This window comes from Burkholderia sp. Bp9012 (genome assembly GCF_003853825.1).
In the GTDB taxonomy this organism is placed as follows: domain Bacteria; phylum Pseudomonadota; class Gammaproteobacteria; order Burkholderiales; family Burkholderiaceae; genus Burkholderia; species Burkholderia diffusa.
On the sequence record NZ_QTQA01000011.1, the window covers coordinates 56,681 to 114,351 of the forward strand.

The following is a 57,671-nucleotide window of genomic DNA, read 5'->3' on the forward strand; positions in this document are numbered from 1 at the left end:
GATGCGCGAGCTGTACGGCGACGCCGGCGTGAATCTGTGCAAGGAACTGTCCACGCGCATGCGCAAGCACGCGCAGTCGAAGGCGGCGGAGGTGCGCAGTGCTGCGGCGCCTGCGTATCGTGCCCCCGGTAGCTATGCACCGGACGCGCTGAAGCATGCAGCGTGATGTCGATCGATTTCATTCACGCTCATATCAAAACAAAATCGGCCTGCGACGTCGTCGTCAGGCCGATTTTTCATTGCGTTGCGCGTATCGATGCGCTTCGCGTTATTGCGCGCGGACCCAGGTCTGCGATCGGCCGAGCAGCGACACGCCGATGTAGCCGCGCACGACGAGCTTCTGGCCGCCGTCTTCCAGCGACATCTTGCACTTGTAGACCTTGCCGTTTTCCGGGTCGAGGATATTGCCGCCGTCCCAGTGGTCGCCGTCCTTCTTCATCGCCTTGATGATCGTCATGCCCTTGATGAGCTGATCCTTGCGCTCGTCCGTGCATGCGGTGCAGCGGCGATCGGGCGTGTCGTTGGCGCCGAGGCCCTTGACGACCTTGCCCGACAGCGAGCCTTCGCCGTCATCGGCGATCTGCACGAGCGCCTTCGGCTGATGCGTGTTGTCGTCGATCGTCTGCCACATGCCGACGGGGTTGTCGGCTTGGGCGAACGCAGGTGCGGCGCAAGCGAGCAGCGCGCTTGCGATTGCCAGAGTGCGCAACGGGCGGGTCAGTTGAATCATCGTCTTCCTCCTTGTGTCATTTCGTATTCGATGCGCCCGCACGACCGTCTGCATGGGGCGGTGGCATGTTGCGAGCTTCGCCAGAATACGTGAAACCGCGCGCTGCGTTTGATAGAGGGGGTTCTAATCCAAACAGCCTGTGAGACGCAGGCTGTTTGGTGACCGATCAGTTGAGCTGATACGAGAACGCGGCATTCACGCGCGGGCTGCGCGACGCGCTTTCAACCGGCGCATCGCCCACCGGCTTAGCGATATTCAGGTCGAGACTGTAGTAACGGCTGTCCGTAAACCGCACGCCGATACCGACCGACGACAGGCGGCTCGGCGACGGCGTGCCGGTATGCAGATACACGCGCGCCATGTCGTACGCGATGTATGGCGTGACGGATTTCATATACGTCCAGCCCGGCGTGAATCCGCGGTTGACCTCCAGCGACATCCCCCAGCCCGAGTCGCCCGACGTTTCGCCGGGCTGGTAGCCCAGCGCATAGCGCGTCGAACCGAACGAGATCTGTTCCGACGTCGGCAGCGAGTCGGGGCTGTACTGGCCGGTCAGCGAGACCGACGTGCCGATCTTGAACGGCCATTCGTTGGTCTGCGTGAAGGTTGCGCCGGTGCGGACGAACGTCAGCGAGATCGGGCTGTCCACCGAAGTCGTGTTCGAGCCGATCGTGATGTCCTGCGATTTCGACGCGCCGAGAATGTTGAAACCCTTCGCGACGTTGACGCTCAGCTTCTGTACCTGCTTGGCCGACACGCTCGTGTAGTCGAGCTGCATTTGCAGCACGCGGACCTGCGAGCGCGTGTCGATGCTGTTGCCGGAAATCTTGTTCTGGTAACGGTCCTCGTTGTGCGACGCATAGCCCGACACGGTGCCGAGCAGGCTGCGCTGGTTGTTCAGCAGCAACGGATAGGATGCCGAAAGACCGAGCTTCTCGTTCTTGACGGTGCGCTCGACGGTCGACGGCAGCCCCGGATTGTCGGTCGGCTTGCCGCGATACGTGCTGGCGTCGAGGCGCGTGACCAGGCCGCTGCTGCCGACCGGCACCGCGCCGCTGAACGCGACGTAGGTTTGCTTGTCGCGTCCGGGCGGCACCAGCGCGGAAATGCTCAATTGCTCGCCAAACGACGTGAGGCCGTTCTCCGTCGCGGTGATGAGGCCCTGCACGCCCGGGTGATTGAAATCGATGCCGGTGCTGATGTTGAATGCCTTGCGGTCGACGGCCAGTTCGAGCGTCGTTGCGCCGTCGGTCGTCTGCGGCGGCGGAACATTGGCCTTCACCGTCACGCCGGGCAGCAGGCCGAACGTGTTCACGTAGCGTTCGAACGTCGCGCGGCGCAGCGGGCGATCGGCCGTGATGTGCGCGGCGATCGCGCGGATCTTCGATTCCATCGCGCCGGGCTTGCCGGTGACCTTGACGTCCGACACATAGCCTTCGACCACCGTAACGCGCACGACACCGTTCTCGAACGTCTGCGCGGGAATGAACGCGAACGACAGCGCATAGCCGCGATCCTGGTACAGCTTGGTCACGCCGTTCGCGGTTTCGATCAGCTCGCCGATCGTGATGTCCTTGCCGACGAGGGGCGTGAAGCGACGCGAGATTTCGTCGAACGGCACCGACTTGACGCCTTCGACCTGGAACGTCGTCGGCGTCAGGTGCCGCGACAGCAGCTCCTGCAGTTGCGGTGCCTGCGGCGCGACCTGCACGGTGACGCTCGGGCCTTTCTGCGGTGCGTTGATCTGGGGGAGCGAATCGAGCGGGTTACCTGCCGCGCGCGTTTGTGCATGTGCCGTGCCTGCTGCCGCGATGGCGAGCAGCATCATCCATCTGTCGAGTCTGGATTTCATTGTTCTTCCTCGTAGGCCTTGCTTTTCGTCTTCTTTCTAATGCAGGCGCGCGACACCAGGGTGTCGCGCGCCGCGTGCCGCATTGCCGGTTGTGTTTGTACGGTCGCGCCTTTTGTTCCGGCTGCAAAGGCGCGAACGTCCTCCTTATTTGCCAACGCTACCCAGCGTGCCCAGCAACCCCGTTACCGGCGCGAGGAGCCCCGTCGAGCTGCCCGACGATGCCGTCCCCGTCACGCCGCCGACGAGCGACGTGACCGGTGCGAGCGGACTCGACGAAGCCCCGGATCCCGCTGCACCGCCGACTGCCCCGGTGACAGTATTCAGCAAACCGGTGACAGGCGCGAGAGGGTTTGCACCGCCTGCGCCACCCGTTGCGCCGCCGAGCGAGCCCGTCACCGTCGACACGAGACCGGTGACCGGAGCGAGCGGGTTGCTGCCCGAGCCACCCGTTGCGCCACCGAGTGCGCCGGTGAGCGAACCGAGCGGCGTCGAACCGAGACCGGACAGCAGGCCGCCGAGCGGGTTCGTCGAGCTGGAGCCCGACGACGAGCCGTTTTGTACGGTAGCCGTCGAGCCGCCGACGAGGCTCGTGATCAGGCCGGGGATCGGCGCCGCGCCGTTCGGCCCGTTCGGATTCACGAGCCCGCCTGCGTTGGTTACGGTGTTGCCGACCGCGGTGACGAGCTGGCCGACGTCGCCGACGAGCGGCTGATTCGACGTGCTGCCGACCTGCTTGCCCGCCGAGCTGATTGCGCCGCCGATCTGGCCCAGCAGGCCCGACACCGGTTGTCCGAGACCCGTGGTCGTGCCGACCTGCTGCGTGACCTGACCTGCGGTGATCACCAGCGGCGTGATTGCCGAACTGAGCGGCTGCGTCACTTGCTGCACGGCGCCCGATGACAGCGTCGAGCCGATCGTCGTGCCCGCAGCCGACAGCCCGTTGGCGACCGTGTCGAGCACGGTGCCGACCGGCGTCGTGACAGGGGCGAGCGGCGCGAGCTGACCCGTGCCGAGTGCCTTGACCGTCGAGCTCAGCCCGGACACGGTGTTGCTCGTCGCACCGACGACGTTCCCGAGGCCGGCGACCGTCGTGCCGACGGGATCCTTGATCGAGCCGGTCTGTCCGAGCCCGTTGCTCAACGCATCGGCAGCCGCGTTGATGATCGTGCCGGTGCTCGAGACGGTGCTGCCGACGCCCTTCGTCACGCCGTCGCCGAGGCCCGGCACGCTGATGTTGCCGATCGTGCTGCCGAGATCGGTTGCGGTCTGGCCGATCGTGCTGACAGCGCCCTTGGTGCCGGTGGACGAGCCACTGGTGCCGCTCGTGCCGCTGGTACCGCTCGTGCCGCTGGAACTGCCGCCGTTGTTGCTGGACGGTGGCGTGCTGACGCTGTTGCCGCCGCAGGCAGCCAGCAGGCACGCTGCAGCGAAGGCGGTGAGGGGCGCGCGCCATTGGCGCAGGACGGCCGTCGTGATGGAACGTTGCTGGGACATGATGGACTCCTCGCTGTCTTGTCGATGAATGGATGTTCGATTACTTGCCGTGCGTGCCGCCGAGCAGGCCGCCGATCAGCGACGTGACAGGCGCGAGCAGATTCGAGCCCGAGCCCGAATTCGTGACGCCGCCCGTGGTGCCGCTCAGTGCCGGTACGCCGACCGTGCTGGTGACGGAGGACACCGCGCCCGTCACGGGGGCGAGCGGGTTGCCGCCGCCTGCGCCGCCCGTTGCGCTGCCGAGCGCGCCGGTGACCGTGGAGACCAGGCCCGTGACCGGGGCGAGCGGACCGCTGCTGCCGCCGGCTACGCCGCCGAGTGCGCCCGTGACCGTGGAGAGAAGGCCGGTGACCGGAGCGAGCGGTCCGCCGCTGGTGCCGCCCGCTGCACCGCCGAGTGCGCCCGTGACCGTGGAGAGAAGGCCGGTGACCGGAGCGAGCGGTCCGCCGCTGGTGCCACCCGTTGCGCCGCCGAGTGCGCCGGTGACGGTCGAGACGAGGCCGGTAACCGGGGCGAGCGGGCCGCCGCTGGTGCCACCCGTCGCGCCGCCGAGTGCGCCGGTGACGGTGGAGACGAGGCCGGTGACCGGGGCGAGCGGTCCGCCGCTGGTGCCGCCCGTTGCGCCGCCGAGCGTACCGGTGACCGTCGTGAGGAGGCCCGTGAGCGGCGCGAGCGGGTTGGTTGCGCCGCCGGTGCCGCCCGTGAGCAGGCCGCCGACGGTCTTCACGGTATTGCCGGCCGACGAGACGGTGTTGCCGAGGCCGGTCGTGACGGGGTTGCCGCCCGTCGATGCGATCAGCGCGCCGCCCTGGTTCAGGCCGTTGCCGATCGTGCCGAGCAGCATGTTGAGCGGGGCGCCGAGGCCGGTGGCCGTCCCGATCGTCTGCGTCGTCTGACCGACCATCGTCGTGATCGGCGTGATCGCCGAGCTGACCGTCTGCGTGACCTGCTGGATCGGACCGGTCGACAACACGTTGGACAGCGTGGTGCCGCCGTTCGATACGGCGTTGCCGACCTGCGTCACGAGGCCGCCGACTGCGCCGGTGACGGGAGCGAGCGGCGACAGCGGGCCGCTGCCGAGGCTCGTGACCAGGTTGCCGGTCTGCGTGACCGCGCCACCGAGCTGGCTCACCACGCCGCCGGTGCTGGCGACCGTGACGCCAACCGGGTCCTTCGTCGCGCCGAGCTGGCCGAGGCCGTTGCCGAGACCATTTCCGAGCGCAGTCACTGCACCGCCGACGTTCTGCACGATGCCGCCTGCGGCCTGCGTCGTGGCCGGGTTGACGCCGGGCAGCGACTGGCTGCCGATCACGGAGCCGAGGCCGGATACGGTGCCGCCGAGATTCGTGACGAGATTGCCGCTGCTTGCGAGGACGGTTCCCACCGCGTTTGACGACACACCGGAGGTGCCGCTCGTGCCGCTGCTTGTTCCACTCGTGGTGCCGCTGGTGCTGCCGCTCGTCGAGCCGCTCGTGCTACCGCTGGTCGAGCCGCTGGTGCTCCCCGACGTGCTGCCGCTCGTTGAACCGGACGTGCCGCCCGAGGTACCGCCGCCCGACGTCGAGATCGAATCGCCACCGCCGGAGCTGGAGCCACCGCTGAGCCCCTTGCTGATGGAACCGGAACCGCCGCACGCGGAGAGGGAAAGCATGGCTGCCACGGTGGCCGCGATCATAGTCGTCCGGAGCGTGCCATGAGGGATAACCTGAATGTCCATTTCGTCCTCGCATTGAAGCTGATGTTGTGTTGAGTGATGCGAGGATTACTCTGCAACTGTCGTGCCATTTCGACGGTCGTCGAGTCGACGATTGGTTTCAAACGAGCCAATTCCTTGTTGGAAAAAGGATTTAGGCAAAATGAAAGATTGTTGAATTTGTTTAAGAACAGTCGAACGGGAACGGTTTCGTCCGTTTCGTAACGTAACGTCACAACATTGGCGTTACGCGTGCGGCGTAACGTGAGGGGCGTGGAGGGCTGGCGGGCGGTCTGATTGTTTTACTGGTGGACTAGGTGTGCACATCTAACCTATCGTAAATCCTATGTGTAAATCGTACCGAAACGCCGTACAAATACGTCGTGCTCCCGGAAAGTTTTTTCGACCCGGTCTTAAAAGAGGTTGGAAGTTAAATAGGAACGGATATAGAATCCGGAGCAGATGTAAGCAAATGTACAGTTCGGTACACGACGTTCGAGGAGGGTCGCTATCGCGAATGTTAACTTGCATCAAATGTTGATACACACCCTTCGGGGTGACATATAAAGAAGGCGCACCCGGTTGTCGTTACACCTGATGTGACGAACGGCGCGGGGCAAGGGCCGGATATGCGGGGATGTAGAACGTATAAAAGGCCAAAAAACGTACATACAGGCACGAGGAATTAAAAAATGAAAGCACTCATCAAGCGCTTCCTGAAGGAAGAAGACGGGGTTACCGCGATCGAGTATGGACTGATCGCGGGGCTGGTCGCCGTCGCCATCATCGCCGGTGTATCGTCGCTCGGCAGCAATCTCAATACAATGTTCTCGACCATCGGAACGTGCGTCAGCACGGTCGGTAGCTCGGGCGCTACCGCGGCGTGCAAATTGGGCTAAGCAGTCCCAATCATTGTCTTTTAGCGTGATATCGGGCGGCTTGCTCCGGCCAGCCGCCCGACTTATATCCGCGACCGGTCTGGCGCGATGGCATATCTATTTTCTATCGGGGCGTTCCTGGCTTGGGCAGTGCTCGTCACGGCCAGTGACATTCGTTCCCGGCGTATTCCGAATTTGCTCGTTGTCGGCGGGTTGGTCGCCGCATTTGCAAGTGCCTTTTGCGGTGCAAATCCGTTCGGCATCGTGCGCGTTCAGGCGCTGCTCGGCACGTTCGTCGGTCTGGTCGGCCTTCTCCCGTTCTTTTTCCTGGGGGTGATGGGCGCGGCCGACGTGAAGGTGTTTGCCGTCCTCGGCGCGTGGTGCGGCGTTCATGGCCTGGTGTGGCTCTGGATCGCCGCGAGCCTTGCGGCGGGTATTCACGCGCTCGCCGTGCTGTTGTTGTCTCGCACGACGCTCGGTACGTTGTGGCGGCGTGGCCCACCGGCGTTGACGATCGGTCGATATCGCGCGACCCCGTATGGCGCGTGCCTTGCCATCCCTGCGGCTGTATGGCTCGTCTGCCTCGTTGCGGGAGGGGGCGTGCGATGAAACGGCAGAGAAAGCGGTGCGAATACGGGCGGCAGCGCGGAGCGACTGCAGTTGAATTCGCAATCATATTTCCGCTTTTCTTCGTGATCTGCTACGGGATCATTTGTTTCGGAATGATTTTCGTGATTCAGCAAAGCTTGACGTTCGCCGCCAGTGAGGGTGCGCGCGCGGGCCTGAATTACGCCCCGGATTTGGCGACTCGAACCGCGAAGGCGCAGGCGACCGCGCAAAACGTCGTCGGTTGGCTAAATATCAGTGCGCCGAACGTCGTCGTGCAGGCACCTGCATGCAAATACGACGGATCGCTGTATTGCCTGTCGGTGACGGTGAGCTATTCACCGCAAGCTTGGGTAAAGACCATGCCCTTTGTGGGCACCATTCTGACCCAGCCGTTGACAAGCACAGCGGTCGTCCAGATTTCGCAGTCGTTGCTTCAATGAGTTGCGCGTCGCGACGAGGCGGTTTTTTGTCGTGCTAATTGTCAGATAAAAAGATTTGAACGGACCTTATCCGGTATCCATACGACAACATGGCCAATAACGTAACGAAGATCATCGCGGGGCTGCTGATTGCGATCGCCGTTCTGCTCGGAATCTATGCATGGATGCTCGGGCGCAGTTCGTCTAGTCCTGTTCCGGCGCAACCGGCAACGGCCGCGAATCCGGTGTCGGTTGTGGTCGCGACGCGCACGCTGTCGGTCGGTCAGCCGATTGCCGCAGACGCATTGAAGATTCAGCCGACCGCACCAGCGCCGGCAGGGGCGTTTTCCGATCCGGCCACACTGGTCGGTCGCGTACCGGCGCGCGACATTCCGGCATCGGCGCCTGTCGTCTCGAGCGCCCTGGTGTCGGGCCTTGCCGAGGACGTCGAGCCGGGCGAACGCGCAATCGCGGTTCGCGTCGACGAGACCAATGCGGTCGGTAACCGGCTGCGGCCCGGTAATTTCGTCGACGTGTTCTTGAACCTGAAGCGGGAAGGGGGCGGCGCGATGTTCGACGGTGAAGTCTCGCAGACGCAGGCACGACTCCTGATGTCGAGGATTCGCGTGCTGTCGTTCGGCGACGCGACGCCGGATCGCGACAGCGGCAACAACACGAACGGCAACAACGGCCAGCCGACCAACACGCGCATCGCGGTACTCGCGGTGCCGACCGCGCAGGTCGATGCGCTGACACTCGGCGAGGCGAGCGGCCGGCTGACGCTCGCGCTGCGCAACCCGCGCGACGACGAGCTTGCGACGCAGACGGTGGCGGTGCGCACCGACAACAAGCTGTCGCCGTCGGCGCTTGCCGCGGCCGGCGTGTCGCTGCAACAGCTGTCCGGCACGTCGAGGGCCGCGGTGGCCAACGTGAACGTGCCGCCGCTGCCGTCGCGCCTGCCACCGGCGACGCGACCAGGCGGCAGCGGAGGCGGGGGCAGCATCGAGGTGATCCGCGGCGGCCGGTCGGAAACGGTCGCGTATTGAACAACATCGATGGCCATCGATATCAGCGACGACAAGTAAAGGCCGTGCGACGGTCCAACAAACAATGAAAAATACACTGACTGCATTCGCGATTGCTCTCTGGACCCTGACATTCGCCTCCATTGCAAGCGCGAGCGGCACGATCGAGCTCGCGGTCGGCGCGCAGCGGCAGATTTCCGCCGGCCACGCGCTGCAGCGGGTCGCCGTCGGCGATCCGGCAATCGCCGACGTGCTGATCATGAAGGGCAGTCGTTCCGGTTCGGTGCTGCTGACCGCGAAAGCGCCGGGTGCGACGAACGTGATGTTGTGGGAGCGTGGTCGCGACGAGCCGACGGTGTGGAGCGTAGAGGTTGTCGACGCGGCGGCGCAAGCGGTACTCGACGGTTCGACGCCGCAGGTGAAGGCGTACGGCGGGACGTCGGTGCTGCGGGGAACGTCGGCGTCGCTCGATGCGCACGAACGGGCCGCGGCGGTCGCCAAAAACATGAGCCCCAAAGGAGCGGTGATCGATCGCTCGACGCTGGCCGGCAAGAACGTCGTGCAGGTCGATGTGCGGGTGGTGGAATTCAGCCGTTCGGTGCTCAAGCAAATCGGCTTCAATTTCTTCAAGCAAAGCAACGGCTTTTCGTTCGGTTCGTTCGCGCCGGGCGGCGTGCAATCGTATAACGGTGCAGCGGGCCCGGGCACGGGCTCATACATTCCGACGCTTGGCGCACCGGTTGCGTCCGCCTTCAATCTGGTCGTGAATGCAGCGGGACGTGGCATCTTCGCCGACCTGTCGCTGCTCGAAGCGAACAACATGGCGCGCGTGCTCGCGGAGCCGACGCTCGTCGCGCTGTCCGGCCAGAGCGCCAGCTTCCTCGCGGGCGGCGAAATCCCGGTGCCGTCCCCACAGGGACTCGGCTCGACCGCGATCCAGTGGAAGCAATACGGCGTCGGGCTGTCGCTGACCCCGACGGTGTTGAGCCCGAGCCGGATCGCGCTGAAGGTCGCTCCGGAATCGAGCCAGCTCGACTTCGTGAACAGCGTGACGATCAGCGGCGTCGCAGTGCCGGGCATCACGACGCGTCGTGCCGATACGACAGTCGAACTCGGTGACGGCGAGAGCTTCGTGATCGGCGGCCTGATCGATCGCCAGACATTGTCGAACGTGAGCAAGGTGCCGCTGCTCGGCGACCTGCCGATCATCGGAACGTTCTTCAAGAACCTGAACTACCAGCAGAACGACAAGGAATTGCTGATCATCGTGACACCGCATCTCGTCGCACCGATTGCGAAGGGGGCGGTACTGCCTGCGACGCCCGGCGAGTTGTCGGAGCAGCGTGACGGGCCGGTGTGGCGATCTTATCTGGGCGGTGCGGCGTCGCCGGATGCAGCACCGGGTTTTTCGAAATGAATCTGAAGCATTGCGCGTCGCGGCACATCGCTACGCCATGCGTAATCGGGGGTGTTCGACATGAATGCACGAACCCAATCATTGTGTGAACCCGCCGTGACCGACTACTTCGTTTGTGCGTCGACAAAGGAAGCGCATGTGCGCTGGTTGGCCGATACGCTGGTTTCGGCCGGCGCGGTCGAGGCCGCGTCGCTGGAACCGGGTGTGCTGGCACAGCGCATCACCGGGCTCAATCCGGCACTGGTATTCATCGACTTCTCCGAGCGCAGCGAAGCGGCGAGCGTAGCCGCGGCCACGGTACGTGCGGCGCATCCGGGGATGCCGATCGTCGCGCTCGGCTCGCTCACCCAGCCGGAGAGCGCGCTCGCCGCACTGCGTGCGGGTGTGCGCGACTTCATCGACGTGTCGGCATCGGCCGAGGACGCGCTGCGAACGACGCGTGGGTTGCTGTCCGACGTCGGCGAGCCGACGAGCCGCCACGGCAAGGTCGTCGCGTTGCTCGGCGCGCGCGCTGGCATGGGCGTCAGCACGCTTGCCGCGAATCTCGCGGTCTGGCTGCAGAAGCGGGCGCTCGGCCCGGGTGCGACGGGGGGGCCGGACGGCGGCGCGCCGGCCGGGCGCCAGACCGCGCTGATCGACCTGGGGCTGCCGGCCGGTGACGGTGCGCTGTTCCTGAACACCCGCTGCGAATTTCACTTCATCGACGCCGTGCAGAATCTGCGCCGCATCGATCGCACGTTCGTGAACACCGCGCTCACGCGACACCAGAGCGGCGTCGCACTGACGACGCTGCCGCCGGACCTCGGCGGGTTGCGCGACGTGTCCTATGCGTCATGCATCGGGCTGCTGAACCGTTTCCGTGCGTTCTTCGACCAGCAGGTCGTCGATCTCGGCGGGTTCTCGAATCGCGAGTTCGTCACGCAGATCGCCGCATCGGCCGACGAGGCGTGGCTTGTCTGCGATCAGGGCGTCGCGTCGATCGTTTCGGCCGCCGACCTGCTCACCGGGCTGCGCGATGCGGGCGTCGATACCGATCGCGTCAAGCTCGTGGTCAACCAGTACGATTCCGCGCTGGACCTGATGTCCGGGCAGATCGCCGAGCGTCTCGGGTTGTCGCTGGTCGGCACCTTGCCCGCACGTCGCGTCGCGATCGGCCATGCGGCGAACCAGGGGCGACTCATTGTCGACGCGGCGGAGCGCGACCCGTATGTGCGCGCACTCGAATCCCTCGCCACGCGGCTGCCGGGTATTTCGGGCATGGCGGGCGCGTCGCGCGCGGCGCCCGGCCTGTCGGCGCTCAAACGTTTCATTCAACCCTCGTCCAAGCGGTCATAACCGATGGCACACGACATTCAATTCGCCGACGGCGCAGCGCCGTTCTCCCAGACGCAGCAATTCCACGACATCAAGAATGCCGCGCATGAACACCTGCTGACGCGGATCGAGGAACTGGGCGCCGAGTTCGGCCGATGGTCGCGCCAGGCGATCAATCAGTTCGTCGATCTCGAGATCGACAGCTTCGTCCGCCTGCGCCGCATTCCGCTCAACGAGAACGAGGTGCGCGCGATCGCCGAGGCGCTGACGAAGGAACTCGCGGGCTTCGGGCCGATCGAGGATCTGCTCGCGGATCCTGCGGTCGAGGACATCCTGATCAACGGCTACAACGACGTGTACGTGTCGCGGCACGGGATACTCGCGAAGCTGCCGGTGCGCTTTACCGACAATGCGCACTTGCTGCGAATCGTGCGCCGGATCCTCGCGCCGATCGGGCGCCGTCTCGACGAATCGAATCCCATGGTCGACGCGCGACTGCCCGATGGCGGCCGCGTGAACGTCGTGATCGAGCCGTTGTCGATCGACGGCCCGATCGTGTCGATCCGGAAATTCCGCAAGGATCCGCTCAAGCCATCGGACCTGCTCGGCAACGGCACGTACAACGAAGAGATCGGCGCGCTGCTCGAGGCGGCGGTCGAGGCGCGCTGCAACGTGCTCGTGTCGGGCGGCACGAGTTCGGGCAAGACGTCGCTGCTCAATGCGCTCGCATTCCACATTCCGGAGGCCGAGCGTGTCGTGACGATCGAGGATACGGCGGAGCTGTCGCTGAATCACCCGCACGTCGTGCGGCTCGAAAGCCGCCCGGGCGGATTCGACGGTAGCGGTGTCGTGACGATTCGCGACCTGTTGCGCAACACGCTGCGGATGCGTCCGGACCGGATCATCGTCGGCGAAGTGCGCGGCGGTGAGGTGCTCGAAATGCTGCAGGCCATGAACACGGGCCATGACGGCTCGATGGGCACCGTGCACGCGAGTTCGCCGCGCGAGTGTCTGTACCGTCTCGAGATGCTCGCCGGCTTCGCGGGCTTCCAGGGGACCGAGTCGAGCCTTCGTCGCCAGATCGCGAACGCGATCGACTTCATCGTGCAGATCGGGCGGCTGTCGAATGGACGCCGCCGAATTCTGTCGATCACCGAGGTGACCGGTCTGTCCGACAACATCATCGCGACGCAGGAACTGTATCGCTACGAAGCGCGCGTGACGCCGGAAGGCGAGGAAATCGATCACTGGGAATCGCTCGGCATCCATCCGCATTCGCCGAAGCTCGCGCGCTTCCGCCAGACGCTGACGAACAGCGCAATGGGCGGGGGCGGTTTCGGTGGCGGCTTTGGTGGCGGCGGTTTCGGCCGCGGCGGGGGCTTCAATGTATAGCGCGATGATCTGGGTACTCGCGGTCGCGATGCTGTGCGTGGCATCGGCACTGATGCTATGGCGACATGCGGAAACCCGGCGCGTGCGCACCGATGCGAAGCGCTTCATCGACAGTCGGCTCGAACCGGGCGTGCGCGTGGCGGCGCCGGCTGCACGATCGGCGGCATCGGCTGCATCACGGGCCGTGTCGTCTTCCGGTGGCGCGCGCAATGCCGCGTCTCGTGCTTTCTGGGCGCACTGGTATGCAGTTGCAACGGAGTATCTGACCAACCTCGTGAACCGTGCGGGGATCGAAGGCGCACGCGGCAAGGCGATCGTCGCGCTGACCGTTCTCGTCGCGGTTGCGGCGATCGCGGGCAGCCGCGGCGGCGCGCTCGCGTGTTTCGCGGCGCTTGCGTGCGGGGGCGCGATTTTCGGCGTCTGGCTCACGTCGCGAATCCAGAAGCGGCGACTGAAAATCGTCCGACAGATCCCCTCGTTTCTCGACGGGATCGTGCGACTGGTGACGCTCGGCAACAGCGTGCCGGCTGCATTCCAGGCTGCGCTGCTGACGACGGAGGAGCCGCTGCGGGGGTGTCTCGATCACGTGTCGCGCATGCTGCGCACGGGTGTCGAGATCGACCGCGCAATGCTTCACATCGCCAAGATCTACCGTACCGAGGAGTTCGAACTGCTCGGCTCGGTACTGCGGTTGTCGGTGAAGTATGGCGGTCGCGCGGACGTCATGCTGGAACGGATGGCCGTATTCATGCGCGACCTCGAGCAAGCGGAGCGCGAGCTGACGGCGATGTCGGCCGAGACGCGGCTGTCGGCATTCGTGCTCGTGATGTTGCCGATCGGGATCGGCGGCTTTGTCGTGATGACCAATCCGAAGTACCTGGAAGGGATGTGGAACGATCCGAGCGGACAAATGCTCCTCCTGTTCGCGTTCCTGGCGCAGGTTGCGGGTAGCGTGTGGCTGTATCGAATGGCTCGACTCAGGTGATGCGATGACAGCAACTCAGATCGGATCGGTCGCACTGGCACTTGGCGCGCTTGGCGTGCTGTTGTTTGGAATGATCGCGTTGTTGCGTGCGAGCGCGGCGTCGCGTGCCGAACGTGCGTTGGCCGATGCGCTCGACCAGCGCATGGCAGCGCTCGAAGCAGCCAAGGCTCGGACCGTTGCGGATGATGTTCCATCCGCGAAACCGGACACGCGCGGGCGCGAGCGCATCGAGCGCATGCTTGCGCGATTCTCGGCAACGGGGATGCGCTGGCTTGATACCGGGTTCGGCAAGCACATCGTCGCAGACGAGGACCGTCGTCTGCTCGAGCAATGTGGTTACGTCGACGCGCGTACGCGCGGGCTGTTCCTGATCACGCGAATTGCATGCGGGATTGCATTGCCGTTGCTGTTCGCGATATTCGCGAGCGGACGAACGACGAGCGGAATGTGGATGATCGGCATGTTCGCCGCATTCGGGTTCGGCTTCATGTTGCCGAAGCTCTACCTGCAGCGTCGTGCCGCCGCACGGCGCCAGAGTGTCATCGACGAACTGCCGTTGCTCGTCGACATGCTGCGCTTGTTGCAGGGTGTCGGATTGTCACTGGATCAAAGCCTGCAGGTCGTGACGAACGATTTCCGCGGGATGATGCCGGTTCTGTCGTCGGAGGTTGGGATCGCGCAGCGTCAATTCGCAGCGGGCCGCACGCGCGAGCAGTCGATGCAGAGGCTATCGAGCGGATTCGACAACGAGGACTTGCGCGCGATTGCGCGGCTGATGGTGCAGGTCGACAAGCACGGCGGCGCGGTACAGGAGCCGCTCAAGCAGTTCGGCGACCGGCTTCGGGAAACGCGCCGCGCGATGCTGCGCGACCGGATCGGTCGGCTGACCGTAAAGATGACCGGTGTGATGGTGGTGACGTTGCTGCCTGCACTGCTGATCGTGACGGCCGGCCCCGGGTTGTTGGCCGTGATGCGTGCGCTGACGGCGCATCATCATTGATGGACGGAAGAAAAGACGATGAAGCGGATCAGCGAAATGGCGGGGCACGCTGGCGTGGTGGCGGTGGTAGCGCTGCTCGGCGCCTGTGCGACCAAGGAGGGCGGGTACGGCGTGAACGCGCAGGCAGAACGCGCGGCGCTGATTCAGGCGGCCGACCAGAAGCAGGCGGTGCCGGATACGCCTGCGATGTATCTCGGTCTGATCCAGCGGATGCAGGCGCAGGGCCTCTATTACGCGTCGCTCGCGCATATCGACGCTTACGACAAGGCCTACGGCGTGTCGCCGGACACGATTCTGCTGCGTGCGGACGCGCTGCGGATGACCGACCAACCGGCTGCCAGCGCGGCAGCGTATACGCAGTTGCTGAAGACGCCGCTCGCCTCGCGTGGTTATCGGGGGCTGGGGTTGATCGCCGGTGCGGCCGGTGATTTCGGCCTGGCTGTACAGGCACTGACGCAGGCGTCGGAGCTTGCGCCGACCGACGCGTCGCTGCTGTCCGATCTCGCCTATGCGAAATTGCGTAACGGCGATGTGGTCGGCGCGCGGGTGCCGTTGATGAAGGCGGCGGAACTGGATCAACGCAATCCGAAGATCGTCAGCAACCTCGCGCTGTATCTGCTCGCTTCCGGGCGCACGCAGGATGCGCAGCGACTGATGAATCAGCAGCATTTGCCGGCGGATATCCGCAAGGACATCATTGGCGATGCCGGGAAAATTGCAGCCGCGGCACGCGCACAGCAGCGTGCGGTCGCGACGCCGCCGGTGGTATCGCGGCACGCCGCGACCGCGCAGATCACGCCGATGGCAAACAATTTCGGCTATGACCAGACCGTGCCGCTGCTGCAACGGTTTGCACAATGAACAGAACAAACAGGCGGGGGAACGACATGAACAACAATGATCGTCGGAACATGCGTGCGGGGCGGATTGCGATGCTGGGGGCAATTGCCTGCGTGGCACTCGGAACCGTCACCGCATACGCGCAGCAACAGGATACGGCACCGGTTGCGTCCGACGTGGGTCGCTCGACCAGGGACTGGCTCACGATGCAGGGCGAAAATCGGGCGGCAGCGCCGACGCAACCGTTGCTGGGCGACGTCGCATCGTTGATCTACCAGCGTTATCTCGATTCGTTCAAGAACAAGATTCCTGAGTCGATGAGCACGCAGCTCGGTTCGTCCGGTGGCATGTCGGGTAACGGATCGGGCGCGCAGTAAGCGACATGGCGATGCGCGCGAATCAGTCACGGGTGGGGCGGCGATACGGCACCGGCGGGCCGGCACGGCAGCGTCAGCACGGCTCCATCGCGATCATGGCGGCGATCTGGCTGTCGGTTGCCGTCATCGTACTCAGCGGGATCGATATCGGCCGCTTTTATTCCGAACGGCGCCATATGCAGGCGGCTGCCGATCTGGCCGCGCTGTCCTCGGTCATGAAAGCCAGCGCGGATACGACCTGCTCGGCGGCGAAGACGGCGGCCCAGCAGGTCGCGAGCCCTACAGCGAATTCTGTACCGGCAAACGCCTCCGTTTCCGTGACATGCGGCGTCTGGACTGCGCCTCAAACCAGCGGCGGTGCGGCGACGTTTACGCCGACCGCTGGCGATCCGATCAACGGTCAATGCGGCGGCTTGTCGGCAGGACCTGCCGGATCAACGACCGGCCAGTCGGCCAACGCCGTGTGCGTGAGCGTTTCCGAACCGGTGACAGGCTTTTTCCGCGGCGTAAAGTCGATCAGTGCGTCGGCCATGGCGAAGAGCACGCCGACCGATACCTTTACGCTGACTACGTCGCTCGCCGCGTTGAATGGCGGGCTGGCCAATCAATTGCTCCAGACGCTGACCGGCTCGCCCAATGCGTTGAGCCTCAACGCTGTCGATTACCAGGGGCTGGCACAAGTCAACCTGAAGCTGGCGGGCATTCTTGCCAATTTGCCGGTCGGCTCGAGCACGGCCGTATTGAATGGCTCCGTGACCCTTGGTCAGTTGGCCAACGCGTTGGTGCAGGCGGCGACCCAACAGAACCTGGTGGGCGCGAACCTGAACGTGCTTAACGCGATCGTCGTTGCACTTTGTTCCGGCAGTGTCTGCGGTGGACCGCAGATCGCGCTTAACCAGCTGGTTTCAGCCGCGGTGGCCAATGGAAGCTCTGCCGTTGACGCCAGCGTCAACGCGCTCGGACTGTTGTCGACCGCGCTTCAGGTCGCGAACGGCACGAATCCTGTTGCCATCCCGAACATCACGGTCCAGACGCCGACCGCGCTCGCGCCGCTGCTGAACGCGACGGTGTCGGGCTCCGTCGTACTCGCCGGAACGCCGCCGGCCACCGCGAGTGGCCCGCCCGGACCGTCGAATTGCGGGACGTCGAATTGCTTGACCAATACGTCGACAGCGCAAGGGAACGTGTTCCTGAATACGTCGATATCGCTGCTGTCGACGTGCTCCAACGGATCCCTGGTCTATCCGGGAGGCACCTGCCCGTCGGGCAAGGCGACGCCGCTGGCCGCCGTGCAACTGCCGATTACCGCGTATGTCGCGCCGGCGAAAGCCGGGCTCGCCTCCGTCACCTGTTCCGCGAACGGCACGAAGAGTGCGACAGTGAACGTGCAGACCGGAGTGGTGGCCGTGTATCTCGGCGGGACGGCCAATACGCCGATCAATCTCAGCGCTCCGAGCGGATATACGCCCAGTGCTGCACCGCCGATCACGCTCGTGTCCGTCAACTTGCAGAGCCTGCTCAATCTGTTGAACCTCGGCGGATTGATTTCCGGGTTGACGACGTTGGTCAAGGTGTTGACCTTCGGCGTCCTCGACCTGACCCAGATCTCGATCAACATCAACCTGACGCCCGGGCAGTTGACGATCCCCGTCGCCAATCAAACGCCGACGCCGTTGACGTTCACCTATCCCGGCAGTCCGGCATCACCGTACATGTTGAGCGTAGGAACGGATCAATTCCTGTCGCCGGTGGTCCAAAGTGCGCTTAACAGTGGCCTGTCGGTGCAGTTGACGGCGGACAGCGGCTTGCTTTCTGCGCTCGGATTGGTCGTCACGCCAGTGTTGAACGTCGTGCTCGGGCCGATTTTGTCCGCGCTGGGAACGACGCTCGTTCCGCTCCTCCTGCAGCCGATCGATTCCCTGCTGACTTCGGTCACCGGCTTGCTCGGCTTGAGTCTGGGGAATGCCTATGTCACAAATACACCGGACTCGATCAAATGCGGCAATCCGATGCTCGTGCAATGAAGACCGCGGCATCCACTTGCGTCGGGAGCGCGGACAGCGCTTCCGCCCATGCCGTGCGCTTGGCCCGCAGTGCCGCATCACTCGTCAATAACCGTAGCCGCACCTGAATCATGAGAACCACTTCCGCAATCGCAGAACTCGACCTGTACGTCTGGGAAGGCAAGGCGGACATCGTCGACCGCGTTGCCCGCTGCATGGCGAGCTTCGACGTCGAAGTGATCCGCGCCGACAATGCGGAAATCTCGCCGGAGCGCGCCGCATTGCGGCCGTCGCTCGCGATCATCAGCGTGACGATGATCGAAACCGGCGCGGCATTCCTGCGCGACTGGCAGGCCAACATCGGCATGCCGGTCGTCTGGGTCGGCGCGGCGCGCGACCACGACGCGTCGCAGTATCCGCCCGACTATTCGCACATCCTGCCGCTCGACTTCACCTGTGCGGAACTGCGCGGGATGATCGGCAAGCTCGTCACGCAGCTGCGCGCGCATGCGGCCGATACGCTGCAACCTTCCGAACTCGTCGCGCACTCGGAGTCGATGCAGGCGCTGCTGCGCGAGGTCGATACGTTCGCCGACTGCGACACCAACGTGCTGCTGCACGGCGAAACCGGCGTCGGTAAGGAACGTATCGCGCAATTGCTTCACGAAAAGCATTCGCGCTACCGGAACGGCGAATTCGTTCCGGTCAACTGCGGCGCGATTCCGGATGGCCTGTTCGAATCGCTGTTCTTCGGGCACGCGAAAGGCTCGTTCACCGGCGCGGTTGTTGCGCATAAAGGCTATTTCGAGCAGGCGGCGGGCGGCACGTTGTTCCTCGACGAAGTCGGCGACCTGCCGTTGTACCAGCAGGTCAAGCTGCTGCGCGTGCTCGAGGACGGCACCGTGCTGCGGGTCGGCGCGACGACGCCGATCAAGGTCGATTTCCGTCTCGTCGCGGCCAGCAACAAGAAGCTGCCGCAACTCGTGAAGGAAGGCATGTTCCGCGCGGATCTCTACTATCGGCTCGCGGTGATCGAGCTGAGCATTCCGTCGCTGGAAGAACGGGGCGCGGTCGACAAGATCGCGCTGTTCAAGTCATTCGTCGCGGAGGTGGTGGGCGACGAGCGGCTCGCGCAATTGTCTGACCTGCCTTACTGGCTCGCGGACGCGGTAGCGGACAGCTATTTCCCCGGCAACGTGCGCGAACTGCGCAACCTTGCGGAGCGGGTCGGGGTGACGGTGCGGCAAACGGGCGGCTGGGATGCCGCTCGACTGCAGCGGCTGATCGCCCATGCGCGCAATTCGGCGCAGCCGGTGCCGGTGGAGAGTGCGGCAGAGGTCTTCGTCGACCGCAGCAAGTGGGACATGAACGAGCGCAGCCGCGTGATCGCTGCCCTCGACGCAAACGGTTGGCGGCGCCAGGATACGGCTCAGCAGCTCGGCATCAGCCGGAAGGTCCTGTGGGAAAAGATGCGCAAATATCAGATATTCGACGAAGAGCCCGAGACCCGCGAAAGCGAGTAATTAATGAGATAAAATCGCGCTGAATTACAACGACACGGGCGGGGAATTGATATTCATGAGCCATATGACGGGGTTGGGGCGGGCGTGTGTGTTGCTCGCCATGATGGGAGGCATGCAGGGCGCGTTCGCGCAGGGGTTGGCCGGCAACGCATCGCCGGCGGTACAGCAGGCGTCGGCACCGGTGGCGGCGATTCCGGTGATCGACCAGCAGGTTCAGACGTCGGTGCAGCCGCAGGCGGGCGAGACGACCGGGCAGAGCACGGTCGACGAACTTCAGCGCCAGATCCAGGCGCATTCGCTGACGGAAATGCGCACCAGCTATAACGGCAGCTACGGCGCGAGCCTGCTGTTCAGCGTGAAGGACGGTTCCTATTTCGTCGCGCTGTTTCAGCAGAAGGCGTTCTGGCGTGTGATCAAGACCTACGACGAGACGCGGGCGGAAACGATCTATCGCGATTTCTCGCGTCAGGCGGAACGGCTGGCCGTCAACGAGCTGCGTGCGGCGAAGCTGGAATCGCAGAAGGCGCAGATGGACCGGCAGATCGAAGTCACGCAGGAGCGGGCGCGGCGTCTGCAGGCGGACATCTCGATCGCACGCGAGCAGCAGGCAACGGTCGCGGATCGCCAGAAGAGCGTCCGCGCCGAAACGGCGGCGTTGCAGGCGCAACAGGCGCAGCTTCAGTCGCAATTGCGCGCATTGCAGCAGCAGGTGCGTTCGCTGCAGCGCGAGGCCGACGCAGGCTTGCCGACGACGGCACACTGAGCGATCACGGCACGGCCGGTGCGGCGACATGCCGCGCCGACCCACCAGAAAAAAGGGCAAGCCATTTGGCTTGCCCTTTCGTTTTACTGGCCGTCCGGCACGATTCGCCGGCGGCGCGTAACGATCACCGGCCCATTGCCGCCGCGTGTGTCGGACGGCGACGTGTTGCCCGATGCGTCGCCGGCGTCGCGCGGTGTGCTGTAGCTTTCGCGCGGGGCGCCATAGCCTTCGCGGGGCTCGCGCGGCGCGCCATAACCGTCGCGCGGTTCGCGCGGGGCGTAGCCTTCGCGCGGTTCACGGGAACCATAACCTTCCCGCGGTTCGCGCGAGCCGTAGCCGCCGCCGTCGCCGCGCGATTCGCGGGCGCCGCCGTGCGAGCCGTACGGGCTGTGGCCGCCGCCTTCGCGGCCGCCCGGCCGACCACCGGTACGCGGGCCGCGGGGGCCGCCGCCGCCCGGGCGCGAGCCGCCGGTGTCGAGCTGGATCGTGGAAATCGCACGCTTGTAGATGCCTTGCAGACCCACGGGGGTGCGCAGCATCACCAGGTACTGGTCGAACGACTCGATACACCCCGTCAGACGAATGCCGTTGACGAGATAGATTTCAACACGCTTACGTTCCTTGCGCGCCGAATTGATGAAGTCGTTTTGCGGATGGGATTCTGCGGGATTGGCCATTGAGGTGCGGCAGGAGCCTGCGTCAGAGAATATGTTGTGCGTGTGTGGCGTGGTCGCCCACCAAGTGTTTGGCGGGATTTTACCCTGTTCGTTCCACCAGTGCGCAGTCGCGATTGTGTCGAACCGTAACCCACTATAGACGTTCCCGTGCATTTGCGCGATTCGGTCGAATGGCTAGTGCCGTTTCGTTACGTCGCGTTACGACTCTCGCAACGGCGTAGCACCTGGCGGTGCGCGGCGCGATTACATTCGACGCGCATGCCGGGCTGGCCGGCGGATCCGGGAAGGGGAACATGAACAAGCAGGGATTGGCGGTGTGGATCGGGAGTGTAGCGTTGCTCGCTTCCGGCAGTGCAATGGCGGGACACGTCGACCTGTCGGTGGGCATCGGCGTGCCGGTCGCGCCGGTCTATGCCGAACCGGCACCGGTCTATGTGGCGCCGCAGCCGGCGGTGGTCGCCTATCCGGGTTACGGATACGGCTACTACGGCGACGAGGACGACGACGGTTATCGGAGATGGCGCAGGCACGATCACAGGCATTGGCACAAGCATCACGACGATGACGACGATTGAGCGCGACCCGCGCGGCGCCGGTGACGATCAGAACGCGTAATCCGGATTCTTCGGGTCGAACGCGGATTCGTCGAGCGTCGCCGGCGCGATCTTCTCGATGATGATCCGTTCGAAGATCTTGCCGTCGTTGTCATAGGATTCGACAGTCCTGAAGTACGGCGCGTGCAGATCGAGCCCGAGCGTTTCCTTCTTCGCATAGAACTGCGGGCGGCCGGTCGGCGTCTCGTAGGTGAGCGCGACGACGCGCACCCCGCCGATCGTCTTCGCTTCCACCTGCGTCGGCCGCTGCACGCCGGCTTCCTGGTATTTCTTCCCTTCGGTCAGGTACAGGTTCGTGATGAACTCGGTGCCGAGATCCTTCACCTGGTGATTCGACTGCGCGCGTGCGAGTGCGCCGTCGAGCGCCGTCCACAGCGGAATCTTGCCGAGCAGGCCGCCGAGATGGCCGTACATCTCGTCCTTGCGCCGGGTCGTGTCGTAGATCGTCTCCTGTCCCGCATGCGCGCCGTCCGGCAGCCATTTCGCATACACCCGCAACGGTTCGCGGGTCGTCTTCACGAGCATGCGGTCGGGCGTGTCCGACCATTTCCCGCTGATGCGCTCCTGGCGCACCATCGTGAACTGGTACGACGGATAGCCGTTGGGACCATTGCGGATATAGAGCGGGACGGTGAGCGGATCGAGTGTCTTGAACAGCGCCGTGAGCGTCGCGTCGTCAAGTTGTGCTAGCGTGCCGCGCCGGGCGGCCGTGCGCAGCCAGCGCGCCTGCTGCGCGACCGGCTCGCGCGTGACCTTCGCCAGGTCCGCCGGCAGTGCGTCCTCCTGTACCGCGCTCGCGGCAGCGGCGGTTTCCTGCGCATGCAGGCCGGCTTGCGCGAGCGACAGCATGCACACAATGGCCGCGGCGGCGTGCCGCGTGCGGCGCTTCGTTCCTTCGTTCATCGACAGCGTCTCCCGGGGCGATGGATCGTTCAGCCTCGCTTCGCGGCGTTGAGCTTGGCGAGTTCCTCGTCGCGCAGCGCGCGGCGCAGGATCTTGCCGACATTCGTCTGCGGCAGCGCGTCGCGGAACTCGACGAACTTCGGCATCTTGTAGCCGGTCAAGTTCTTGCGGCAGTGCGCGAGCACGTCGTCGACCGTCAGCGTCGGGTCGCGGCGCACGACGAAGACCTTGATGCGTTCGCCCTGGACTTCGTCCGGGATGCCGATCGCGGCGGCTTCGCTGATGCCCGGATGCATGACCAGCACTTCCTCGATCTCGTTCGGATACACGTTGAAGCCCGAGACGAGGATCATGTCCTTCTTGCGGTCGATGAGGCGGATGAAGCCGTGTTCGTCCATCACGCCAATGTCGCCGGTGCCGAGCCAGCCGTCGGCGTCGATCACCTTCGCGGTCTCGTCGGGCCGCTGCCAGTAGCCGCGCATCACCTGCGGGCCGTGCACGCACAGCTCGCCGGGCTCGCCGATGCCGGCCCAGGTGCCGTCCTCGCGCCGGAAGCGCACGAGCGTCGACGGCGCGGGCAGGCCGATCGAGCCGCTGAATGCGGCCATGTCGTTCAGGTTCACTGGATTCATCGTGACGATCGGCGAGCATTCGGTGAGCCCGTAGCCTTCGACGACCGGCCGCCCCGTGACCTCGTGAAAGCGCTCCGCGACCGCGCGCTGCATCGCCATGCCGCCCGCCATCGCGAGCTTGAGCTTCGAGAAGTCGCGCTTGCGGAATTCCTCGTTGTCGAGGAACGCGTTGTACAGCGTGTTGATCCCGGTGATTCCGGTGAACGTTTCGTTGCGGATGATCTTCATCACCATCTTCATGTCGCGCGGGTTCGCGATCAGGATGTTGCGACCGCCGAGCCCCATGAAGATGAACGCGTTCACCGTCAGCGAATAGATGTGATAGAGCGGCAGCGGCGTCAGCACGGTCTCGACGTCGCCCGAGACCTGGTCGGCGATCCACGCCTTGGCCTGCAGCAGGTTCGCGATCAGGTTGCCGTGCGTGAGCATCGCGCCTTTCGCGACGCCTGTCGTGCCGCCCGTGTATTGCAGGAACGCGAGATCGTCGCGCGTCGTCTTCACCGGTTGCGGTTTGCCGCGTGCGCCGAGCGCGAGGGCGGCGCGCAGCCGGATCGCCTGCGGCAGGGTGTAGGGCGGCACGAGCTTTTTCACGTGCTTCAGCACGAAATTGATCAGGCGCCCCTTTGCATTGAAGCCGTCTGCGAGCAGGTCGCCGAGCGCGGTGACGACGATGTTCTTCACCTGCGTTTCCGGCAACGCGTCCTGCAGCGTGCGTGCGAAGTTCTCGAACACGACGATCGTCTGCGCGCGGCTGTCCTTCAACTGGTGCGCGAGTTCGCGCGCGGTATAGAGCGGGTTGACGTTGACGACGATCGCGCCGGTTTTCAGCGTCCCGAACAGCGCGACCGGGTACTGGAACGTATTCGGCAGCATGATCGCGACGCGGTCGCCCGGCTTCACGCCGGTGCTTTGCAGATACGACGCGAACGCCTCGACTTTCTGCGCGAGCGTGCGGTAGGTCATCGATGCGCCTGCGCTCACGTAGGCGACCCGCTCGGCGAAGCGTGTCGTGCATTCGTCGAAGAATTGCACGAGCGATGCGTATTGCGTGACGTCGATCTCGTGCGGCACGCCGGGCGGATACGACGCGTACCAGATGCCATCGGTGTTCGGCGGGAGCTGGGCCGCTGCGGTTGCTGCGGATGAGGACATGATGTGTCTCCGGTGTCGGTGAGAGTTGGCGCTTCAGCGCCTACTCTCACCCCATGCTTTGCGGTCGGCGAGAGTTGGCGCTTCAGCGCTTGCTCTCACCCCATGCTTTGCGGTCGGCGAGAGTTGGCGCTTCAGCGCTTGCTCTCACCCCATGCTTTGCGGTCGGCGAGAATCGACGCTTCAGCGCGATGTTCTCGCCATGCCTTCTTGTCGACGAGCGCAAGCCAGCGTTGGCTCCCGCCGCATGACATTCGTTCGGCCCGGGCCAGCGCATCAACGCCGGTCCGGGCCGCCAAAATCGTGAATCGCCGCCTGAGCGGCTCGGCGCGATCAACTCGCCGAATGCACCGTCGCCGGATCGGCAGCCGGCGCGCTCGAGGACAGCCCGAAGGCCTCACTCGCACCCGCATCGTCGAGCACGGCCGCGAAGATCGACAGCTGCGCGCTGTCGGGCATCGGCGCCTTCAGTGCGGCGACGATCAGCGAGGACAGCCGCGCGATCATCTGCACGTCGTTCATCGTGCGGCCTTGCGAGAATTCGTCGATCAGGCTTTCGGTTTCGGCACCGGCCAGCGCGCCGGACAGCGCACCGATCGCGAAGTGCAGCCGCCAGCCGAGCTCCGTGCGCGGCAGATGCGGCAGCGCGCGCTGGAACGCATCGAAGAAGCGGCCGGCGACGCTCGCGTAGTGCGCGGTCAGGAAGTTGCGCACGAACGGCGACGGGTCGGTGTACGCGCGGCCGATCAGCCGCAGGAATGCGGGGCCGCCGCGGTCGGGGTCGCGCGACGCCTTCAGCGCGGGAATGAACATCGCGCCGAGCACGTGTTCGCAGGTGATATGCGCACCGAGCTGCGCATCGAAGCGGTCGAGGATGCCGAGGCGCTCCTGGTTGAGCTGGTCGAGCCGACGCGACAGCATCGCGTGGATCAGCGCTTCCTTGCTGCCGAAGTGGTAGTTGACCGCGGCGAGGTTCACCGCCGCGCGCGACGTGATCTGCCGCATCGACATCGCTTCGAAGCCGTGCTCGATGAACAGGTCCTCGGCCGCATCGAGAATGCGCGCCTTCGTCCCGCCGGTCTGCCGATTGCCGGATGACCGCGTCCCGGACGGCCGTCCCGCCGACGGTCGCCCCTCCTGACTGACTGCCATGTCCCGCCTCCCAATGCCGGTCGCCCGGCCGCGAACAGGTGATTTGATTATCTGATTCAAACAGCCGTTTTTATTAAGATAAAAAAACGCGGGCAGCACGGGCAAGCGAGGAATCTGGACAAATTCCTCTAGTTCGATGTGCAGTTGCGGAAAGTATGCCGCGTGGCCCCGGCGGGACGGGGCACGCGTGATGGTGCGATGCGGCAATATGCAGGCTCACCCGACGGCGGTACGCGTATTGACCGATTGCGTCATGTCGATACCGCGCCGTTCACGGCTGAACAGGATCAGCACGGCGATCACGACGGCCACGATGCCGGCCACGAGCGCCAGGGCGAAACCGTAGTTGTTGCCCTGGGAAACCGCGAGCGACGCCTGCATCGTCGCGTTGCCGGACGCGAGCAGGTTGCCGAGCTGGTAGACGAAACCGGGGAAGGTCGCGCGAATCTCGTCGGGCGAGATCTCGTTCAGGTGAACCGGTATCACGCCCCACGCGCCCTGTACCGAGATCTGCATCAGGAACGCGCCGGCCGCGAGCGCGACCGGGCCGCTCGAGAACGCCCACAGCGGCAGAATCGGCAGCGCGATCAGCGCGGCGATGAAGATCGCGCGACGGCGGCCGATCTTCTCCGAGATCGCGCCGAACGACAGGCCGCCGACGATCGCGCCGACGTTCAGCACGATCGTGATCCACGACACGGTATGCGGATCGAAGTGATGCTGTTCGCGCAGGAAGGTGGGGTAGAGGTCCTGCGTGCCGTGCGAGAAGAAGTTGAACGCGGTCATCAGCAAGATCGCGTAGATCGTGAGTTTCCAGTTCTGCTGGATCGTGGCTGCGAGACTCGGCCGCGCACGTTTTTCCATCTGCTTCCAGGCCGGCGATTCGGGCACGTGCGTGCGCACATACAGCACGAGCAGCGCGGGCAGCACGCCGACCATGAACATGCCGCGCCAGCCGATGTACTGGTAGAAGAGGCCGAACACGACAGACGCGAGCAGGTAGCCGCTCGGATAGCCAGCCTGCAGCAAGCCCGACACGAAGCCGCGCGCGTGGGTCGGCACGGTTTCCATCGTCAGCGCGGAGCCGACGCCCCATTCACCGCCCATCGCGATGCCGAACAGCGCGCGCAGCGCCAGCAGCGCGGCGAGGCTCGGCGCGAAGCCCGACGCGAGTTCGAGCAGCGAATAGCACGCGATGTTGACCATCAGCGTCGGACGGCGGCCGAAGCGGTCGGCGAGCCGGCCGAAGATCAGCGCGCCGATCGGGCGCATCGCGAGCGTGAGCGTCAGCGCAAACGCGACGGCGGGGATCGTCGACGCGAATTCGGTGGCGATGTCCTTCAGCACGAAGACCATCAGGAAAAAATCGAATGCGTCGAGTGTCCAGCCCAGGTAGGCGGCGATCGTGACGTTGCGTTGTTCGCGGGTCCAGCTCATGTCCGAGGTCTCCTCGTTGGCTTGCGCGCTCACGATCCGCAGGCGGATGCCGGCCCGGCTTGCGCGCGGTGCGGGGGCATGGATCGAGTGTAGGCCGCGGCACCGTACGATGTGGGGGGCGATAACCGCGAATCGGGAATAATCCCTATGAAATGGGCTGTTGAGAAAACCGAAATGAACGTGCACGAGACAGGCGACAGGCGCCTGTATCATGCCGGAAGGCTTTTTGTATCACTTATGTAATGTGCGCGATGCGCATCGCCACCGAATCAGGAGTCCCGATGACCCACCCCTCCGTTGCCGCATTGCCCGTCCTGGAGACCGGGCGGCTGTGGCTGCGCCCGCGCGTGCTGGCAGATCTCGACGCGAGCATCGAGATGGATCGCGATCCGGAGGTCACGCGCTACATCTCGGGCCCGTGGCACGACCCGGACGAACATCGCCGCTTCGTCACGCACCGGATCACACGCGCGTATCCGCCCGGCCTCGGCTACTGGTCGATCTTCGAGAAGGCCGCGCCCGACGCGTTCATCGGATGGATCCTGTTGATTCCCGACTATGCGGGCGGCGCGCGCGACGTCGAGATCGGCTGGCGGCTCGTGCGCGCGGCGTGGGGGCGCGGCGTCGCATGCGAGGCCGCCACGGCCGTCGTGCGCCATGCGTTCGACACCGTGCGGCTGCCGCGCGTGATCGCCGATATTGCCGAGGCGAACACGGGTTCGCTGAACGTCGCACGCAAGCTCGGGATGCGGCGCGTGAGCGTCGTTCATGACGGAATTCCCTACGTTCGCCATCGTCTCGAGCGCGACGACCTGCGTGCATAGTGTTGCGTTCCGTTGTCAGAGATGGTCAAGCGCATGCGTATCGAGGCCGCGACGTATTAACGGCTCGCAAGATCCGGAGTATCGTTGCCGGAAATTCGTAACATGGGGTACGACCATGGCACTCGGCAACGACGTTCATCTCATTCCCGTCCGGCTCGACGCACTGCGTCCGACGCAAATGACGGTCGGCTATCGCGAAGTGAAAGCGAAGCGCAAGCACTGGAAGACGCTCGACAAGCGCGCACGCAAGGCCGCGATCGAGTCGCACTGGTTTCCGGCCGTCCTCGGCCCGGACGGGCTGCACTACATCACCGACCATCACCACCTCGGCCTCGCGCTGATCGAGGAAGGGGAGACGCGTGTGAACGCGATGCTGCTGAAGGATCTGTCCTGGCTCGACAACACGATCTTCTGGCGGATGATGGAACACAACCAGTGGGTGCATCCGTTCGGTGCGGATGGTTCGCGTCGCGAATACGCACATCTGCCGAAGGCGCTGACGGGGCTCGAGGACGATCCGTACCGAAGCCTCGCGGGCGAGCTGCGCACGGCCGGCGGCTACGCGAAGGATGCGACGCCGTTCAGCGAATTCCTGTGGGCCGACTACCTGCGCCAGCACGTGACGCTCGACCAGATCCGCAAGAACTTCTCGAAGGCGCTCGACCTCTCGCTGCGCCGTGCGCATGAGCAAGACGCCCGCTATCTGCCCGGCTGGTCGGGTGTCATCGCCGTCAAACCCTGATACGCGCCCGGCGCCTGCCACTTCATGACGACCGTCCCCCCCCATCCGGATGCCGGCCCGCAGCATCCCGGGCATTTCGCTGCACTCGATGCGGCAACGCCGTCGGCCACGCAGCGCATCGGTCTCGATGCGCTGGCCGGCCTGTCGATCGCCGGGCTGCTGATTCCCGAGGCGGTCGCGTACGCGGGTCTCGCCAACCTGCCGCCGCAAGCCGGCCTCATCGCACTGCTGTCGGGTCTCGTCGTCTATGCGCTGACCGGCAGCAGTCGCTTTGCGATCGTGTCGTCGACGTCGTCGTCGGCGGCCGTGCTCGCCGCGACCGTGCTGGCCGAGTCCGGGATGGCGCTTGCCGCGCAGCTCGCGCTGGCGGCCGCGCTCGTCACGATGACGGGCGTGCTGTTCATCCTGGCGGGCGCCGCGCGACTGGGCGGCATGTCGGATTTCGTCGCGCGTCCGGTCCTGCGCGGTTTCACGTTCGGCCTGGCGCTGACGATCGTCATCAAGCAACTGCCGAAGATTCTCGCGATCTCCGTGCAGCACGGTGACGCGCCGCATGCCGCGCTCGAGCTCGTCACCGGCGCATCGCACGCGAACCTCGCGAGCGTCGCGCTCGGCACGACCGCGCTCGCGTTGCTGTTCGTGCTCGGCCGGCGCTCGCGCGTGCCCGCGACACTGGTCGTGATCGTGCTGTCGATCGCGGCCGGGTATATGGTCGACTGGCAGCAATACGGGATCGCGATCGTCGGACACATTGATTTCCGGCACATCGAATTCGGGCTGCCGCATCTCGACCGCAATGCTTGGATGCAGACGGTCGAACTTGCTTTCGCGCTGATGCTGATCCTGTATGCGGAGTCGTACGGATCGATTCGCAACTTCGCGCTGAAGCACGGTGACAGCGTGTCGGCGAACCGCGACCTCGTCGCGCTCGGCTGCGCGAACCTCGTGTCGGGGCTGCTGCACGGGATGCCGGTCGGCGCCGGCTATTCGGCGACGGCCGCGAACGAGGCGGCCGGTGCGCGGTCGCGTTTCGCGGGCTTGTGGGCGGCCGGCGTGGTCGCGCTGATCGTGTGGCTGCTGCTGCCGCAGCTTGCGCGCACGCCGGAGCCCGTGCTCGCGGCAATCGTGATCTTCGCGGTCAGCCACTCGCTGCATCCGTCGGTGTTCCGGCCGTACTGGGTCTGGCATCGCGACCGGCTCGTCGTGATCGCCGCGCTGCTCGCGGTGCTCGTGCTCGGCGTGCTGCACGGACTGCTCGCAGCCATCGGCGTGAACCTGCTGCTGACGCTGCGCAAGTTGTCGGAGCCGAACGTGAGCGTGCTCGGCCGGCTGCGCGACGGGCACGACTTCGTCGACGTCGCGAATCACGCCAATGCGAAGCCGGTACCCGGTGTGCTGATCGTGCGGCCCGAGGCGCAGCTATTCTTCGCGAACGCGGACCGGATGCTCAATCGCGTGCGTGTGCTGATGAAGGCCGCGCCCGATGCGCGTACCGTGCTGCTGAGTCTCGAGGAAACGCCGGACGTGGACGGGACGACGATCGAGTCGTTGCGCACGTTCGCGGCCGAATGCGCGGCCCGCGGGCTGCAGTTCGCGATCGTGCGGCTCAAGGAGCACGCGCTGCATGCGCTGCGCCGTGCGGCCGACGAGACGCTGCGCGACGACGCGATGTCCGAACTGAGTGTCGACGAGAGCCTGCAATTGCTGCAGGCGCGCGGCAATGGCGGCAATGGTGGAAAGGGCGCGCAGGGCGGTGCGTGACGATGCGAGGCGAACGCGCCGTCCAGCGCGTTCCGGTGCTGCCTAGTGCGATAGCGCGGCGTCGGCCGATTCGGCGGTCGCCGGATTCGCGATGACCTCTGCTACCTCGGCAGCCGTGGGCGCGTACGCGCCCGCATGCGCACAGGCGACTGCCGCGCAGGCTGCCGCGTAGCGTAGATGATCGGCGGCCGATGCGCCGGGGTGCACGAGCTGGCTGGCGAGCCAGCCACCGATGCTGGCGTCGCCGCAGCCGACGGTATCGACGATCTCGGTCGCGAACGCCGGCTGGAACAGTGCGGTATCGCGATGCAGAAGCTGCATGCCGGCCGCGCCGCGCGTGACGAGCAGGCTCGCATCGGGCGCCCACGCGCGCAATTGCGCGAGCGCGGCGGCTTCGTCGAGTTCGGGGAACAGGCCGCGCAGATCTTCGTCGGAGACCTTGATCCAGTCGGCGAGACTTGCCAGTCGGCGCAGTGTGTCGCGATACGACGGCGCGGCCATCGGCGCGCGATAGTTCGGATCGAACGAGATTCGCCTGCCGGCGGCGCGTGCAGCCTGCACGACTTCGATCAGGCGCGACGCAAGCGGATCGCGCACGACGCCGAGCGAGCCGACGTGCACGATCTCGGCTGCGTCGAGCGCGCCGTCGGGCAAGTCGGCCGGATCGAACGCGAGATCGGCGCTGTTTTCGCCGATGAAGAAATAGTCGGGCGGCTGTTTCGACACCACCAGGTTGAGGCGAAGGAACGGGCAGGGCCGGGCGCCGCGCACGGCGAGGCGGCCCGGCACCGCCGGGGATCGCGATTGGTGTCGCGCGATCAGCGCGGGCTGCTCCAGCCCTTGTAGCCCTTCACGTTGTCGCGCGTGACGAGCATCGGCTCGATCAGGATCATCGGGTTGGCCGGCTTCTGTCCGTTCATGATCCCGTAGCCGACGTTGACGGCCTGCTGCGCCATCGCCCATGGGTCCTGGCTCGACGACGCCTGCACGAGCGTGTTGGACTTCAGCGCCACCTCGATGTCCGGCGCGCCGTCGACCGACGTAATCACGATGTTCGGGCGATTCAGCTGCTTCGCCGCGAGATCGCTGCCGATCGCCTGCGGGTCGTTGATCGTGAACACGCCGTCGAGCTTCGGAAAGCGCGTCAGGTAGCCCTGCATCGCGTTCATCCCGCCTTCGCGCGAGCCTTTGCCGTCCTGGTCGCTCGACAGCAGCTTGATGCCCGGGTTTTTCGCGAGCACGGCCTTGCAGCCGTTCACGCGATCGATCACGGCCGATACCTGCGGGCCGTTCTCGATGATCACGTTCCCCTTGCCGCCGAGTTTCTTCGCGAGGTAATCGCACGCGAGCTCACCGGCTTTCACGTTGTTGGTCTGCACGGTCGCGTTCGCGCCGGCTGCCGCGACGTCGACCGCGACGACCGTGATGCCGGCCGCCTGCGCCTTCTTCACCGCCGGCTCGATCGCCTTCGGATCAGTCGCGTTGAGCAGGATGATGTCGACGTGCGCGGAGATGAAGTTGTCGATCTGCGTGAATTGCTTGTTCAGGTCGTAGTCGGCAGAAACCGCGGTGACCTTCGCGTTCGGGTTGAGCTGTTTGGCGCGTGCTTCGGCACCCTTCACGATCGTCACGAAATACGGGTTGCCGAGCGACCCGACCGTGACGCCGATCGATTTCAGCGGCTTGTCGGCTGCGTGGGCGGTGGCGGCGCCGAAGGCGAGCGCGCAGGCGACGGCGGTCAGGGCGGCTTTGTGCTTGAACATGTCGTTGTGTCTCCGGAAGGTCCGTTGGCGGACGGGCGCAGGAGGACCTGCCTGCGCCCTGATGGTTGAATGGTGAGAAATGCGCGGTGAGGAATGCGTGTCAGGTGCGGGCCGAATCGCGCTGGCGATAGCGGTCGAGCGCGACGGCGCCGATGATCACGAGCCCCTTGATGATGTATTGCCAGATGTCGGACACGCCGAGCAGCACGAGACCGTTGGTCAGTACCGCGATGATCAGCGCACCGATCAGCGTGCCGACGATCGAGCCGACGCCGCCGACGAAGCTCGTGCCGCCGAGGATCACCGCGGCAATCGCATCGAGTTCGTACGACTGGCCGAGCTGCAGGCCGTTGGCCGCATAAAGCCGCGCGGCCGACATCACCGCGCCGAGGCCCGCGAGCAGACCCGACGCGGCATACACGAACAGCTGGATCGCCCGCACGTTGATGCCCGACAGGCGTGCGGCTTCCGGGTTGCCGCCGACCGAATAGATCCGCATCCCGAGCACCGTGCGGCGCAGGATGAACCAGGACAGCGCGATCACCGCGCACGCGATCACGACGAGCCACGGCACGCCGAGGATCGTGCCGTTGCCGATGAACGCGAACGGCAGTTGCGGGTTGAAGACGGTCGTATCGTTGCCGATCAGGCGGGCGACGCCGCGCACGGCCGTCATCGCGCCGAGCGTGACGATGAACGGCGGCAGACGCAGGAACGAGATCAGGCCGCCGTTTATCGCGCCGAACACGAGGCCGACGGCGAGCGCGATCGGCACGCCGAGCCAGCCCCAGCCGGGAATGGTCGACGCGAGCAGCGCGGCGACGGCCGATGCGGCGAGCACCGAGCCGACCGACAGGTCGATGCCGCCCGTCAGGATCACGAAGGTCATGCCGGCGGCGAGCACGATGTTGATCGAGGCCTGCTGCGTAACGATCGACAGGTTCTGCAGCGTGAAGAAGCCGTCGGTCAGGAATCCGAAGCCGATGCACAGAACCAGCAGCACCGGCAGCATGCCGGCGGTGCGCATCAGCGATTGCATGCGCGCGCGATGATCGGCGCCGCGCATCAGGGGCGTACGGTTGGCCACCGGATGGGCCGTCGCGGAAGCGAGGTTCCGCTGCTTGGTCGGGTTGATCATGTCGGTACCTGGACGTAAGAGGGAGATGAAGGGGCCGTGGTCAGTGCGCGTCGGCGAGTTCGGCCTGCGAGCCGGTGGCGAGCGCGATGATCGCTTCCTGCGTAATGGGTGTGTGCATGTGGCCGCCGAGTTGGCCGGCGATCTCGCCTTCGCGCATCACGAGCACGCGATCGGCGACGCCGATGATTTCCGGCAGCTCGCTCGAGATCACGATCACGCCGACGCCCGCACGGGCCAGTTCGTTGATGATCCGGTAGATCTCGGATTTCGCGCCGATGTCGACGCCGCGTGTCGGTTCGTCGAGAATCAGCACGCGCGGCTTCGTCTCGAGCAGGCGCGACAGCAGCACTTTCTGCTGGTTGCCGCCTGACAGCGCGCCGACGTTTACGTTCGCGTTCGGCACGCGGATCGACAGCGAGGCGATCGCGTCGCGCGCGCGTTGGGCGCCGCGTGCGAGATCGAGCGCACCGAGCCGCGCGTCGCGGTTGCACACGGAAATGTTGATGTTGTCGCGCACGCTCATGTCCAGGAACAGGCCCTGGCGCTTGCGGTCCTCCGTCAGGTAGACGAGGCCCGCGTCGATCGCGTCGCGTGGCGAATGTGCGCCGAACGTACGATCGCCCAGCTTCACGTCGCCGCGCGTGCGGGGTTCCGCGCCGAAGATCAGCCGCGCGAGCTCGGTGCGGCCCGCGCCGACGAGCCCGGCGATGCCGAGCACCTCGCCCGCATGCAGGTCGAGGCTGCAGCCGCGCACGCGGTCGCCGTCGGCAATGTCGCGTACCGACAGCAGCAGATGGCCGGGGTCGTACGGCGCATGTTCCTTCTTGTAGAAGCCGGAGATGTCGCGCCCCACCATCATCGCGACGAGCCGTTCGGCCGACAGCGATTCGCGCTCGAGCGTGCCGACGTACGATCCGTCGCGCAGCACCGACACGCGGTCGGACAGCTCGTAGATCTCGGCCATCCGGTGGCTGATGTAGATGATTGCGAGACCTTCCTCGCGCAGTTGGCGGATCAGGCCGAACAGGTGCTCGGTCTCGCGCGATGACAGCGGTGTCGTTGGTTCGTCCATCACGAGGATGCGGGCGCGGGTGTGCACGGCGCGCGCGATTTCGACGAGTTGCTGCTCGGCGATCGACAGCGTGCCGACGAGCGTGTCGGGCCCGAACGGGGCGCCGAGACGCGTGAGCACGTCCTGGCAGCCGCGCGCCATCGCCGCGCGGTCGATGGTGCCCCAGCGCCGGTTGCCGCGCCGCAGTTCGCGGCCGACGTAGATGTTTTCCGCCACGGTCAGGTTCGGCGCGAGGCACAGCTCCTGGTAGATCACCGCGACGCCCGCATCGCGCGCGGCGAGCGGGCCGTCGACGTCGATGCGCTCGCCGTCGATCAGGATTTCGCCGCCGGCGTCGGCGCGGTACGCACCCGACAGGATCTTCATCAGCGTCGATTTGCCCGCGCCGTTCTCGCCCATCAGAGCGTGGATCTCGCCCGGATAGACGGTCAGGCTGACGTTGTCGAGCGCGCGCACGGCCGGGAACGTCTTGCTGATCCGGCGCATCTCGAGCAGCGGCCGGGGCGACTCAGAATGCGACATGGTTGACCTCCTGCGATTCGGTGCGGGCGCCCTTGAGGATGCCGGCCCGCGGGGAGAAGTTGAAGAACATCGGCAGCGTCGCGGCGCCGATCGCACCGGCGTCGGCGCCGAACGTGCCGCGCACGAGCGTCGGCGTGCCGCGCGCTTCCGGCGCGGTGGCGACGAGCGCCGCGCGCAGGCGGGTCATCAGCGCATCGAGCAGGCCCGCGTCGGTATCGGCATCGAGCACGACCACCGGCGCATCGACGACGCACAGCACCGCGCGCAATGCCGGGGCGAGTGCATCGACGCAGTCGTCGATCCATTCGTCCACCGCCGGCAGGCCGCGCGCGATGCAGGCCTCGAGGTCGGCACGGTTCTCGACCGTCTCGCCGTGATGGCGCAGGTGGCGTACGAGCGCGTGCAGGGATGCGCGGGCGAGGAGGATGTCCCACGGGCCGCGAGGCGGCGGCGCGGAGGCCAGCCGGCTCGGCGGCACAGGAATCACGGCGATGTCGCCGGCATTGCCGGTCACGCCGCGCAGGCAGTCGCCGTCGATCGCGATGCCGCCGCCGATCGCGGGACCGATGAACAGGTACACGAAGTCGTCGCACTGCCGGCCGTACCCGTAGAACAGCTCGGCGATCGCGGCCGCGTTGCCGTCGTTTTCGCCGAACACGGGCAGCGACAGCGTGCGCCCGAGGTCGCTCGCGAAGTCGACGTCTTCCCATGCGCGGAACGTGTCGGGCGCGAGGCCGAGCTCGCGCATCCATGCGCCGAGGTTATACGGCTGCGCGACGCCGACGCCCGTCAGGCGCGCGCGCTCATGCGCGGGAAGCAGGTCCTGCATCGCATCGATGTCGTGCCGTACGATTTCGAGCACGTCGGCCGGCGGGGGGAGCAACGTGTCATGGGAGCGGCGGCCGAGCACGTCGCCCGCGAAATTGACGAGCGCCGTCTCGATGCGCATCCGGTCGAGATGGACGCCGATGCCGAACGCCCCGCGCGGATCGAGGCGGATCAGCGAGGCCGGCTGGCCGCGCTGGCCTTCGGTGCGGCCGGCGAATGCGATCAGCTTTGCATCGGCGAGCGACGCGATGATGCTGCCGACCGCCGTGCCCGTCATGTTCGCGAGACGGGCGAGGTCGGCCTTCGACGCGCTACCCGCACGGCGCAGCGTCTTCAACAGCAGGCGCTCGTTGTAACGGCGCACGTTGGCCGAGTTGCTTCCCTGGCCGATGTGCGGGCTTCTCATGGCGTCTCCTTCCATGGGCGCGTCGGTTGCGACGCATTAAATAAATCACGTTGATTTATTTAACCGCGTGAGCGGCGGCGTGTCAGCCTAGGGAAATCCCGGTTTCGTTCTGGGGCGACGATGGAGGCGGCGGGGAGGAGGCAAGAGCGGAGCGAATCACCGAAGTGAGGCGATCCGCGTGCAGGAGGGCCGGCGTGGAACCCGCCCGGCACTCGGTTCGGATTGGCGGCCTGGTGCGAGTCGGCGCTGCGGCTGCGGTGTATCCGCAAGGGCACCCGCAGTGATTCCGGAGCCGGAAATGAAAAAAGGCCGGCATAAAGCCGACCTTTTCAAAAACAGATGGTGCCCAGGAGAGGACTAAAATTACTGATGTAACTGATTGATATCAAACAATATTTATTTTTGAACTTTAAAAAATGTACCGAAAAATGTACCAGTTTGACGCTGTCTAAAGCGATGGACGCCAATGGATTTTGATGGAACCGCCGACCTGCCGATGACGTGTTGTGAAATTGCAACGCCGCACGTCCAAGGACATATTGGTCTCCCCTAGGGACCACGCAGGGGGAACACCTCATTCTGGCCGGGCGGCGTTTGCGGGAATGCGGCTCAGCCTGCCAATGGGAACTGGATCTGCGAGCATCCGGCAGCGGCACGTCTCGCAACGGTACCACCTTGGATATCCATAGATTCCAGTGAGAATGGTACCCCCAACGCAGGCCGCCCGGGAGCGATGCAAAAAGGAGTGCGTTGTTCAGGGGGGCAGTCTCGCGTCGCAGCTCGCTCGCTGGGGCTATCGCACCTTTGCTGCGAGCAATACGTGATCTATTGGACGCGATGAGAGTAGACCGCCAAACCGCGGTCATAGAGCTGCGTCGTTGTGCTTCACTTGAAGCATTGCCGCACTCTGGGGGATCTCAGCGATAATTCTGCCAAGACGACACAGCAACGAGGTAAAACTCGAATGTATAAACTGCTCAGCAATCGAATCAAGGCCGCGGAACAACTCAAAGACCCCACACACGTGCGTATAGCGGCCCTTGGCATTTTTAGAATTACTATGCAACATGCCTGTGTATCGTTGGGCGAATGGATCGTCCGGGCTCTCCGAGACGATCCTTCGCGGCTTTCCAGCTACACGTCAGTGGACATCACCCTGTTTTCGCAGCCTGCGGATGGCTCCCTCGTCAGCCTCTTATCGCAACTGCTAGTGGCCGCCGAAAACCTCGGCTGGCGTTCGGTCGGACGGCAATATTGGGAACAAGCGGATCTCCCCGCCGAACTACGTCAGTTGACTGGCGCGGCTAGAGCAAACCTGGAAACGATTCTTAGTGCCTTCATTCGCAGCCGGAATGATGGCGCGGAAGGGCATGGGTTACCTGGGGGGTACAGTCCGCAGACTGACGTTGCAGTAGTCCAGGCACTGGTCCGTTGCCTAGCCGGCATTCTCCCAACTTCATCCAAAGATGACGAGAGACTGTATCTCACTGCGCTGGGCAATCGCGCGCCGGAAGAACTAACTACCCTGAAACTGTTTAACGGCAACCCGATCTGCTATCGCAGATTACGACGAACTTCTGCCGGTCGGGTCCAGGTTGACGCACAGATCCAAAAGACGCTTCTGACAAGGGACGAAGTGACATATGAGGTCCCCAATGTCTTGCTTGACCTTCCTAGAGCAGCCACCCCCGAATACGACATTGCTGAGCCGGTGTGGACCGACAGTTGGAAGCCGTTTGTGCATATTCCAGAAAGGTTGGCGTCTTCCGACGTATTCACCGGCCGTGCTAAGGAGATAACCGATCTCGCGGCGTGGGCGGACGATCCCGACTCACGTAAATGCATGGTCTGGGGCGATGGTGGCGTCGGCAAGACCACTCTTGTCGTGGAATTTTTGCATCGGGTTCTCGAAGGGACTATTACAGTTGAATGGCGGCCTGAACTCATTACGTTCTACACCGCGAAAAAGACGAGATGGGGGCTTCAGGGTTTGGAGCAGATATCGGCCCAAGATATCGGGGTTGCAGACGTTGCGCTCGACATTGCCCGCATGCTGACGACGCCAAATCTTGATCGGTCTTGGTTCGAGAAAAGCCCACGTGACGTTATTCAAAAGCTTGGGTCGCTCCTTGCGGAAATGAAAATCTCCAGAGACAGCCATCTAATCGTGCTCGACAACACCGAAACTATGGCTCGAAGCGATGCTGATGTCCAAGCACTGGCCGCTCAGATAAATGAGCTTTCCAGACGTGTCGGGAGAGTCGTTTTGACGTCGCGCCGTCGTGAGCACATTGAGGCGCTGCCTTTGCAAACTGAAAATTGGTCTGAAGAGGAAGGGGCGGAGTTCCTGCGGAAACGAGGCGGCGTCCTCCGTTGCATTTCAATACAGCAAGCGGGAGACGCGACGCTTAAAAGATATTCACGCTTGTTGATCAACAAGCCGATTGCCTTGGAGGTTTTCGTCCAAGCCGCTTCCACTCCCGGTATCAGCCTAGATAGCGCGTTCCAGCGAGTGCAACGCATGCAACGACAGGACTTAGGTCAATTCCTCTATGACGACGCTTGGGCTCGCTTATCACCAGAATTGCGGCGCGTCCTGCTACTGATGAGCCGGCTAGGGGACAGCCACGACCAATACCTTCTGCAGCTCTGCTGTCAACGGGCCGCCGTTACCGTTGCTGCGGCAAGCGAAGCAATTGAAGAGAGTAAAGGTATTGCAAGCATAACCCGCTTTGAAGGAACGTTGCAGATCACGTTCAGCGCAGAGTTCTACAACTATTGTATCGAGAGGTGGGAACAAATTGATGGGAAGCGCACGCCCTCGGTTGAGGATGTAGAGTGGGTTCGCAGGCGATATGCCGAGTTCTTGAATAGTGCGAGCGCTCAAGTGCATGACCGAAATGTCCGAGCATTTCGCGTTCCGGCGGCACGTGCTGCATGGAAGAGCTTCACCGAGGAACGCTTGGATGACGCACTCGGATATTACGAAATCGCTATACTAGAAGACGCTGAAAATGGCTGGTTGTTCGATCGTTATGCTTACACCCTAATGAAAGTGAAGAAGTTTGACTCTGCGCTGGAGCAATCCAAAAGGGCCGTTTTACTATTGCCTGATGACCCGGAGGTTCATTTCACGAAAGGAATGATCGAGGGACGACTTGGAAACGTTTCTAACGCAGTGATGGAGCTCGATAAGGCTGCTTCTTATGGTAAGCCCAAACATCTATGTGAACTTCAAAAGGCCTACGCGCACGTCTACTCATCGCCGACTGATCTAGCTGAGGCGCGTGTCTGCCTAGGCAAGGCGAATCGATCTGCTCCCAAGGATAAGTTTCTCAGTCGCTTCATAGATGAAGCGACTCGTTTCGAGCGGCGGTGGTTGTCGCCGGAAACGATGAATTGAGGATGGACTGAGTTCGCCCTTCAGCGACGGTGGAAATCATGCCCCGGTGCAAAAGTTGCCGTGATCGTCGAATTCGACCCGGAGCGAGACAAAAGAAGGGCATTGTTCACGGGGCGTAGAGTCTCGACGCCGCTGGGCCGTGGCATCGATCTGGCATGCTCGGCCTCGATGGCCTCGTGGGACGGCCGAAGCGATGAGTACGGTCTCCCTATAGGCACCTTCGCGACGGATGCCTGGGTGGTTGAGGGCCATTCACTTACCGCCATGCGGCCGAATAGCCGTCCTGTTCGTTTTCAAGCCGCCGCAGTGAGACCAAGGATGAAACGGGTTGGCGCTCTGCGCATCAAACCTATCCCTGCAGGCGAATGAACCCTTCCTTGGAATGACCATGAGCACATGGAAGCAACAGACCCCGTTCCTCCGGTATGCGCTTTGGGGCCTAAGCCTGTGTCTGTCGGCCGGCGTCTACGCGGCCGGCCCTTCTTTCAACTGTGCAAAGGCCCGATCGGCTGCGGAGAAAGCGATCTGTGCCCATCCGGGCCTGGCGGCGCCGGACATGAAGATCGCCGAGGCGTACCGGGCGTTGCGGACCGAACTCGATGCGGCCTCAGCCGGCGCATTGGCTGATGACCAGCGTTGGTTTGTCGGCACGCGAGACGCGATCGGTGAGGCGCCGAAAAGTATATCACCGCCGGATCTTGGGGCTGTCCTTCAAGAACGTGCGACCTTTCTTCGCGCGATTAACTCCCATCCGCCCGGAGGTTTCGTCGGTAGCTGGCGCAATGTTGCCGGCGGATTCGACATCAAGATCGGGGCCGATGGTGCGCTCATTGTCGAAGGTAATGCGGCTCAGCCGGCCAATGGCAACTGGGTCTGCGAGTATCACGGGAGCGGCAGGGCTGTTGGCAACTTGCTGGAACCCACGACTGAGGAGATGGACGCCACGTCGAAGCTTGCCGAGGCAGACGCCAACGCGAGCCGTTTGCGTCTGAGCCGCGAAGGTGCGTTGCTCAAGGTCAAGATGATCGTTGCCCCCGGCAGTGACAGCAATCCGTTCTGTGGCATGAACGGTTCGTTCGATGGGACGTATTTCGCCGTGCCGCTGGGTTACGACAGTTTCCCGAGTTCGTGACATTGTGAGCCATGAGCGGGCGACAACGGGGTCGAGAAGTCACGATGTCCGTCTGGCATGTCGTCAACGTGGCTGGCTTTCGAGCGACAGGGGCGGCAACAAGTCTAGGCAGTCGCAGAACAACCGGCGAGACTTCCAGTCGTCGTGATCACCGATGACGTACAGTCGGCGCTTTGCGCGCGTGGCGGCGACGTTGAGTAGGTTGGGCTCTGAAACAGCCCATGCCCGTGCTTGGGGGCTGGTCGTGTTGCCGCCGAGCACCAGGATGACCACGGACGACTCTTTGCCCTGCATGGTGTGGATCGTTCCGTAGGTCATGCGGGTGGGCAACATGGCGCTGAGGCGCTCTTTCACATCCTTGAAAGGGGTGACGACCGAGATGTCGGCCAGATCGACGGTATCGCCTCGCAACCGGGCGATCAATTGTCGCAGCACGTCGCCCTCGGCCGGCACCCAGTTGCCGGACGCGGGGCCGCGTACGTGAATCCAGCCCGTCGGCAAGCTTGCCGGCGTTTCCTTCTCGGGTGACGGTGCTCGCGTGCCATAGACCATGACGCCATCGTATGCGATGCGATTGGCGAGCGCGTACATGGGGTGGTCGCAGCGGCGATGTACGACGAGGGGTAGACCCACCCACGTCTTTCCATCAGGTGGCCCCATCATGCGGCCCCATCGCGTAGCCTGATCGGCGAGCGTTTGGGCAGACTGCCGGTTCGGAAGCCAATGCGGAGCGACCCGATAACGTGTGCGCATGTGTTCGAGAACGGCGTCGGACACGGTCACGATGGGTTTGAGCTGAAGCGGGTCGCCTACCAGGACCGCGCGGCGGGCCCGCCAGAGGGCGCCCACGGCCGCCTGGGGCGTTGCCTGACCCGCCTCATCAACCAGCAGCCAGCCGATCTCGCCGGCCTCCAGCGAGCCGAAGGAGCGTGCAAAGGATGCAAAGGTGCTGCTGAGGACCGGCACAACCAGAAACAGCGAGGCCCAGGCGGAGCGTATCGCGTTGCGGGACATCCCGAGGTAGCGGCCGCCGGTCAGCACACTGTTGATGAATTTGAGGTTTGTGCGTAGTCGCTTGGCTTCCAGGGCGAAAAAGGTGCGGTGCAGCTTGAGGGCCTGGACAAAAAGATTGGCCCGCGCCTGTCGCCAACCGTCAATGATCCAGGGCTCGGCGAGCTCGATGGCATCGCCGCGGCCGATGATCCCGGTGCTCAGCCAGCTGACCAGGTGTGCCGCGTTGGCGTCGTGGGCGATGGCGGTGATCTGGCGAGTCAGGTCACGAGCCCGTTCTTCATGACGTTCCAGCAGACGCGTGCCGTCGATGATGGCGCGCCCGAGCTTTTCCCGCTCTGCCTCGTTCTGACGCGCGATGCGATCGGCACGCTGGAATCCGGCGTCGGCGAGAGCGTGGCGACGCCGGAGCGCCTGATGCTGTGTTCGCCAAGCACGACCAGCACGACCCAAGGATCGTATCTGATGCCAGAAGCCGGGCTTGGTGCCCAGGTGATGCTCCAGTTGGTCCAGACTGGTCGTCAACGCCGTATGCGCTGGCTTCCATTCCTCCCGATCAAAGCGAGTGGCGTGCTCGATGGTCTCGGCTTGTTTCACGCGCAACGCATCAAGGTCAACCGCCTGACGGGACGCATCGACGCGCGCTTGCCGCAGTCCGGGGAGGAGCGTGTGAAGCTGCTCGGTTTGGCGCGTTATCCGCTCGACATCGAGGCGTGCCTTCTGGTAGTCGGCGACCGCCTGTTGCCAAAGCTGCAAGCGCTCGTCGCTCGTCCGTTCGCGGTCCGCTTCCGCGTCGAGCCACCCTTCCAATCCCTTCGGTTGATCTGTCGGACCCGCCGTCGTATCGCCGGCGGCCGTGGCAATGGAGTCGACATCATCGTCGATGACGACATCCTCTTCGTCTGCCGGCGTGCCGGCGTCTGAACCCTGCGGGGCAGGCGCCTCGGGAGGGGCTGCGGTGGGCGCCTCACGTGACGGCCGTTCGCCGTAGAAATAGCGATTCACAAAGGCATTGCGGCGCGCTTTACTTCCGAGGGCGCCCGAGATCAGACCCCAGGCCGGCTTGCCGCTCACCAGCTCGCCCAGGTCGCTGAAATACGCCGCGTCGGGCCACCAGCTTTCATCGATCTTGTCGCGCTGGGGTAATTCCAGCGTCACGTTTTCAACCGCGCCGTTGTTGGAGGACGCGATGACGATTTCGAAGCCCAATAATTCCGGCTTGAGCTGATGGCTTAGCTGCATGCGTCCACCGTCGTTCGCGCGTTCGAGGCCGTTCGAGACGAAGGCGTCAGAGGCGCGGCGAAAACCCGCCAGGACATCGGCCCGGCGCGTGACGACGGCCGCAATCAGATCCCGGAGCAGGGTCGTCTTGCCGGTGCCTGGAGGCCCATTGACGCCCAGGAGACCAGCATCGTCCGCGAGGGTGTCGAGAATCGTATTCACGGCCAATTGTTGCGAATGGACCAGGCCGAGGTGTTTTTCCGAGGGCCAGCATGCAGGGCTGTAGTGCTCAGGCAGCAAACGTTCGATTAACGGCTCGGAGGCTTTGTCGCTGTCGAGATGCAGCCGTTGGCGAGCATCGTGGACTTGAAGGTATCGATCCAGCGGGAGGCTTGTGACGCCGTGGCGCACGGCATGAGCCACCATGCTGAGATCGGCCAGCAGGAAGCTGTTGAGAGGATCATCCTCTTGCTGTGGTTTTTCGGGATTGATGGGAGCGGACCGAAAACGCAGTCGGCGCTCGCCTGGGTCACCGAAGAAGGTGTCGACCTCAAGGAACCGTTGCACGCGATGGACGAGCTCGCGCAAGGCATCGCCACTGACCTTGCCGCCCATCAGGGCGACGATGTCCTTGCGGATCTCTGTCTGAGCCTCGTCGAAGCCGTGGGTCCAATCCCGGCCTTTGAGGGCCCGGCCCAGAAACCACGCTTCGCTGGAAATCACCAAGCTGTCCGGCACCATGAAGCCATTGGCCGTGAACTTCACCGCAAAGAGAGCCGACTCGCGTGACTGTGGCTCCCTGTATCCCTCGTCGGCGCCATAGAGCTTCTCAAGCTCTTTTGCGATCACTTGGCTGTCGTAGAGATGCGCGTAGAGCGTATGACTCCACACGCGCTTTTTCGGCAGCGCCTGCTTCGCAACCGGACTATCGGGAGACCAGGCGGGAATGAGCGTATTGACAGTAACGTCGTGGAAAAACGGGAAACTCAGCGAGTCGCGTTTGCGTGGCTTTGGGGCTTTTTGCGGCTGCAGCAACTCTACCGCGTGCCAGTAGCGGATGATGTTTTCCTGACTCATCGTAAGCGGGTCCTGGGACTTCCCATCGTGATTTATATAATGTGCCGGAGAAGAGGGCGGCGCGAATCCCCAGAGAATATACCGATGCTTGACTTCGGTATGTGCGACGCGCGGCGCATGCATTCCTTGCGTGTGTCGCGGATCATCGTCGCAACGATCGACCATGAAGGGTCGATCGTCGAGGGCGGTTGGGGTTGGGGCTCGCGAGCGTACCGACTACGCGCACGAGCACACGGAGGTTACCCCTTACCGCCGGTACTTGATGCGATTTCGTCGCTCATGCTCTCGATAACAGTTCAACGGAGGATAAATGAAGAAAGGAGCCGACTGGGAAGACTACGTGCATTACGTGTACAGCACGCTTCTCAACTTGAAAGGCGAGCGAATTCAGGTATCGAAGCGAACAACCTTCGTTCTTCCGTCGGGGGAAACTTACGAGATTGACGTATATTACGAGTTCTGGAAAGCCGGCGTTCGCCACCGTGTCGCGATCGAATGTAAGGACTGGACGAACCCTGTCAGTCAGGGGCAAATTCTTGAATTCCACCAGAAGATCAAAAACATCGGGAACGATCTCATCGGAGTCGTTGTTTCGCGTAACGGTTATCAGGATGGCGCCGTGAACGTCGCGGAGCGACATGGGATGCTGGCGCTGACCAAAGCCTGCGTATTTCGGCGAACGTGATCACGCATTCCGGCGGATCGTGATCACGGATTCCGAATGATCGTGATCACCTGTTTCGGTTGATCGTGATCGCTCGTCACAGATTTCCGAAACGCGTGATTACGATGCCGGAATGAGCGATCACGGGACCGAAACGGGTGATCACGTAACCGGAACGTAATCCGGGTTTGAGTCTGGCGGTGGCGTTGCGCATGTATTCACCGGCGGCGTTAGCCTGCTCCCTTTTTTGCGGGAGAAGCGCTGATGCCGACACCTCGGATGAGCATGCGCAAATTGAAGGAAGTCCTGCGGCTGAAGTGGGCGTGTGGTCTGACGCATCGGCAGATCAGCCGGGCCATTGGCATCAGCGTCGGAGCCGTGTCGAAGTTCGCTGCCCAGGCCAGTCAGGCGGGACTCGACTGGGCCGCAGCCGAAGCGCTGTCCGACGATGAACTGGAAGCCCGCCTGAAGCCCGCGGCAACCGATGCCACGGCAACCCCATCCCGGCGCATCGAGCCCGACTACGCGGCATTGCATCGCGAACTGCGCCGCAAGGGCGTGACGCTGCAACTGCTATGGGAAGAATACGCTGAGGCGAACCCCGGCCTGCGGACTTACCGCTACACGCAGTTCTGCCAGAAATACAAGGACTGGGCGAAGTCGATCAAGCGCTCGATGCGCCAGCAGCACCGCGCCGGCGAGAAGCTGTTCGCCGACTTCGCGGGCCCCACCGTGCCGATCCTCGCACGCGATGGCGGCGTCGAATTCGAAGCGCACGTGTTCGTTGCCGTGCTCGGCGCATCAAACTACACGTTCGCGTGCGCGACGCGCACCGAGACGATGGCGGACTGGATCGGCAGTCTGTGCGACGCGCTGGAGTTCATCGGCGGCGTGCCCGAACTGCTCGTACCCGACAACCCGAAGGCGCTGATCGCGCGGCCCGACCGTTACGAACCGGGACTCGGCACGACCACGCAGGACTTCGTGAACCACTATGGCACGGCGATGCTGCCAGCGCGTCCGCGCAAACCGCAGGACAAGGCCAAGGTCGAAGTCGGCGTGCAGATCGTCGAGCGCTGGGTGCTGGCCCGGCTGCGCCACTATCGTTTCTACAGTCTGGCCGAGCTCAACAAGGCCATTGCAGGACTGATCGCCGACCTGAACCAGCGCCCGTTCAAGCGGCTCGAAGGCAACCGTCGCGAATGGTTTGAACGGCTGGACCAGCCCGTACTGCGTGCGTTGCCCGTACGGCGCTACGAGATCGCCACCTTCCAGAAGTGTCGTGTGAACATCGATTACCACGTCGATGTCGGCGGCCACTATTACAGCGTCCCGCACAGCCTCGCACGGCAGGAGGTCTGGGCGCGTATCACACGCCACGGCGTCGAGATCCTGCATGGCGGCAGGCGTGTCGCTGCGCACGCACGCTCGCGCCTCAAAGGCAAACACACGACCATCGGCGAACACATGCCGGCCGCGCATCGTGCCCACATGGAGTGGACTCCGGGCCGACTGCTCAACTGGGGCGCATCCGTCGGCCCCGGCGCCGAAGCTGTCGTGCGGCATCTGCTGACCAACAAACCCCACCCCGAGATGGGCTATCGCGCCTGTCTCGGTCTGCTCTCGCTCGCGCGCAAGTACGGCAAATACCGCCTTGAAGCAGCGTGCCAGCGCGCATTAAAGATCGGCTCGCCCACACGCCGCTCCGTGCTGTCGATCCTGGAAGCGGGGCTCGACCTGCAGCCCTCGCTCCCGAACAGCCTCACCGAATGGCGCTCGCCCGAGCACGAGAACGTACGCGGTCCCGACTACTACCACTGACCGAAGGAGGTCACGATGTTGATGCAGCACACCCTTACCCAGCTGAAGGCGCTCAAACTGGACGGCATGGCCCGCGCGTTCGAGGAGCAGTCGACGCTCACGGCCAGCAGCAGCCTGTCATTCGAGGAGCGCGTGGGCATGCTCGTCGATCGCGAGCTGGCCTGGCGCGATACGCGGCGACTCGAACGTTTGCTGCGCGCAGCGAAGCTCAAGAACCCACAGGCCTGCGTCGAGGACATTGAATACCGGCAAAGCCGCGGGTTGGACCAGCGCATCGTCGCTACGCTCGCCGGCTGCGACTGGGTGCGCAATGCGCAGAACCTGATCCTGACCGGCCCCACGGGCGCAGGCAAGACGTGGCTCGCATGCGCGTTCGGCCAGCAGGCGTGCCGTCAGGGCTTCTCGGTGTTCTATGTGCGCGTCGCCCGGCTGTTCGAAGAACTGAAAATCGCGCACGGCGACGGCAGCTTCACACGCCGGCTCGCTCAACTCGCGAAGATCGATGTGCTGATCCTCGACGACTGGGGCTTGCAGGATCTCGACCAGGCCGCGCGCAACGATCTGCTCGAGGTACTTGATGATCGTGTCGGTACGCGCTCGACTGTGATCACTAGCCAGTTGCCGCTCGAACACTGGCATGCGTGGCTGCAGGATCCCACCCTGGCCGATGCGATTCTCGATCGGCTCGTGCATCAGGCCCACAAGCTTCTGGTCAAGGGTGATTCGATGAGAAAGAAAACGAAATCCGAAACCGCTGACGCCTGATCGTGATCACCGTCGCTATAATCCATTGACCGCGCAACACCACCATCCAGACCGATCACGTTCGCCGAAACGACTGATCACCATCACCGAAATCCGCACCAAAGCCACCTTTCCTACCATTCCACAATTACTCGTCCAGCACATCACTACTAGCTTGATCCATGAACCCGATCTCATGGGAGAGCCCTTCTGGTGTATTGCAGAACTTCACCCAGGCCCTGATGGACAGAGCAACGGAACCTATTATGCCTTTCCGTCTGGATTCCCGTTCAATCTCCCGGTCTTTATTTCTAAGAAGCATGCGGAAGCGTTTCGGCGTTCGTTGCGAGATGGAGATAGGTTTGGTGTGTTTGGTTTGCCCCAATATAAGCTTCGCGCGTTAATCGCGTTCGCTTACAAGGCGAAGCTCAAGCTGGCGATCGTCTATGGTGCGCCTCTTGTGCCGGGGAGCGTAAAGGCGCTTCCTTTGATCTTGGATGCAAAGACGCTTAAAGAAGACTTTTTGCTCATGGACTTTCCTGCCGAGCTCGAGAACTGGGGAAGCGAAAATGTGTGAGGCGGTACTTCGAGTTCTTTAATATCTATTGCGATGAAAACAATACGCGGATACCGGCTTTGACGGCCTCGCTGGCTGTCGTTTTGAAGACGTCCTTGCCCAGCGAAGCAAACAGCTCGCCGGCCGACAACGAATTCTTTTTGTCCCGGATGGACTTTGGAACGCTCTGGAGCTTAGCTAGCCCTTTGGACGTCAAGACACAATCGTCGATGACGGTGTGCGTGATTGACCGCGTTCCCCTGATAAAACCTTCATCCAGAAGAAAGAGCGCCGAGTGGAAGTAGGTGACGTATAGCTCATAGCCTTCCTTCACTTTTCGATGCTTCTCTTCCTCTGGATCATCTTCCGCGAAATCCTCGAAGGTGTGAAACGTATTGGCGCTGAGCTGGATTTGTTTCGGGAAGTTTTCGTAAAGCCTTCCCATGATGTTCGCGACACAGTTATTGAAGTCGTCGATATTTTTATGCACTTTACCCTCTCGTCCATGAGACTCTGGTGTCGTCCAACGCCGATGCTCGGCAAGCGGCGGCACCTGTCAAGGCACCAATGTTGCCATGACCACAATGCTCCGCAGACGCCCAAGCCTGGCGCTTATGCGTTGACCTTCCGGGTGAGGCTTGTTGATCTGCTTGGTGACCGCATGTTCTTAGGTAGATCGCAGCGTGTTGCTAGTGTCGTGTGCCATATCTGGCGTCTCTCTACTAAATGGACACCCGCAATCGCCTGGCGCGCTCCTTAAATGCGCGTTCGCCACCTTCGAGGATATCGCAGACATGCTGCCGGATCTGCGGGTTTTCGAGACTGCCGCTCTCGTAGGTAATGACCGGCAACTGACCCGACCTATGTGGTCCGCATTGAGCGATGATCACTTGATCCGCATCGGTATTCACGACCAGATTGGCGTTGTGCGTCACGATAATGATCTGGCGCCGCTTCTTGGCGTCGCGGAATCGATGCACCAGTTCCTGGAAGATGGATTGCGGGTCCAGATTTTCTTCGGGCTGGTCGATGATGAGCGGTCGGTCGTCTTCCGCGTCGATAGCGAGGTACAGCAACAGCAGGACGATGCCTCGGGTTCCGGGCGATAACTGTTCGATATCAACGCCGTCGTATTGCAGACCATAGCCGACCGTAATGTGGTCGGTGCTGTACAGCCAATCCGATATGCTGCGCGCCCATGCGCGGAAGTCTGCGTTCTCGGGCATATGCGTCCTGAGCGCTGATTCCTTGGCCTTGACGAAGTCGAAAAGGGCGGTGGCGGCCTCCGTCGCGTCCCCCGTCTCCCATGCCGCCATCAACCCCGCGCGTGCCGCTCGCAGCAGTTCACCGCGTCCCTTGAAGGGGCCGTTGGTACGCAAGTCCAGCAGGCTCTCGCCTTTGGCCGCCCATTGTTCTAGGTCGACCATTCGACGAACCGAGAACGACAGTTTCGACAACGAACCTTCGGCTTCATCGATACGCGTCTTGATCGGCGCGTACAGATCCGCAAGCTCTTTCTCTTCTTCGACGATGGCCTCAAAAATGGCGGCGTACGCGGTGCGTCGCGCATTGACCAGTGCCCGGATGCGTTCATCCGCTCCCTGAACCCGCTCGATCTGCTGGACCACCTTGGTCAATGCGGCCTCTGCCTTGGTAATCTTGTCCGACAACGTCGTGAAGCGTTTGGCGTTCTGTGCGTCGACGCCGACCAGCTTACGCAGCCGAGCCAATTCCCGCTCAAGCAAGGAGAGCGTCTGATCGGCGAGACTCGCATGTGCGGGAACGAGTTCGATGGACGGGTCAGGATTTTCCTGAACCGCTGGATCGGTTTTTGCGGGCCCTTGTAGCGCAATGATCGACAGGTTCGCCTGTTTGATGCGCTCCGTTAGCAGGGAGTCCACTGGGCCCACGTAGTCGAGTTTGAAGGCCTCCCAGTCGGCGGCGCTGAGACCGGCATGTTCGCGCTCGTCTTTCAGATCGGCCAGTAGGGACGGTGCCTGTCGGAGCCGAAAGTCACTCACGTCATCCTGCAAATGCAGAAGTGTCTGATGCCGGCGCTTGGCGTGGTCCACAAGTTGTCGTTTGGCATCGACGGCCAGCGACACCTGCTCATGGCGTTTCGCGCGTTCCTCATTGCCCTTGGCGACCAGCGACTTGCGATCGGTCTTGTCCTTTTCGATCGCGCGTTTTTTCTCGTCCCTGTCTTTCTCCAGCGCCTTGAGACCGTCCTTCCTGACGCGCTCGTCGGTGAGGTCCGTGGACGCCCTGGTCAGCGCCTCTTGTTGGCGCTCGCGCTTCTGACGTGAGCCTTCCAGACGAATGTCCAGCAGCTCCTTAAAGGAATCGGCCCCCTGTCGATCCGTCATGGGGTGGGCATTGAAGATCACGCGTTCGATCTCCATGACCAGCGCGTCGTTCAGGCCTTCCGCCGAGCAAAGTTGATCCACGAACTGCTGCGACAGGTACTGGACATACGGACTGGCCAGCAGGTCCTCCATGTCGGTTTGAGCGAGTTCGTTGCCGGTCTTTTCGCCCGATGCCCATTGCAGTTCGGCGTAACTGTCACCTAGGTATTGTTTCGCGCGCAGGATGAAGGAGCGTTCGTTCAGATGCGGGGAAAGTGCGAGGCCGCCGGCCGCAATCAGATCGGCCAGCGCGGTTTTACCGGAGCCTCGCGCCCCGATCACGGCCACCAACCCCGCGTTTAAATCAACGGTGCCCCTTGCGATCCAAGGCGCATTGGTCACAGACACGGCGTTGATCGTGTGACTGTCCAGTGCGCCGCGTGGGGGCTCTGCGCCGATGAACACGCGTTCTTCTGGTTCGATGCAGGTCTGGCGCAGCGCGTCGAACGTCAGATCGCCTTTGATCCAGCAGCGGCGCTCGCCATCGGGCTGGCCGGCTTTGGCGAGCGAATGTGCGTCTGACCCGTGCAGACACGGCTTGCATCCGTTGTACTGGCTTTCGAGTTCGTCGACGGTGACGCTTTCCTTGCCGAGCCAGAACCGGATCTGCTTGGGATTAGCACTGAAGATGATATGCGCCAAACCTTCGATATTTTTGCGCTGCGCAGCAAAGGAGCCGGTAGCATCGCGCAATCCCGAGGTTCCATCTTTCTCGCCACCTGCGACAGCAATCAAGGCGTTCTTTTTAACCCACTCACTTTTCGACCACGCTTGTCGAAGCTGATCGAAATTTAGCTTGAACAGGTTCGCGCCCTCGGATCGTGCCGCTTCATCGTTCGTCAGCGCAGGTTTGTGGATACGGCCAAGGCGAATCAGGTCGCTGCGCTGGCAGCGATAGGTTTCGTTCAGGTGGGAGAATTCGAATTCCAGGAGAAAGCGCTTGATGCGTTCGACATGGTCAATATCTTGCGGGGAGAACAGGAGGTGGATATTGACGGCCGAAGCTTTTGTGGTTTCGATACCCAAGCGCAGTTCGACGTTGGGGAAAATCAGACCCACGCCAGGCATGCGGCCACGACGCTTTTCTTCAACGACCTGTTCGTAGCGCTCGATTCCAAAATAGTCAGTGATTCCCAAGGCGCGAATGGGTGGGCTCGACGACTCAATGGCACCGAGGAAGGCCTCCCACGGATCAGCGCCTCCATACTGGTCGTTCAAGGCTGTGCCGGGGGTGTGGATGTGCGGGTCCCATCGATGCCACATCGAACCTCGCTTGCTTTGCACCTCATATCCGTCGGCCATACGATCCCCAAATGGTTTTCTTGTGGCGGCGCCCGCTAGGTCGCACGATGTCAGTGAGAATTCATTGGAACTGAAGCGTTGGAGCCTCACTGCGGATTCCGAGAATATAAGCCATTATGAAGGTGGCCGTCAGGCGAGCGTTCCATTTAATCTCATTGATAGGTTGCTGGCATATGTTCGAAGCGGCGGATGGCAAGGTATTCCCTAGGAAGGGGATGTGAAGAGGGCGTCAGGTCTTCCATTCTGGCGTTCGAGCGACGCTGATCTGAAGTAGAAGTTGCGACGATTTTGTGCCGGAAGCAGAGCTGCCGCCGAGGGCACAGACGAGCATCGCCGCTCCCGCGCGGATGGGAACTCTGATGAGTTTTTAGTGGATACTCCTTGCCTTCTTGCTATTTGTGTTGTGCCCGATCAAATGCCTCGCTGGGCGCATAGCCATACCGAGCCCGGAAGATTCGGCTAAAGTATTTCTCGTCGGCGAAGCCAAAACGTCGTGCGATCGTGCGGATCTTTTCGTAGCGCCCTTGGCCGCTCGAAAGCACCTGATGAGCCAGATGGAGTCGGCGTTGACGGATCTCGCGCATGACGCCTCCGGAAGCGGTGAATAGCTGATAGAGCTTGGCTCGCGATATCCCCGCTTCCAGACAAATGCGATCGGGTGTTAAGTCGGTCTCTAGCAGATGCGTGTCGATGTAGTGACGTACGCGCCGGGCAAGCAGGTCGTCAACGATACGATGGGATTCCGGGAGTCCGTCGGGCGTACTCTGCACGCAGGCCAGAAGCAGTTGTGTCGTTGCATCTGCAATGTAGGGGAGTTCGGTTGCGCTCAGCTCGGGTACGTTCTGGCGAAGCGACAACAGATGGTCCCGCAGCAAGGCAACAGCCCCCTGCGAGAGTGAATGCCCGTGTAGCCGTTCTACCTTCGGAGGCAGCAGTGCGCGCGGCACCGCGAGAGATATCTCGTGACCACTTGTGGTGACGTACTCGAACGGTCGTCCGTAGTCGAGCAGGTATAGATCACCGGTCTGCTTGAGCTGAGATATGGATGGGGTGCTAAGACTAAGCGATCCACCGACTTGCAGGTTGAAGCAGTAGTAGTCGTGATGATCCGCGCGGGCGTGGCGTAGTGTGCGCTCGGCTGCAAAAGTTGCCGCGGTTGGCCCGTCTTTCCAGACGCGATTCTCCAGGACGAACGGTCCAAACGAGACGTGCTGACAATGCATGTCGAAGGAGCGACGTGCATTTTCGCTGGGCGCGAAATCGAAGAATGGCACCTCAACTGCCCACGCTTCAAACTGCTCGTCGTGTGGCGCATCGGACGTAGCAAAACGTTCGATAGGCGGACGCGATGGTTCGCTGGTCATAAGAAGCTAGGATCGTTGGAAAGCAAGCTGATACGCTCGCGCGGCATCGGGCCGCCTTTCAGCTAATTCGCCGTAGTTATAGCGCTGCTGGGACCACGGGTGACGTTCACCCGATCAGATGGCGCAGGGACCTCTCAAGATAACATGCCTAGTGAAAAAGACGGAAAAGTGGTGACGCAGCACGATCAAAGTGCGATTTTATATAGCGTCAGATGCGCCTGCTGCTCTTCGATTGTGCGCATAAGTGCGCTGCATCGACGAAGCACAAACCAGTGGAATCCGAGGCACCCGGTAAGGACGCCGAAGACGCCGGCAAGGATCGTTGTCGCCCCTGCGGGCCACGCTGTCACTTCCCAACATGTGATACAGGCCGCTGCGACCGCTGCGGTCATAGGCCACGCGGCCATGGCCGCGTTAGAGGTCTTCCAGCGTTCCAGTTGGAGTAGGGAGAAAACCTTGTCGCTTAGCGCGTCTCGATGCCAGCGAAGGAATCGCTTCGTGTTCCAAAGATAGGCCGTCGACATGACCGCCAGGTAGAACTCGACAGGGATGGTGAGCAACGATACCCAGGTCGCGACGTGAGTCAGCCACTGGAGCGCCAGTTTGTCGGCGACATACACCGTCAGCGTGAGCGCTGCCGAAAGAATAAATGAGCACGCGGCTGCGTGATCGATTCCCTTGGCATATCGCCGCCAGTTGATTTGTGGAAATGTTGCGTCCATGGGCTTCCTGCTCTGCGATGCAGACTCTTTGGCTTTGGTGCATCTCGGCATGGCCATGACTTGCCGACACCATGAAGTTCGTATCTTTTTGCCGATCCTAGGTAGACGACGATGGCTGGATCGTTACTGCACTTGCTGTGGCAGGCTGCATGTCGAGTAATAGACATGGCACCCGGCATTACCGGCGCCTTGGCACTCGGTCATGCCTTTCTTTGCGGCGTCAGCAGGCGTGGCTCCCAACGTCACGTTGTAGCCTGGATTTCCCGCCACCATGGCCGCACACTGATTTCCGAACGAAATGGCGAGCTTGCAGTCCAGTCCACCTTTGAGCTTACAGTCGCGCAGCGCAGCCTGTTCCGCTTCGTCTACTGTGGTGAGGTGAGTGGACGAACCAAGGATTCCTTTGGGAACATACAGCGCGATTGCTCCCCAGGTGGTGACCCATTTCGGTGATGGTGGAGGTGGCGCTGATGATCGCGTTTCTTGGCCTTCGGCGTCTGGTCGTGGAGCACATCCGCTTGAACCCTGGCTGGGATCACCCAGTGGATAATAACCCGGAGGACAATTTCCTTCGGCATGAACCCATAGACATGCGCTCAGCAGGCTTAGTGCGAGCGTGAAACGAAACCATGTGATACGTCGCATGCCGCTCGCCTCCGTAAAGTTGCTCAGAGTGTACGTGGTTTTTGTCCGGCCTCAGCATGAAAATTCACTTGCGTGACGCGTGGCGATGACGCATACGCATCACCGCATGTTTCACTAGACGCAAAGACACTTATTTAAGACGTTTAAACGTTGAGTCGAATAGATCACGCGCCATCCTGCTTGCCTGCTAATCCGTAGGTGCCGGGTGGTTGTGCAGAGCCGGCCCCACCATTTGCGCCGGCGGCGTACGCGCCCGTCAATCGCGGATCAGATCCCGGGCTGACGCTGCCGTAGGCGCTGCCTCCGCTGTTGCCATGCCGTTCGCTTGTCTGATGGCCGCTTAAGGCGGACGGCAGGGTGGAATTGCTACCACTCGCGTACGTACCGGGTGCCTGCCCTTGCGGGCCAGGATGGTTTTGCTTCGACTGGAACTGGGAGAAGCTGTAGAAGTTACCAACGGCTCCCCCAAAGAAAGCAGCCGCAGCAGGTGGTACGGAGACGATCAGAACGGTCATCAGCAGGCCGATGCCGCCCTGCTGTAAGGCCATGTTGCCGAAGCCTTCGGCCTGATCACCGGTAATGTGATTGATGAACGAGGAGGCCCAGAGAGCGCCGGCGATGTTGAGCGTCAGCTTCAGCACGATACTGGAAATCACATCGAGCATCGCCATCGAAAACATCGTAGCGATGCCGTAGAACAGCCATCGCTGGAAAAAGCTCTTGGTTTGCTCGAACATCAGGCAAAGAATGAACAGCGGCCCAAAGCCGACGAACATGGCCATGACGAACTGATACAGCAACAGCATGGCGCCGGCGGCCATGGGTGGACTTGCCGTGCCGAATGTCGCGAGCATCATGGCACGGCCCTTCTCATTGCTTTCGTCGGTATTTCCGGGGGAGACCTGAACGGTATCGATCGCCGCCATGGTGAGCTGGACTGCGGCCATGTTCTGGTCAATTTGGCTGACCGGCGAATCGTTGCCGGCTACGAGCTGACTGACCTCGGAGGCGAGACCTCCATTGGCGGACAGGTATGATTGAAGGTCCGCATTCATGATCGACATCGTCGTCGCGGCGGTGACGATCAATACGACCCGCGCGGATCTCACTACCAGCTCCATCATGGGCTCGCGCGATTGTCCGGTGACGATACGGTAGCCCTGCAGCATGATCCATATCGTCACGAGCACGAGGGCAAGCCCCGACACCCACTGCATCAAATTACCGAGCACCGTGCTCTGAAACTTTGCAATCTCGTCCTGCAGGTACTGGTAGACGAGGACGTAGTACGCATATGAAGTTAGGTCACCCATCGGATTCATGGCAGCCAACCTCTGAGTCCGTTATTTTCGCTACGCATTCCCTGGCTCTCCTTGTGCGAATCGAGTCACGCTGATCAGCGCGGTGACAGTTACTTGTTGATCTCGAAAGCGCCTTTTAGCGCAGCAGCCTGGACGAGGTTGCCGAGCACTGTGTTGCTTCCACGGAGTGCTTTTTTAGCCAAGGCGTCTTGTATGCTTTGGAGGGCGCCGATCCTGGCGTCGTCGGCCTGCATCTGCGCCTGCCAGTCCGACATCTGTGTGCTCACCGCGTTGTGATAGTCCGCCGCCTGATTGGCCGCGCGGCCGGTATCCGCCATCGTCGTGACGCCCGCCAAGGTGTTCTCGATCTGCGTGAACTTGGATGAGAAGTCGTTAAGCTGATTCATCACAAGCACGGTCTTGTTGTATTTGTCGATCTGCACATGAACGATGTTTGCGCACACGATCTGCTGCTGCTGTGCGATGCTGCCGCCCATGATCGACGTGATGCTGCTGGTGAGCGTGTCCATGATGCCGCCACTGCCACCCGGGCAGCTTGCCTCGATGTACGAACTTTCGTCGGTGATCTGTTGAAGCTGATTCGGCATCAGGCTGAGACCGCTGCGTAGTCCCTCGATGCTCGACAGCATTTGCTCGTATTGACTGACCTCGTTGGCGAACTGCTTTATCTGTATCGCGTACTGTTCGACGGTCTTAGCCAGCTGGGCAGCGAATCCCGCATCGTTTGTCGAGGTGTTCACTGGATCGGATACGATCACCTGGGCTTGCGCGCCGTTTGCAAAGAAGCAAGTGATAGCGATGGCGACTCCGGCGAATCTGGCAAGCCGACGTGGCGTGCGCAGGTGAAGTGGGGAAGAACGACGGATGCGGGAAGGAATGTTCATTTCATATTCCTTGGGTGAAAGTTGACGCGCCCAATTTGGGATACGGGAAAGCGCCAGCGATCCGGTAATGCCGGGTGGCGCGATCTGGAAAGGGCCGGCCCCAAGACGGAAGTAAGAGCGCGGATGACAGCGCTATGGCATTCGTTGGCCGGGTGTTACAGAGGTTTTCGCGGGGCTACTCACGCATCACCTATCCTTGTTGTCGTGGATAAAGCGATCAGTGGGGTGATCGACTTATCTGTTCCGATTCGTTTAATCGCAACGCTGCTTAAAAGCAGCGTCTATGGAATAAGGCCCCCAAGGGGGGGCTTGGGGGAGCCCAGATCGTCGGCCTGCCACACCATTCGGCCAGACACTTAGGGCAGGTTTACTTTGGCCAATCACGCTAGGGCATGTCTGTAGGCACATTCCTACTTTGGTGTAGGTGAGGCTTGTTTTGTGACGCGCAACGCGTTCCGCGCATTATCAGATCGTTAATGGCGGCTTCATCACGTCTGCTGTGACATCGCGCTTTTCACTCGATCAGCTTCAGATACGGATTGTTGGCAGGGACATCGGCATCACCGAACAGGCTAGTGGGTGCGGATAGTAGATACCCGTGTACGCGTCGCGTCTTGCGTGGCCCGGTGATTTCGCACGTCCAGATGTTCAATCCGCTTGCCTGTTTGCGGTGTAACCGCAACTGCTCGAACCGCTTCTGCACCCATTGCCAGCTGTCGAGCTGCGCGTCCTTGGCGAGGCGTGCGATCTGCGGGTGTTCTTGCGCGTACCGTTGAAACACACCAGGGCTCACCAGGTAAGCCGTGTCGGCGACCGTGTGCGCAAGCGCCTTCGCATCGTTGATGATGATCTTGCGGCTTGCGACACCCTGACGAAGCCATGAGATGAAATGGTCGCCCGAAGGTTCTTCCGGGACGCCGCTGGGCGAAGCTGGGACGCTCGCTGTCGTCACGGATAGCGTCGAACCGCCCGGCGCTACGGATGGTGCAGGGGCGGGCACCGTTGCGGGGGCCGCAACTGCCTGCGTCGTCGGTTCCGAGGCCATCAGGTCCAGCAGTCCGGCCAGTGCGTCGTTTTCAACGACGCTGGGGGGCGGCGATGACGCTGGTGCTGTCGTAATGGCAGCTGTGGTCGGCGCCGATGGCTGGGCCGGTGCGGTCACTTCGCCGGACGATAACGCGTCCATGTCGACGCGAATTTCGCCGGTGAAAGCGGCGGGACGCTCGTGGGCTTCCCAGATGAGTGCCGGGGACATCCGCAGCAGCGTGAAGCTGTGTGACCATCCCGTTGCGCTGGTGATCGTGGCCCGCCAGATCGCCTTGCCGCCTGCGGCGGGCAGGGCAATGCCATGGTCCTGCAGCACATCGAAGACGGCCGTGTTGCTGGCGGGGATGCCATCCATGCCCTGTGACAGCAGGTGCGCGCGCAGCTTGTCGGACACCGTCTTGCTCACCAGCCACAAGG

General features: G+C 63.0%; 47 protein-coding genes and 1 pseudogene (2 of these 48 running past the window's edge). 25 read left to right on the plus strand and 23 right to left on the minus strand.

The window, feature by feature from the left end:
- On the plus strand, positions 1–166 hold the 3' portion of the coding sequence (locus DIE11_RS16890; RefSeq protein WP_059608552.1) for a transposase. It extends 245 nt beyond the left edge of the window; 166 of the gene's 411 nt are visible here — the last part of the coding sequence; its start codon lies beyond the left edge, outside the window; its stop codon occupies positions 164–166.
- Positions 167–268: 102 nt separating this feature from the next.
- Here DIE11_RS16890 and DIE11_RS16895 read toward each other — a convergent pair whose 3' ends face one another.
- The 4 genes from DIE11_RS16895 to DIE11_RS16910 all read right to left on the minus strand — a co-directional run bounded on the left by DIE11_RS16895 (position 269) and on the right by DIE11_RS16910 (position 5,793).
- Entirely contained in the window at positions 269–730 is a 462-nt protein-coding gene (locus tag DIE11_RS16895) for a DUF2147 domain-containing protein (RefSeq protein ID WP_124625684.1), read from the minus strand.
- A 166-nt stretch (positions 731–896) separates the two neighbouring features.
- Positions 897–2,582 (minus strand): ShlB/FhaC/HecB family hemolysin secretion/activation protein, encoded by a 1,686-nt coding sequence (locus DIE11_RS16900; protein ID WP_059608550.1) that lies wholly within the window; start codon positions 2,580–2,582, stop codon positions 897–899.
- A 144-nt stretch (positions 2,583–2,726) separates the two neighbouring features.
- Complete coding sequence (locus DIE11_RS16905) at positions 2,727–4,076, minus strand: collagen-like triple helix repeat-containing protein (RefSeq protein ID WP_124625685.1); 1,350 nt, start codon at positions 4,074–4,076, stop codon at positions 2,727–2,729.
- A 40-nt stretch (positions 4,077–4,116) separates the two neighbouring features.
- Positions 4,117–5,793 (minus strand): collagen-like triple helix repeat-containing protein, encoded by a 1,677-nt coding sequence (locus DIE11_RS16910; protein ID WP_124625688.1) that lies wholly within the window; start codon positions 5,791–5,793, stop codon positions 4,117–4,119.
- Positions 5,794–6,461: 668 nt separating this feature from the next.
- Between DIE11_RS16910 and DIE11_RS16920 the strand changes: the two genes are divergently transcribed.
- From DIE11_RS16920 to DIE11_RS16985, 14 genes are all read left to right on the plus strand, one after another.
- Positions 6,462–6,668, plus strand: a complete 207-nt coding sequence (locus DIE11_RS16920) for a Flp family type IVb pilin (protein WP_124625690.1) — start codon at positions 6,462–6,464, stop codon at positions 6,666–6,668.
- An 87-nt stretch (positions 6,669–6,755) separates the two neighbouring features.
- The gene (locus tag DIE11_RS16925) at positions 6,756–7,256 is read left to right on the plus strand and encodes a prepilin peptidase (protein ID WP_124625692.1); all 501 of its coding nucleotides are present in this window, start codon (positions 6,756–6,758) and stop codon (positions 7,254–7,256) included.
- Positions 7,253–7,696 carry a TadE/TadG family type IV pilus assembly protein gene (locus DIE11_RS16930; RefSeq protein WP_124625694.1) on the plus strand — a complete coding sequence of 148 codons (444 nt, stop codon included), beginning with the start codon at positions 7,253–7,255 and terminating at the stop codon, positions 7,694–7,696. The genes DIE11_RS16925 and DIE11_RS16930 overlap by 4 nt, the downstream gene beginning before the upstream one ends.
- Before the next feature lie 89 nt (positions 7,697–7,785).
- Entirely contained in the window at positions 7,786–8,721 is a 936-nt protein-coding gene (gene cpaB / locus DIE11_RS16935) for a Flp pilus assembly protein CpaB (RefSeq protein ID WP_124625696.1), read from the plus strand.
- A gap of 64 nt (positions 8,722–8,785) precedes the next feature.
- Positions 8,786–10,117 (plus strand): type II and III secretion system protein family protein, encoded by a 1,332-nt coding sequence (locus DIE11_RS16940; protein WP_124625698.1) that lies wholly within the window; start codon positions 8,786–8,788, stop codon positions 10,115–10,117.
- Between the two features lie 60 nt (positions 10,118–10,177).
- Positions 10,178–11,452: a fimbrial protein gene (locus tag DIE11_RS16945; protein WP_124625699.1), complete on the plus strand. Its 1,275-nt coding sequence runs from the start codon at positions 10,178–10,180 to the stop codon at positions 11,450–11,452.
- Between the two features lie 3 nt (positions 11,453–11,455).
- The gene (locus DIE11_RS16950; protein WP_124625701.1) at positions 11,456–12,823 is read left to right on the plus strand and encodes a CpaF family protein; all 1,368 of its coding nucleotides are present in this window, start codon (positions 11,456–11,458) and stop codon (positions 12,821–12,823) included.
- Positions 12,816–13,808 (plus strand): type II secretion system F family protein, encoded by a 993-nt coding sequence (locus DIE11_RS16955; RefSeq protein ID WP_124625703.1) that lies wholly within the window; start codon positions 12,816–12,818, stop codon positions 13,806–13,808. Before DIE11_RS16950 ends, DIE11_RS16955 begins: the two co-directional genes overlap by 8 nt.
- 4 nt (positions 13,809–13,812) lie before the next feature.
- Entirely contained in the window at positions 13,813–14,808 is a 996-nt protein-coding gene (locus DIE11_RS16960) for a type II secretion system F family protein (protein WP_124625705.1), read from the plus strand.
- Between the two features lie 18 nt (positions 14,809–14,826).
- The gene (locus DIE11_RS16965; protein WP_124625707.1) at positions 14,827–15,669 is read left to right on the plus strand and encodes a pilus assembly protein; all 843 of its coding nucleotides are present in this window, start codon (positions 14,827–14,829) and stop codon (positions 15,667–15,669) included.
- A gap of 26 nt (positions 15,670–15,695) precedes the next feature.
- The gene (locus DIE11_RS16970) at positions 15,696–16,025 is read left to right on the plus strand and encodes a DUF3613 domain-containing protein (protein WP_124625981.1); all 330 of its coding nucleotides are present in this window, start codon (positions 15,696–15,698) and stop codon (positions 16,023–16,025) included.
- Between the two features lie 5 nt (positions 16,026–16,030).
- Positions 16,031–18,049: a pilus assembly protein TadG-related protein gene (locus tag DIE11_RS16975; protein WP_260437132.1), complete on the plus strand. Its 2,019-nt coding sequence runs from the start codon at positions 16,031–16,033 to the stop codon at positions 18,047–18,049.
- Positions 18,050–18,159: 110 nt separating this feature from the next.
- Complete coding sequence (locus DIE11_RS16980) at positions 18,160–19,551, plus strand: sigma 54-interacting transcriptional regulator (RefSeq protein WP_124625709.1); 1,392 nt, start codon at positions 18,160–18,162, stop codon at positions 19,549–19,551.
- 55 nt (positions 19,552–19,606) lie between these two features.
- Complete coding sequence (locus DIE11_RS16985; protein WP_059608536.1) at positions 19,607–20,314, plus strand: DUF2968 domain-containing protein; 708 nt, start codon at positions 19,607–19,609, stop codon at positions 20,312–20,314.
- An 83-nt stretch (positions 20,315–20,397) separates the two neighbouring features.
- Here DIE11_RS16985 and hfq read toward each other — a convergent pair whose 3' ends face one another.
- Positions 20,398–20,991: an RNA chaperone Hfq gene (hfq, locus tag DIE11_RS16990; RefSeq protein WP_124625986.1), complete on the minus strand. Its 594-nt coding sequence runs from the start codon at positions 20,989–20,991 to the stop codon at positions 20,398–20,400.
- A gap of 293 nt (positions 20,992–21,284) precedes the next feature.
- On the opposite strand from hfq, the gene DIE11_RS16995 reads away from it, so the two are divergent.
- Positions 21,285–21,566 carry a hypothetical protein gene (locus DIE11_RS16995; RefSeq protein ID WP_059608534.1) on the plus strand — a complete coding sequence of 94 codons (282 nt, stop codon included), beginning with the start codon at positions 21,285–21,287 and terminating at the stop codon, positions 21,564–21,566.
- 27 nt (positions 21,567–21,593) lie between these two features.
- On the opposite strand, the gene DIE11_RS17000 is transcribed toward DIE11_RS16995, so the two are convergent.
- The 4 genes from DIE11_RS17000 to DIE11_RS17015 all read right to left on the minus strand — a co-directional run bounded on the left by DIE11_RS17000 (position 21,594) and on the right by DIE11_RS17015 (position 26,878).
- Positions 21,594–22,508: a DUF1571 domain-containing protein gene (locus tag DIE11_RS17000; RefSeq protein WP_124625711.1), complete on the minus strand. Its 915-nt coding sequence runs from the start codon at positions 22,506–22,508 to the stop codon at positions 21,594–21,596.
- A gap of 29 nt (positions 22,509–22,537) precedes the next feature.
- Complete coding sequence (locus DIE11_RS17005) at positions 22,538–24,292, minus strand: AMP-binding protein (protein ID WP_124625713.1); 1,755 nt, start codon at positions 24,290–24,292, stop codon at positions 22,538–22,540.
- A 330-nt stretch (positions 24,293–24,622) separates the two neighbouring features.
- A complete protein-coding gene (locus DIE11_RS17010; RefSeq protein ID WP_059608531.1) occupies positions 24,623–25,441 on the minus strand; it encodes a TetR/AcrR family transcriptional regulator in 819 nt (272 codons plus the stop codon).
- A 216-nt stretch (positions 25,442–25,657) separates the two neighbouring features.
- Positions 25,658–26,878: an MFS transporter gene (locus DIE11_RS17015; RefSeq protein WP_124625715.1), complete on the minus strand. Its 1,221-nt coding sequence runs from the start codon at positions 26,876–26,878 to the stop codon at positions 25,658–25,660.
- A gap of 281 nt (positions 26,879–27,159) precedes the next feature.
- Here DIE11_RS17015 and DIE11_RS17020 point away from each other — a divergent pair, with 281 nt between their 5' ends.
- The 3 genes from DIE11_RS17020 (at position 27,160) to DIE11_RS17030 (ending at position 30,205) form a co-directional block, all read left to right on the plus strand.
- Positions 27,160–27,702 carry a GNAT family N-acetyltransferase gene (locus DIE11_RS17020; protein ID WP_124625717.1) on the plus strand — a complete coding sequence of 181 codons (543 nt, stop codon included), beginning with the start codon at positions 27,160–27,162 and terminating at the stop codon, positions 27,700–27,702.
- 115 nt (positions 27,703–27,817) lie between these two features.
- Positions 27,818–28,444, plus strand: coding sequence for a ParB-like protein (locus tag DIE11_RS17025; protein ID WP_124625718.1), 627 nt, complete (start codon positions 27,818–27,820; stop codon positions 28,442–28,444).
- A 24-nt stretch (positions 28,445–28,468) separates the two neighbouring features.
- Positions 28,469–30,205, plus strand: a complete 1,737-nt coding sequence (locus DIE11_RS17030) for a SulP family inorganic anion transporter (protein ID WP_124625721.1) — start codon at positions 28,469–28,471, stop codon at positions 30,203–30,205.
- 42 nt (positions 30,206–30,247) lie between these two features.
- Here DIE11_RS17030 and DIE11_RS17035 read toward each other — a convergent pair.
- The 5 genes and pseudogenes from DIE11_RS17035 to DIE11_RS17055 all read right to left on the minus strand — a co-directional run.
- Positions 30,248–30,943, minus strand: a pseudogene (locus tag DIE11_RS17035) (PfkB family carbohydrate kinase); the annotation flags it as partial.
- Between the two features lie 80 nt (positions 30,944–31,023).
- The gene (locus DIE11_RS17040) at positions 31,024–31,968 is read right to left on the minus strand and encodes an ABC transporter substrate-binding protein (RefSeq protein ID WP_124625723.1); all 945 of its coding nucleotides are present in this window, start codon (positions 31,966–31,968) and stop codon (positions 31,024–31,026) included.
- A gap of 100 nt (positions 31,969–32,068) precedes the next feature.
- A complete protein-coding gene (locus DIE11_RS17045) occupies positions 32,069–33,106 on the minus strand; it encodes an ABC transporter permease subunit (protein ID WP_059532942.1) in 1,038 nt (345 codons plus the stop codon).
- 40 nt (positions 33,107–33,146) lie between these two features.
- The gene (locus tag DIE11_RS17050) at positions 33,147–34,700 is read right to left on the minus strand and encodes a sugar ABC transporter ATP-binding protein (RefSeq protein WP_059608523.1); all 1,554 of its coding nucleotides are present in this window, start codon (positions 34,698–34,700) and stop codon (positions 33,147–33,149) included.
- Positions 34,687–35,934, minus strand: a complete 1,248-nt coding sequence (locus DIE11_RS17055) for an ROK family protein (RefSeq protein ID WP_059608591.1) — start codon at positions 35,932–35,934, stop codon at positions 34,687–34,689. Before DIE11_RS17055 ends, DIE11_RS17050 begins: the two co-directional genes overlap by 14 nt.
- A gap of 964 nt (positions 35,935–36,898) precedes the next feature.
- Between DIE11_RS17055 and DIE11_RS17060 the strand changes: the two genes are divergently transcribed.
- Together DIE11_RS17060 and DIE11_RS17065 are read left to right on the plus strand one after the other, a co-directional pair.
- Positions 36,899–39,337 (plus strand): tetratricopeptide repeat protein, encoded by a 2,439-nt coding sequence (locus DIE11_RS17060; RefSeq protein ID WP_124625725.1) that lies wholly within the window; start codon positions 36,899–36,901, stop codon positions 39,335–39,337.
- Between the two features lie 388 nt (positions 39,338–39,725).
- Positions 39,726–40,469 (plus strand): lysozyme inhibitor LprI family protein, encoded by a 744-nt coding sequence (locus DIE11_RS17065; RefSeq protein ID WP_124625727.1) that lies wholly within the window; start codon positions 39,726–39,728, stop codon positions 40,467–40,469.
- A gap of 63 nt (positions 40,470–40,532) precedes the next feature.
- Here the strand turns inward: DIE11_RS17065 and DIE11_RS17070 are convergent, their stop codons facing one another.
- Positions 40,533–43,778, minus strand: a complete 3,246-nt coding sequence (locus DIE11_RS17070) for a DEAD/DEAH box helicase (protein WP_124625729.1) — start codon at positions 43,776–43,778, stop codon at positions 40,533–40,535.
- A 310-nt stretch (positions 43,779–44,088) separates the two neighbouring features.
- Between DIE11_RS17070 and DIE11_RS17075 the strand changes: the two genes are divergently transcribed.
- From DIE11_RS17075 to DIE11_RS17090, 4 genes are all read left to right on the plus strand, one after another.
- Positions 44,089–44,463 carry a restriction endonuclease gene (locus DIE11_RS17075; RefSeq protein WP_124625730.1) on the plus strand — a complete coding sequence of 125 codons (375 nt, stop codon included), beginning with the start codon at positions 44,089–44,091 and terminating at the stop codon, positions 44,461–44,463.
- A 243-nt stretch (positions 44,464–44,706) separates the two neighbouring features.
- On the plus strand, positions 44,707–46,263 hold the full coding sequence (gene istA, locus DIE11_RS17080) for an IS21 family transposase (RefSeq protein ID WP_124625732.1): 1,557 nt from the start codon (positions 44,707–44,709) through the stop codon (positions 46,261–46,263).
- Positions 46,264–46,278: 15 nt separating this feature from the next.
- A complete protein-coding gene (istB, locus tag DIE11_RS17085; protein WP_124625734.1) occupies positions 46,279–47,028 on the plus strand; it encodes an IS21-like element IS408 family helper ATPase IstB in 750 nt (249 codons plus the stop codon).
- 25 nt (positions 47,029–47,053) lie between these two features.
- Positions 47,054–47,584 (plus strand): hypothetical protein, encoded by a 531-nt coding sequence (locus DIE11_RS17090; RefSeq protein WP_124625736.1) that lies wholly within the window; start codon positions 47,054–47,056, stop codon positions 47,582–47,584.
- A 25-nt stretch (positions 47,585–47,609) separates the two neighbouring features.
- On the opposite strand, the gene DIE11_RS17095 is transcribed toward DIE11_RS17090, so the two are convergent.
- The 8 genes from DIE11_RS17095 to mobH form a co-directional block, all read right to left on the minus strand.
- The gene (locus DIE11_RS17095; RefSeq protein WP_124625738.1) at positions 47,610–48,053 is read right to left on the minus strand and encodes a hypothetical protein; all 444 of its coding nucleotides are present in this window, start codon (positions 48,051–48,053) and stop codon (positions 47,610–47,612) included.
- Positions 48,054–48,285: 232 nt separating this feature from the next.
- The gene (locus DIE11_RS17100; RefSeq protein ID WP_124625739.1) at positions 48,286–51,270 is read right to left on the minus strand and encodes a TrlF family AAA-like ATPase; all 2,985 of its coding nucleotides are present in this window, start codon (positions 51,268–51,270) and stop codon (positions 48,286–48,288) included.
- Positions 51,271–51,662: 392 nt separating this feature from the next.
- Positions 51,663–52,634 carry a helix-turn-helix domain-containing protein gene (locus DIE11_RS17105; protein ID WP_124625741.1) on the minus strand — a complete coding sequence of 324 codons (972 nt, stop codon included), beginning with the start codon at positions 52,632–52,634 and terminating at the stop codon, positions 51,663–51,665.
- Between the two features lie 185 nt (positions 52,635–52,819).
- A complete protein-coding gene (locus DIE11_RS17110) occupies positions 52,820–53,356 on the minus strand; it encodes a hypothetical protein (protein WP_124625743.1) in 537 nt (178 codons plus the stop codon).
- A 123-nt stretch (positions 53,357–53,479) separates the two neighbouring features.
- Positions 53,480–54,001 carry a DUF4189 domain-containing protein gene (locus DIE11_RS17115; protein WP_124625745.1) on the minus strand — a complete coding sequence of 174 codons (522 nt, stop codon included), beginning with the start codon at positions 53,999–54,001 and terminating at the stop codon, positions 53,480–53,482.
- A 164-nt stretch (positions 54,002–54,165) separates the two neighbouring features.
- Positions 54,166–55,323: a type IV secretion system protein gene (locus DIE11_RS17120; protein WP_221622459.1), complete on the minus strand. Its 1,158-nt coding sequence runs from the start codon at positions 55,321–55,323 to the stop codon at positions 54,166–54,168.
- 89 nt (positions 55,324–55,412) lie between these two features.
- A complete protein-coding gene (locus DIE11_RS17125; RefSeq protein ID WP_124625747.1) occupies positions 55,413–56,207 on the minus strand; it encodes a hypothetical protein in 795 nt (264 codons plus the stop codon).
- Positions 56,208–56,721: 514 nt separating this feature from the next.
- On the minus strand, positions 56,722–57,671 hold the 3' portion of the coding sequence (gene mobH / locus DIE11_RS17130; protein ID WP_124625749.1) for a MobH family relaxase. 871 nt of this gene lie beyond the right edge of the window; 950 of the gene's 1,821 nt are visible here — the last part of the coding sequence; its start codon lies beyond the right edge, outside the window; the stop codon is at positions 56,722–56,724.

Coding starts and splice junctions, on each gene's coding strand:
- DIE11_RS16895 (WP_124625684.1), bottom strand. CDS start 730: ATGATTCAACTGACCCGCCCGTTGCGCACTCTGGCAATCGCAAGCGCG.
- DIE11_RS16900 (WP_059608550.1), bottom strand. CDS start 2,582: ATGAAATCCAGACTCGACAGATGGATGATGCTGCTCGCCATCGCGGCA.
- DIE11_RS16905 (WP_124625685.1), bottom strand. CDS start 4,076: ATGTCCCAGCAACGTTCCATCACGACGGCCGTCCTGCGCCAATGGCGC.
- DIE11_RS16910 (WP_124625688.1), bottom strand. CDS start 5,793: ATGGACATTCAGGTTATCCCTCATGGCACGCTCCGGACGACTATGATC.
- DIE11_RS16920 (WP_124625690.1), top strand. CDS start 6,462: ATGAAAGCACTCATCAAGCGCTTCCTGAAGGAAGAAGACGGGGTTACC.
- DIE11_RS16925 (WP_124625692.1), top strand. CDS start 6,756: ATGGCATATCTATTTTCTATCGGGGCGTTCCTGGCTTGGGCAGTGCTC.
- DIE11_RS16930 (WP_124625694.1), top strand. CDS start 7,253: ATGAAACGGCAGAGAAAGCGGTGCGAATACGGGCGGCAGCGCGGAGCG.
- cpaB (WP_124625696.1), top strand. CDS start 7,786: ATGGCCAATAACGTAACGAAGATCATCGCGGGGCTGCTGATTGCGATC.
- DIE11_RS16940 (WP_124625698.1), top strand. CDS start 8,786: ATGAAAAATACACTGACTGCATTCGCGATTGCTCTCTGGACCCTGACA.
- DIE11_RS16945 (WP_124625699.1), top strand. CDS start 10,178: ATGAATGCACGAACCCAATCATTGTGTGAACCCGCCGTGACCGACTAC.
- DIE11_RS16950 (WP_124625701.1), top strand. CDS start 11,456: ATGGCACACGACATTCAATTCGCCGACGGCGCAGCGCCGTTCTCCCAG.
- DIE11_RS16955 (WP_124625703.1), top strand. CDS start 12,816: ATGTATAGCGCGATGATCTGGGTACTCGCGGTCGCGATGCTGTGCGTG.
- DIE11_RS16960 (WP_124625705.1), top strand. CDS start 13,813: ATGACAGCAACTCAGATCGGATCGGTCGCACTGGCACTTGGCGCGCTT.
- DIE11_RS16965 (WP_124625707.1), top strand. CDS start 14,827: ATGAAGCGGATCAGCGAAATGGCGGGGCACGCTGGCGTGGTGGCGGTG.
- DIE11_RS16970 (WP_124625981.1), top strand. CDS start 15,696: ATGAACAACAATGATCGTCGGAACATGCGTGCGGGGCGGATTGCGATG.
- DIE11_RS16975 (WP_260437132.1), top strand. CDS start 16,031: ATGGCGATGCGCGCGAATCAGTCACGGGTGGGGCGGCGATACGGCACC.
- DIE11_RS16980 (WP_124625709.1), top strand. CDS start 18,160: ATGAGAACCACTTCCGCAATCGCAGAACTCGACCTGTACGTCTGGGAA.
- DIE11_RS16985 (WP_059608536.1), top strand. CDS start 19,607: ATGAGCCATATGACGGGGTTGGGGCGGGCGTGTGTGTTGCTCGCCATG.
- hfq (WP_124625986.1), bottom strand. CDS start 20,991: ATGGCCAATCCCGCAGAATCCCATCCGCAAAACGACTTCATCAATTCG.
- DIE11_RS16995 (WP_059608534.1), top strand. CDS start 21,285: ATGAACAAGCAGGGATTGGCGGTGTGGATCGGGAGTGTAGCGTTGCTC.
- DIE11_RS17000 (WP_124625711.1), bottom strand. CDS start 22,508: ATGAACGAAGGAACGAAGCGCCGCACGCGGCACGCCGCCGCGGCCATT.
- DIE11_RS17005 (WP_124625713.1), bottom strand. CDS start 24,292: ATGTCCTCATCCGCAGCAACCGCAGCGGCCCAGCTCCCGCCGAACACC.
- DIE11_RS17010 (WP_059608531.1), bottom strand. CDS start 25,441: ATGGCAGTCAGTCAGGAGGGGCGACCGTCGGCGGGACGGCCGTCCGGG.
- DIE11_RS17015 (WP_124625715.1), bottom strand. CDS start 26,878: ATGAGCTGGACCCGCGAACAACGCAACGTCACGATCGCCGCCTACCTG.
- DIE11_RS17020 (WP_124625717.1), top strand. CDS start 27,160: ATGACCCACCCCTCCGTTGCCGCATTGCCCGTCCTGGAGACCGGGCGG.
- DIE11_RS17025 (WP_124625718.1), top strand. CDS start 27,818: ATGGCACTCGGCAACGACGTTCATCTCATTCCCGTCCGGCTCGACGCA.
- DIE11_RS17030 (WP_124625721.1), top strand. CDS start 28,469: ATGACGACCGTCCCCCCCCATCCGGATGCCGGCCCGCAGCATCCCGGG.
- DIE11_RS17040 (WP_124625723.1), bottom strand. CDS start 31,968: ATGTTCAAGCACAAAGCCGCCCTGACCGCCGTCGCCTGCGCGCTCGCC.
- DIE11_RS17045 (WP_059532942.1), bottom strand. CDS start 33,106: ATGATCAACCCGACCAAGCAGCGGAACCTCGCTTCCGCGACGGCCCAT.
- DIE11_RS17050 (WP_059608523.1), bottom strand. CDS start 34,700: ATGTCGCATTCTGAGTCGCCCCGGCCGCTGCTCGAGATGCGCCGGATC.
- DIE11_RS17055 (WP_059608591.1), bottom strand. CDS start 35,934: ATGAGAAGCCCGCACATCGGCCAGGGAAGCAACTCGGCCAACGTGCGC.
- DIE11_RS17060 (WP_124625725.1), top strand. CDS start 36,899: ATGTATAAACTGCTCAGCAATCGAATCAAGGCCGCGGAACAACTCAAA.
- DIE11_RS17065 (WP_124625727.1), top strand. CDS start 39,726: ATGAGCACATGGAAGCAACAGACCCCGTTCCTCCGGTATGCGCTTTGG.
- DIE11_RS17070 (WP_124625729.1), bottom strand. CDS start 43,778: ATGAGTCAGGAAAACATCATCCGCTACTGGCACGCGGTAGAGTTGCTG.
- DIE11_RS17075 (WP_124625730.1), top strand. CDS start 44,089: ATGAAGAAAGGAGCCGACTGGGAAGACTACGTGCATTACGTGTACAGC.
- istA (WP_124625732.1), top strand. CDS start 44,707: ATGCCGACACCTCGGATGAGCATGCGCAAATTGAAGGAAGTCCTGCGG.
- istB (WP_124625734.1), top strand. CDS start 46,279: ATGTTGATGCAGCACACCCTTACCCAGCTGAAGGCGCTCAAACTGGAC.
- DIE11_RS17100 (WP_124625739.1), bottom strand. CDS start 51,270: ATGGCCGACGGATATGAGGTGCAAAGCAAGCGAGGTTCGATGTGGCAT.
- DIE11_RS17105 (WP_124625741.1), bottom strand. CDS start 52,634: ATGACCAGCGAACCATCGCGTCCGCCTATCGAACGTTTTGCTACGTCC.
- DIE11_RS17110 (WP_124625743.1), bottom strand. CDS start 53,356: ATGGACGCAACATTTCCACAAATCAACTGGCGGCGATATGCCAAGGGA.
- DIE11_RS17115 (WP_124625745.1), bottom strand. CDS start 54,001: ATGCGACGTATCACATGGTTTCGTTTCACGCTCGCACTAAGCCTGCTG.
- DIE11_RS17120 (WP_221622459.1), bottom strand. CDS start 55,323: ATGAATCCGATGGGTGACCTAACTTCATATGCGTACTACGTCCTCGTC.
- DIE11_RS17125 (WP_124625747.1), bottom strand. CDS start 56,207: ATGAACATTCCTTCCCGCATCCGTCGTTCTTCCCCACTTCACCTGCGC.